The organism is Streptomyces sp. NBC_00490, assembly GCF_036013645.1.
In the GTDB taxonomy this organism is placed as follows: Bacteria; Actinomycetota; Actinomycetes; order Streptomycetales; family Streptomycetaceae; genus Streptomyces; species Streptomyces canus_F.
Genome location: NZ_CP107869.1, coordinates 5291373 through 5348159 on the forward strand (window position 1 = coordinate 5291373; position 56787 = coordinate 5348159).

58 protein-coding genes and 1 tRNA gene (2 of these 59 running past the window's edge) are annotated in these 56787 nt (G+C 67.9%); 25 read left to right on the plus strand and 34 right to left on the minus strand.

Annotated elements, in window-relative coordinates:
* Positions 1 to 1057, minus strand: the 5' portion of a protein-coding gene (gene dnaB, locus OG381_RS23965; protein WP_046256486.1) for a replicative DNA helicase. It extends 416 nt beyond the left edge of the window; the window shows 1057 of its 1473 coding nt (coding positions 1-1057); the start codon lies at positions 1055 to 1057; its stop codon lies off the left edge, out of view.
* A gap of 450 nt (positions 1058 to 1507) precedes the next feature.
* Between dnaB and OG381_RS23970 the strand changes: the two genes are divergently transcribed.
* Positions 1508 to 2854 carry an MATE family efflux transporter gene (locus tag OG381_RS23970; RefSeq protein WP_443061930.1) on the plus strand — a complete coding sequence of 449 codons (1347 nt, stop codon included), beginning with the start codon at positions 1508 to 1510 and terminating at the stop codon, positions 2852 to 2854.
* 152 nt (positions 2855 to 3006) lie between these two features.
* Here OG381_RS23970 and rplI read toward each other — a convergent pair whose 3' ends face one another.
* From rplI to rpsF, 4 genes are all read right to left on the minus strand, one after another.
* Complete coding sequence (gene rplI, locus OG381_RS23975) at positions 3007 to 3453, minus strand: 50S ribosomal protein L9 (RefSeq protein WP_046256488.1); 447 nt, start codon at positions 3451 to 3453, stop codon at positions 3007 to 3009.
* 18 nt (positions 3454 to 3471) lie between these two features.
* Positions 3472 to 3708, minus strand: a complete 237-nt coding sequence (gene rpsR, locus OG381_RS23980; protein ID WP_003949403.1) for a 30S ribosomal protein S18 — start codon at positions 3706 to 3708, stop codon at positions 3472 to 3474.
* Between the two features lie 57 nt (positions 3709 to 3765).
* On the minus strand, positions 3766 to 4371 hold the full coding sequence (locus OG381_RS23985; protein WP_327718114.1) for a single-stranded DNA-binding protein: 606 nt from the start codon (positions 4369 to 4371) through the stop codon (positions 3766 to 3768).
* Between the two features lie 79 nt (positions 4372 to 4450).
* A complete protein-coding gene (gene rpsF, locus OG381_RS23990) occupies positions 4451 to 4741 on the minus strand; it encodes a 30S ribosomal protein S6 (protein WP_005482942.1) in 291 nt (96 codons plus the stop codon).
* Between the two features lie 264 nt (positions 4742 to 5005).
* Here rpsF and OG381_RS23995 point away from each other — a divergent pair, with 264 nt between their 5' ends.
* The 3 genes from OG381_RS23995 to OG381_RS24005 all read left to right on the plus strand — a co-directional run bounded on the left by OG381_RS23995 (position 5006) and on the right by OG381_RS24005 (position 7745).
* Complete coding sequence (locus OG381_RS23995) at positions 5006 to 5320, plus strand: hypothetical protein (RefSeq protein ID WP_327718115.1); 315 nt, start codon at positions 5006 to 5008, stop codon at positions 5318 to 5320.
* A 179-nt stretch (positions 5321 to 5499) separates the two neighbouring features.
* Positions 5500 to 6621: a peptidoglycan bridge formation glycyltransferase FemX gene (femX, locus tag OG381_RS24000; protein WP_307028521.1), complete on the plus strand. Its 1122-nt coding sequence runs from the start codon at positions 5500 to 5502 to the stop codon at positions 6619 to 6621.
* 92 nt (positions 6622 to 6713) lie between these two features.
* A complete protein-coding gene (locus tag OG381_RS24005; RefSeq protein ID WP_307028519.1) occupies positions 6714 to 7745 on the plus strand; it encodes an alanine racemase in 1032 nt (343 codons plus the stop codon).
* 102 nt (positions 7746 to 7847) lie between these two features.
* Here OG381_RS24005 and OG381_RS24010 read toward each other — a convergent pair whose 3' ends face one another.
* Both OG381_RS24010 and OG381_RS24015 read right to left on the minus strand, forming a co-directional pair.
* Positions 7848 to 9350, minus strand: coding sequence for a glycosyltransferase family 87 protein (locus OG381_RS24010; RefSeq protein WP_327718116.1), 1503 nt, complete (start codon positions 9348 to 9350; stop codon positions 7848 to 7850).
* Positions 9351 to 9458: 108 nt separating this feature from the next.
* The gene (locus OG381_RS24015) at positions 9459 to 12086 is read right to left on the minus strand and encodes a transglycosylase domain-containing protein (protein ID WP_443061931.1); all 2628 of its coding nucleotides are present in this window, start codon (positions 12084 to 12086) and stop codon (positions 9459 to 9461) included.
* Between the two features lie 362 nt (positions 12087 to 12448).
* Here OG381_RS24015 and OG381_RS24020 point away from each other — a divergent pair, with 362 nt between their 5' ends.
* The 4 genes from OG381_RS24020 to OG381_RS24035 all read left to right on the plus strand — a co-directional run bounded on the left by OG381_RS24020 (position 12449) and on the right by OG381_RS24035 (position 16234).
* Positions 12449 to 13141 (plus strand): PadR family transcriptional regulator, encoded by a 693-nt coding sequence (locus tag OG381_RS24020; protein WP_266890112.1) that lies wholly within the window; start codon positions 12449 to 12451, stop codon positions 13139 to 13141.
* Between the two features lie 44 nt (positions 13142 to 13185).
* Positions 13186 to 14268, plus strand: coding sequence for an inositol-3-phosphate synthase (locus tag OG381_RS24025; protein WP_327718117.1), 1083 nt, complete (start codon positions 13186 to 13188; stop codon positions 14266 to 14268).
* Between the two features lie 100 nt (positions 14269 to 14368).
* On the plus strand, positions 14369 to 15631 hold the full coding sequence (locus OG381_RS24030) for an MFS transporter (protein WP_327718118.1): 1263 nt from the start codon (positions 14369 to 14371) through the stop codon (positions 15629 to 15631).
* 123 nt (positions 15632 to 15754) lie between these two features.
* Complete coding sequence (locus OG381_RS24035; protein WP_327718119.1) at positions 15755 to 16234, plus strand: LppU/SCO3897 family protein; 480 nt, start codon at positions 15755 to 15757, stop codon at positions 16232 to 16234.
* A gap of 104 nt (positions 16235 to 16338) precedes the next feature.
* Here the strand turns inward: OG381_RS24035 and OG381_RS24040 are convergent, their stop codons facing one another.
* Positions 16339 to 17781 (minus strand): CCA tRNA nucleotidyltransferase, encoded by a 1443-nt coding sequence (locus tag OG381_RS24040; RefSeq protein WP_327718120.1) that lies wholly within the window; start codon positions 17779 to 17781, stop codon positions 16339 to 16341.
* A gap of 246 nt (positions 17782 to 18027) precedes the next feature.
* Between OG381_RS24040 and OG381_RS24045 the strand changes: the two genes are divergently transcribed.
* The 7 genes from OG381_RS24045 to trxA all read left to right on the plus strand — a co-directional run bounded on the left by OG381_RS24045 (position 18028) and on the right by trxA (position 27683).
* Complete coding sequence (locus tag OG381_RS24045) at positions 18028 to 20388, plus strand: DUF6049 family protein (protein WP_327718121.1); 2361 nt, start codon at positions 18028 to 18030, stop codon at positions 20386 to 20388.
* Between the two features lie 47 nt (positions 20389 to 20435).
* Positions 20436 to 22688 carry a murein biosynthesis integral membrane protein MurJ gene (gene murJ, locus OG381_RS24050; protein WP_327718122.1) on the plus strand — a complete coding sequence of 751 codons (2253 nt, stop codon included), beginning with the start codon at positions 20436 to 20438 and terminating at the stop codon, positions 22686 to 22688.
* Between the two features lie 138 nt (positions 22689 to 22826).
* Positions 22827 to 24545 carry a protein kinase family protein gene (locus tag OG381_RS24055; RefSeq protein ID WP_327718123.1) on the plus strand — a complete coding sequence of 573 codons (1719 nt, stop codon included), beginning with the start codon at positions 22827 to 22829 and terminating at the stop codon, positions 24543 to 24545.
* Positions 24546 to 24574: 29 nt separating this feature from the next.
* On the plus strand, positions 24575 to 25288 hold the full coding sequence (sigM, locus tag OG381_RS24060) for an RNA polymerase sigma factor SigM (protein WP_327718124.1): 714 nt from the start codon (positions 24575 to 24577) through the stop codon (positions 25286 to 25288).
* A complete protein-coding gene (locus tag OG381_RS24065) occupies positions 25285 to 26151 on the plus strand; it encodes an anti-sigma factor family protein (protein ID WP_327718125.1) in 867 nt (288 codons plus the stop codon). The genes sigM and OG381_RS24065 overlap by 4 nt, the downstream gene beginning before the upstream one ends.
* Before the next feature lie 189 nt (positions 26152 to 26340).
* Positions 26341 to 27309 (plus strand): thioredoxin-disulfide reductase, encoded by a 969-nt coding sequence (gene trxB / locus OG381_RS24070; protein WP_327718126.1) that lies wholly within the window; start codon positions 26341 to 26343, stop codon positions 27307 to 27309.
* A gap of 41 nt (positions 27310 to 27350) precedes the next feature.
* On the plus strand, positions 27351 to 27683 hold the full coding sequence (trxA, locus tag OG381_RS24075; RefSeq protein ID WP_081218330.1) for a thioredoxin: 333 nt from the start codon (positions 27351 to 27353) through the stop codon (positions 27681 to 27683).
* Positions 27684 to 27758: 75 nt separating this feature from the next.
* On the opposite strand, the gene OG381_RS24080 is transcribed toward trxA, so the two are convergent.
* The 9 genes from OG381_RS24080 to rpmH all read right to left on the minus strand — a co-directional run bounded on the left by OG381_RS24080 (position 27759) and on the right by rpmH (position 34718).
* Positions 27759 to 28376, minus strand: coding sequence for a GNAT family N-acetyltransferase (locus tag OG381_RS24080; RefSeq protein WP_327718127.1), 618 nt, complete (start codon positions 28374 to 28376; stop codon positions 27759 to 27761).
* Between the two features lie 318 nt (positions 28377 to 28694).
* A complete protein-coding gene (locus OG381_RS24085; RefSeq protein ID WP_327718129.1) occupies positions 28695 to 29795 on the minus strand; it encodes a ParB/RepB/Spo0J family partition protein in 1101 nt (366 codons plus the stop codon).
* A complete protein-coding gene (locus tag OG381_RS24090; protein WP_307037341.1) occupies positions 29792 to 30865 on the minus strand; it encodes a ParA family protein in 1074 nt (357 codons plus the stop codon). Before OG381_RS24090 ends, OG381_RS24085 begins: the two co-directional genes overlap by 4 nt.
* 322 nt (positions 30866 to 31187) lie before the next feature.
* Positions 31188 to 31907, minus strand: a complete 720-nt coding sequence (rsmG, locus tag OG381_RS24095; protein WP_327718130.1) for a 16S rRNA (guanine(527)-N(7))-methyltransferase RsmG — start codon at positions 31905 to 31907, stop codon at positions 31188 to 31190.
* 127 nt (positions 31908 to 32034) lie between these two features.
* A complete protein-coding gene (locus OG381_RS24100; RefSeq protein WP_307028490.1) occupies positions 32035 to 32547 on the minus strand; it encodes a Jag family protein in 513 nt (170 codons plus the stop codon).
* A 15-nt stretch (positions 32548 to 32562) separates the two neighbouring features.
* Complete coding sequence (gene yidC, locus OG381_RS24105; protein WP_327718131.1) at positions 32563 to 33834, minus strand: membrane protein insertase YidC; 1272 nt, start codon at positions 33832 to 33834, stop codon at positions 32563 to 32565.
* 3 nt (positions 33835 to 33837) lie between these two features.
* Positions 33838 to 34191: a membrane protein insertion efficiency factor YidD gene (gene yidD / locus OG381_RS24110; protein WP_327718132.1), complete on the minus strand. Its 354-nt coding sequence runs from the start codon at positions 34189 to 34191 to the stop codon at positions 33838 to 33840.
* Positions 34188 to 34559, minus strand: a complete 372-nt coding sequence (gene rnpA / locus OG381_RS24115; RefSeq protein ID WP_327718133.1) for a ribonuclease P protein component — start codon at positions 34557 to 34559, stop codon at positions 34188 to 34190. Before rnpA ends, yidD begins: the two co-directional genes overlap by 4 nt.
* Before the next feature lie 21 nt (positions 34560 to 34580).
* Positions 34581 to 34718: a 50S ribosomal protein L34 gene (gene rpmH, locus OG381_RS24120; protein WP_006381191.1), complete on the minus strand. Its 138-nt coding sequence runs from the start codon at positions 34716 to 34718 to the stop codon at positions 34581 to 34583.
* A 374-nt stretch (positions 34719 to 35092) separates the two neighbouring features.
* Here rpmH and dnaA point away from each other — a divergent pair, with 374 nt between their 5' ends.
* From dnaA to OG381_RS24165, 9 genes are all read left to right on the plus strand, one after another.
* A complete protein-coding gene (dnaA, locus tag OG381_RS24125; protein WP_327718134.1) occupies positions 35093 to 37021 on the plus strand; it encodes a chromosomal replication initiator protein DnaA in 1929 nt (642 codons plus the stop codon).
* An 855-nt stretch (positions 37022 to 37876) separates the two neighbouring features.
* Positions 37877 to 39007, plus strand: a complete 1131-nt coding sequence (dnaN, locus tag OG381_RS24130; RefSeq protein ID WP_067436160.1) for a DNA polymerase III subunit beta — start codon at positions 37877 to 37879, stop codon at positions 39005 to 39007.
* A 133-nt stretch (positions 39008 to 39140) separates the two neighbouring features.
* Positions 39141 to 40016, plus strand: a complete 876-nt coding sequence (gene gnd / locus OG381_RS24135; protein ID WP_307028481.1) for a phosphogluconate dehydrogenase (NAD(+)-dependent, decarboxylating) — start codon at positions 39141 to 39143, stop codon at positions 40014 to 40016.
* A gap of 72 nt (positions 40017 to 40088) precedes the next feature.
* Entirely contained in the window at positions 40089 to 41210 is a 1122-nt protein-coding gene (recF, locus tag OG381_RS24140) for a DNA replication/repair protein RecF (protein WP_327718135.1), read from the plus strand.
* A complete protein-coding gene (locus OG381_RS24145) occupies positions 41207 to 41743 on the plus strand; it encodes a DUF721 domain-containing protein (RefSeq protein ID WP_327718136.1) in 537 nt (178 codons plus the stop codon). The genes recF and OG381_RS24145 overlap by 4 nt, the downstream gene beginning before the upstream one ends.
* Positions 41744 to 42159: 416 nt before the next feature.
* The gene (gene gyrB / locus OG381_RS24150) at positions 42160 to 44199 is read left to right on the plus strand and encodes a DNA topoisomerase (ATP-hydrolyzing) subunit B (protein WP_327718137.1); all 2040 of its coding nucleotides are present in this window, start codon (positions 42160 to 42162) and stop codon (positions 44197 to 44199) included.
* 42 nt (positions 44200 to 44241) lie between these two features.
* A complete protein-coding gene (gyrA, locus tag OG381_RS24155) occupies positions 44242 to 46836 on the plus strand; it encodes a DNA gyrase subunit A (protein WP_327718138.1) in 2595 nt (864 codons plus the stop codon).
* Between the two features lie 18 nt (positions 46837 to 46854).
* A complete protein-coding gene (locus tag OG381_RS24160) occupies positions 46855 to 47652 on the plus strand; it encodes a DUF3566 domain-containing protein (protein ID WP_307028472.1) in 798 nt (265 codons plus the stop codon).
* A gap of 124 nt (positions 47653 to 47776) precedes the next feature.
* A tRNA-Ile gene (locus OG381_RS24165) sits at positions 47777 to 47853 on the plus strand.
* Between the two features lie 55 nt (positions 47854 to 47908).
* Here OG381_RS24165 and OG381_RS24170 read toward each other — a convergent pair.
* The 17 genes from OG381_RS24170 to OG381_RS24250 form a co-directional block, all read right to left on the minus strand.
* Complete coding sequence (locus OG381_RS24170; protein ID WP_327718139.1) at positions 47909 to 49066, minus strand: tyrosine-type recombinase/integrase; 1158 nt, start codon at positions 49064 to 49066, stop codon at positions 47909 to 47911.
* Positions 49066 to 49254: a helix-turn-helix domain-containing protein gene (locus OG381_RS24175; RefSeq protein WP_007453452.1), complete on the minus strand. Its 189-nt coding sequence runs from the start codon at positions 49252 to 49254 to the stop codon at positions 49066 to 49068. Before OG381_RS24175 ends, OG381_RS24170 begins: the two co-directional genes overlap by 1 nt.
* Positions 49251 to 50735: a replication initiator gene (locus OG381_RS24180; protein WP_327718140.1), complete on the minus strand. Its 1485-nt coding sequence runs from the start codon at positions 50733 to 50735 to the stop codon at positions 49251 to 49253. The genes OG381_RS24175 and OG381_RS24180 overlap by 4 nt, the downstream gene beginning before the upstream one ends.
* 4 nt (positions 50736 to 50739) lie before the next feature.
* Positions 50740 to 50973, minus strand: a complete 234-nt coding sequence (locus OG381_RS24185; RefSeq protein ID WP_327718141.1) for a hypothetical protein — start codon at positions 50971 to 50973, stop codon at positions 50740 to 50742.
* Positions 50966 to 51154 (minus strand): hypothetical protein, encoded by a 189-nt coding sequence (locus OG381_RS24190; RefSeq protein ID WP_327718142.1) that lies wholly within the window; start codon positions 51152 to 51154, stop codon positions 50966 to 50968. The genes OG381_RS24185 and OG381_RS24190 overlap by 8 nt, the downstream gene beginning before the upstream one ends.
* A 92-nt stretch (positions 51155 to 51246) precedes the next feature.
* Positions 51247 to 51465, minus strand: a complete 219-nt coding sequence (locus OG381_RS24195) for a hypothetical protein (RefSeq protein WP_327718143.1) — start codon at positions 51463 to 51465, stop codon at positions 51247 to 51249.
* Position 51466: 1 nt separating this feature from the next.
* A complete protein-coding gene (locus OG381_RS24200; RefSeq protein ID WP_327718144.1) occupies positions 51467 to 51775 on the minus strand; it encodes a SpdD protein in 309 nt (102 codons plus the stop codon).
* 24 nt (positions 51776 to 51799) lie between these two features.
* Positions 51800 to 51955 carry a hypothetical protein gene (locus OG381_RS24205; protein WP_327718145.1) on the minus strand — a complete coding sequence of 52 codons (156 nt, stop codon included), beginning with the start codon at positions 51953 to 51955 and terminating at the stop codon, positions 51800 to 51802.
* Between the two features lie 16 nt (positions 51956 to 51971).
* Complete coding sequence (locus OG381_RS24210) at positions 51972 to 52160, minus strand: mobile element transfer protein (RefSeq protein WP_327718146.1); 189 nt, start codon at positions 52158 to 52160, stop codon at positions 51972 to 51974.
* A gap of 4 nt (positions 52161 to 52164) precedes the next feature.
* A complete protein-coding gene (locus tag OG381_RS24215) occupies positions 52165 to 52344 on the minus strand; it encodes a hypothetical protein (protein ID WP_327722541.1) in 180 nt (59 codons plus the stop codon).
* A 21-nt stretch (positions 52345 to 52365) separates the two neighbouring features.
* A complete protein-coding gene (locus OG381_RS24220) occupies positions 52366 to 53022 on the minus strand; it encodes a DUF2637 domain-containing protein (protein WP_327718147.1) in 657 nt (218 codons plus the stop codon).
* Positions 53019 to 53291 (minus strand): hypothetical protein, encoded by a 273-nt coding sequence (locus OG381_RS24225; RefSeq protein ID WP_327718148.1) that lies wholly within the window; start codon positions 53289 to 53291, stop codon positions 53019 to 53021. Before OG381_RS24225 ends, OG381_RS24220 begins: the two co-directional genes overlap by 4 nt.
* Before the next feature lie 71 nt (positions 53292 to 53362).
* Positions 53363 to 53536 carry a hypothetical protein gene (locus tag OG381_RS24230; RefSeq protein ID WP_327718150.1) on the minus strand — a complete coding sequence of 58 codons (174 nt, stop codon included), beginning with the start codon at positions 53534 to 53536 and terminating at the stop codon, positions 53363 to 53365.
* Positions 53537 to 53541: 5 nt separating this feature from the next.
* Positions 53542 to 53775: a hypothetical protein gene (locus tag OG381_RS24235; protein ID WP_327718151.1), complete on the minus strand. Its 234-nt coding sequence runs from the start codon at positions 53773 to 53775 to the stop codon at positions 53542 to 53544.
* Positions 53776 to 53787: 12 nt separating this feature from the next.
* Positions 53788 to 55107, minus strand: a complete 1320-nt coding sequence (locus OG381_RS24240; protein WP_327718152.1) for an FtsK/SpoIIIE domain-containing protein — start codon at positions 55105 to 55107, stop codon at positions 53788 to 53790.
* A 2-nt stretch (positions 55108 to 55109) separates the two neighbouring features.
* Positions 55110 to 55439: an SCO3933 family regulatory protein gene (locus tag OG381_RS24245; protein WP_327718153.1), complete on the minus strand. Its 330-nt coding sequence runs from the start codon at positions 55437 to 55439 to the stop codon at positions 55110 to 55112.
* 134 nt (positions 55440 to 55573) lie between these two features.
* Complete coding sequence (locus OG381_RS24250; RefSeq protein ID WP_327718154.1) at positions 55574 to 56353, minus strand: GntR family transcriptional regulator; 780 nt, start codon at positions 56351 to 56353, stop codon at positions 55574 to 55576.
* An 18-nt stretch (positions 56354 to 56371) separates the two neighbouring features.
* On the opposite strand from OG381_RS24250, the gene OG381_RS24255 reads away from it, so the two are divergent.
* On the plus strand, positions 56372 to 56787 hold the 5' portion of the coding sequence (locus tag OG381_RS24255) for an NUDIX hydrolase (protein WP_327722542.1). Its footprint extends 58 nt past the window's final position; only the first 416 of its 474 coding nucleotides appear in the window; it begins with the start codon at positions 56372 to 56374; its stop codon lies beyond the right edge, outside the window.

The window sequence follows — 56787 nt, forward strand, 5'->3', positions numbered from 1 at the left end:
GGCATTTCGCGCGGATCTCCATCATCGACAGGTTCGGGGAGTCGTCGATGTAGAGCGGCGCGGCCGAGACCTCGGGCATCCGTCGGGCCAGCCGCGTCCAGTCCTCGTCCGTCATGGTGCCGGAACGCATGTGGTGCAGGGCCACCCGCGCCTCGGCCGACAGCAGACGCATCGCGATCTCGTTGCGCCCCATTTCCAGGGAGAAGATGACGCTCGGCAGGTTGTTCTTGATCGACGCCGCCCGCGCGAAGTCCAGCGCCAGCGTGGACTTACCCATGGCGGGGCGGGCCGCGATGACGATCATCTGACCCGGGTGCAGACCGTTGGTGAGCGAGTCCAGGTCCGTGAATCCCGTCGGCACACCGGTCATCTCGCCCGTGCGGGAGCCGATCGCCTCGATCTCGTCGAGCGCGCCCTCCATGATGTCGCCGAGCGGCAGATAGTCCTCGCTGGTGCGCTGCTCGGTGACCGCGTAGATCTCGGCCTGGGCGCGGTTGACGATCTCGTCGACGTCGTCGTCGGCCGCGTATCCCATCTGGGTGATGCGAGTGCCGGCCTCGACCAGACGGCGCAGGACCGCGCGCTCGTGCACGATCTCCGCGTAGTACTCGGCATTGGCGGCCGTCGGCACCGTTTGGACAAGGGTGTGCAGATACGACGCGCCGCCGACCTTGTTGATCTCACCGCGCTTGGTCAGCTCGGCCGCGATCGTGATCGGGTCGGCCGGCTCGCCCTTGGCGTAGATGTCGAGGATCGCCTGGAAGATCGTCTCGTGCGCCGGCTTGTAGAAGTCGTGTCCTTTGATGACCTCGACGACGTCGGCGATGGCGTCCTTCGACAGCAGCATGCCGCCGAGGACGGACTGCTCGGCGTCGAGGTCCTGCGGCGGGACACGTTCGAAGGACGTACCCCCGCCGTCCCATTCGCCGCTCTCCCGGCCGCGGTCGTGCTGGTCGTCGCGACCTCGGCCACCCTCGCCGCGGCGGCGCGAGGCAGGCAGACGATCACTGGGACCGCTGTCGGCCCACGGATCGTCCAAGGGCTCGGAAATGCTCACCGAGCCACCTCCTCCCGTCCGCGGAGCGGACCTCGCCGTGCTTCTCTGTTCTACGGCACGGCACTGACAAATGAGAGGCCCAACTCCGGTTCTGGCGCGTCGGTTTTGTGATGGTTTCCGGGCCGACAGACGGAGCGGGCGCCGGACCACGGTAGGCCCGACGGCACCGTCAGCCAATCTGGTTATCCACAGGCCATGTGGACGACGGCCCCGATGCTGTGGAGAACTCCCCGAAACCTGTGCACGACCCGGTGGACAGGCCTGTGAACAAGCTCGCGGTTCTCATCCGGGACCAGCCCTGACCTGCGCTCTTCCCATCCACCGGCTGTGCAGAAGAAAAACTTTCCCAGTCGGACCAAGATCACATCGAACGGCACACGAAAGCACACGCGACAACCAGGCGAGTAAGGGTCATTAACACATTGCATCGCTTACCTGTGGACGATTAGATTGGTGCTCATGACACATGCTCCGGCGACCACGCGCGCCACACGGCGACAGCATGACCGAGAGATCGTCGCTCTGGCCGTCCCGGCCTTCGGGGCGCTCGTCGCCGAGCCGCTCTTCGTCATGGCCGACAGCGCGATCGTGGGCCATCTCGGCACCGCGCAACTCGCGGGACTGGGGGTTGCCTCCGCCCTCCTCATGACAGGCGTCAGCATCTTCGTCTTCCTCGCCTACGCCACGACCGCGGCCGTCGCCCGACGCGTCGGCGCCGACGATCTCCCGGCCGCCATCCGGCAGGGCATGGACGGTATCTGGCTGGCACTCCTGCTCGGCGCCGTGGTCGTCGCCGTCGTCCTGCCCACCGCACCGGCTCTGGTGGAACTCTTCGGCGCCTCGGACACCGCCGCCCCGTACGCGACCACCTATCTGCGGATCTCCTCCCTCGGCATCCCGGCCATGCTCGTCGTCCTCGCCTCGACCGGAGTCCTGCGCGGACTGCAGGACACGAAGACACCGTTGTACGTCGCCGTCGGCGGCTTCGTCGCCAACGCCGTCCTCAACGTGTGGCTCGTCTACGGCGCCGACCTCGGCATCGCCGGCTCCGCCTGGGGCACCGTCATCGCCCAGTTCGGTATGGCTGCCGTCTACCTCGTGGTCGTCGTCCGCGGGGCCCGCGCCCACGGCGCCTCGCTGCGCCCCGACGCCGCAGGTATCCGGGCTTCGGCGCAGGCAGGCGTCCCCCTTCTCGTCCGCACCCTCTCGCTCCGCACGATCCTGATGATCGCCACGGCCGTGGCCGCCCGTCTCGGCGATGCCGACATCGCGGCCCACCAGATCATCCTGTCGCTGTGGAGCCTGCTCGCCTTCGCCCTGGACGCCATCGCCATCGCAGGACAGGCCATCATCGGTCGCTACCTCGGCGCCGGCGACGTCCAGGGCGCCCGCGAGGCATGCCGCCGCATGGTGCAGTGGGGCATCGCGGTGGGTGTGATACTCGGCCTCGTCGTCGTGGCGGCCCCTCCCGTATTCCTTCCGCTGTTCACGAGCGACTCCGTGGTGAAGGACGCGGCACTGCCCGCTCTCCTCGTGGTGGCGCTCGCCCAGCCCATCTGCGGGATCGTCTTCGTTCTGGACGGCGTCCTGATGGGAGCGGGCGACGGACCCTACCTCGCCTGGGCCATGGTCCTGACCCTGGCGGTCTTCACGCCCGTGGCCCTGCTCATTCCCGTGCTCGGCGGAGGCCTCACCGCGGTCTGGGGAGCGATGACGCTGATGATGGCGGTGCGCATGCTGACCCTCTGGCTGCGGTCCCGCTCGGGCCGCTGGATCGTCACCGGAGCCACGCGCTGAACCGAGGACCCGGCTGAACCAGGCGTGCCTACGCTGACTGTTTCACGTGAAACAGAGGGTTTCACGTGAAACACACCTCGGTCCGCGCGCACGCAAGAAGGGCCGCACCCGATGGGTGCGGCCCTTCTCAGCTGCTCAAACCGAGCGCAGCGTCACGCAGCGACGACCTCGATGTTGACCTTGGCGGCCACCTCGGGGTGCAGACGCACGGACGTCTCGTGGGCGCCCAGCGTCTTGATCGGCGAACCGAGCTCGATGCGGCGCTTGTCGACCTCGGGGCCACCGGAAGCCTTGATCGCCGAGGCGATGTCGGCCGGGGTGACGGAACCGAAGAGACGACCGGCGTCGCCGGAGCGAACGGCCAGACGAACCTTGACGGCCTCGAGCTGGCCCTTGACCTGGTTGGCCTGCTCGATGGTCTGGATCTCGTGGATCTTGCGAGCACGACGGATCTGCTCGACGTCCTTCTCGCCACCCTTGGTCCAGCGGATAGCGAACTTCCGCGGGATCAGGTAGTTGCGAGCGTAGCCGTCCTTGACGTCGACGACGTCGCCCGCGGCACCGAGGCCGGAGACCTCGTGGGTAAGGATGATCTTCATTGGTCGGTCACCCTTCCCTTATCGCGCGGTGGAGGTGTAGGGCAGCAGCGCCATCTCACGGCTGTTCTTGACGGCCGTGGCGACGTCACGCTGGTGCTGCGTGCAGTTGCCGGTCACGCGGCGGGCACGGATCTTGCCGCGGTCGGAAATGAACTTCCGCAGCATGTTCGTGTCCTTGTAGTCCACGTACGTGACCTTGTCCTTGCAAAAAGCGCAGACCTTTTTCTTAGGCTTGCGCACAGGCGGCTTCGCCATGGTGTTTCTCCTGTGTGATCAAGAAGTGTGGGTGCGACCCACCCTCGGCCCGGAGGCCTAGAAGGGGGGCTCGTCCGAGTAGCCGCCGCCCTGCTGGCCGCCGCTGGGGCTTCCACCCCAGCCGCCGCCACCGCCGCCGCCCTGGTTGCCACCGGCGGGAGCGCCGGTCGCCCACGGGTCGTCGGCGGGAGCGCCGCCGCCCTGCTGGCCGCCGCCGGAGTTTCCACCCCAGCTGCCGCCGGCCTGGCCGCCGCCACCGCCGCCGCTGTAACCGCCCTGGCCACCCCGGCCGGCTCCGCCGGCAGTCTTGGTGACCTTGGCCGTGGCACTGCGCAAGCTGGCGCCGACTTCCTCGACGTCCAGCTCGTAGACCGTGCGCTTGACGCCCTCACGGTCCTCGTAGGACCGCTGCTTCAGCCGGCCCTGCACGATGACGCGCATGCCTCGCTGGAGCGACTCCGCGACGTTCTCCGCCGCCTGACGCCAGACCGAGCAGGTCAGGAACAGGCTCTCGCCGTCCTTCCACTCGTTGGTCTGACGGTCGAAGGTGCGGGGGGTGGACGCGACACGGAATTTCGCGACCGCCGCACCGGAGGGGGTGAAGCGCAGCTCGGGGTCGTCGACAAGATTGCCGACGACCGTGATGACGGTCTCGCCTGCCATGGGGAACCTCTCGGCGGGTTTGCTGCTCTGGCTGCTTGGTTGCTGCTACTCGAATCCCGAGATCAGCTGAGCGGGAGGCTCAGTGGGTCTCGGGGCGGAGGACCTTGGTCCGGAGGACCGACTCGTTCAGGTTCATCTGGCGGTCGAGCTCCTTGACGACCGCAGGCTCGGCCTGCAGGTCGATGACCGAGTAGATGCCCTCGGGCTTCTTCTTGATCTCGTACGAGAGCCGACGACGGCCCCAGGTGTCGACCTTCTCGACCTTTCCGTTGCCCTCACGGACGACGGAGAGGAAGTTCTCGATCAGGGGGGCGACAGCGCGCTCCTCCAGATCGGGGTCGAGGATGACCATCACCTCGTAGTGACGCATGTGGAACCCACCTCCTTTGGACTCAACGGCCACGGTCGTTCCGTGGCAGGAGGGTTGTAATGCGTACGCAAAGGTATCGGCAGCCACTGACAATCGGGGCTTCCTCGCGGTAGTCCCGGTCGTGGCATGGGCAGACACCAGTGCAGACGGTACAGAGTACCCGCACCATGGCTTCCGGTTGAAATCCGGCCGCCAGGAACGACAATCTGTACACATCGGGTGTGTATGGCGCTACGATGCGCCGCCTTTCGCAGGAGGTGCCCTATGGCACAAGCATTGCGACCCAACACCGTCGGAGGCCTGTTCGCCACGGACGGCAAAGCCCACCCCCTCCAGGACACCCTGCTCGCGGTGACCCTGGTCCTGGGGCTCACGTCGTTCATCACGGCGATGTTCCACAGCCTTCACCTCATCAGCTCCTGGACCGGACTGGTGGGGATCCTCGTCGGCGCGTACGGCCAGTGGATCTCGGAGACGACCCGTGAACGCTTCGGACTGATCCTCGGTCTCGGCGCCTCGGCGATCGGCTTCTTCCTCGGCATGGCGCACGGCGGCCTCTTCGGCGGACTCATCAGCTGACGCCTAGGGCACCGTCCCCTCAACAGCACACAAAGCACCGCGGAACGCCTCGACGGCCCACCGGCCGGGGCGCAGGTTCCGTACGCCCAGTCGGGGCGCTCGCCAGGCGCAGTAGGCTTCGGCGCGAGAGCCGGAGCCCCTGTACCCATGGGGACACACCAGCCCGAGGAGCGCCCCGAATGAGCCTGACCCTGAGGACAATCAGCCGCGAGCAGCATCTGGCATACATCCAGAGCCTGCCGTCGGCTAGCCACATGCAGGTTCCGGCCTGGGCAGACGTCAAGGCGGAGTGGCGCTCCGAGAGCCTCGGGTGGTTCGACGACAAGACCGGCGAGCTGGTCGGTGCGGGCATGGTCCTCTACCGGCAGCTCCCCAAGATCAAGCGGTACCTCGCCTATCTCCCCGAGGGCCCGGTCATCAACTGGTTCGCGCCGAATCTGACCGACTGGCTGGAACCGATGCTCGCGCACCTCAAGCACCAGGGCGCCTTCTCGGTGAAGATGGGCCCGCCGGTCATCATCCGGCGCTGGGAGGCCACCTCCATCAAGGCCGGCATCCAGAACCCCGACGTGAAGCGGCTGCGCGACATCGAGGCCGACTTCATCGAACCGCGCGCCTTCGAGGTCGCCGACAAGCTCCGTCGCATGGGCTGGCAGCAGGGCGAGGACGGAGGCGCCGGCTTCGGCGACGTCCAGCCCCGCTACGTGTACCAGGTGCCGCTGGCGAACCGGTCCCTGGAAGAGGTCCACAAGAACTTCAACCAGCTGTGGCGCCGCAACATCAAGAAGGCCGAGAAGGCCGGTGTCGAGGTCGTCCAGGGCGGTTACCAGGACCTCGAGGAATGGCAGCGGCTCTACGAGATCACGGCCGTGCGTGACCACTTCCGGCCCCGCCCGCTGTCGTACTTCCAACGCATGTGGACGGCCCTCAACAACGAGGACCCCAACCGCATGCGGCTCTACTTCGCCCGCCACAACGGCGTGAACCTGTCGGCGGCGACGATGCTGATCGTCGGCGGACACGTCTGGTACTCCTACGGCGCCTCCGACAACATCGGCCGTGAGGTCCGGCCCTCGAACGCGATGCAGTGGCGGATGCTGCGCGACGCCTACGCGCTCGGCGCGACCGTCTACGACCTGCGCGGCATCTCCGACTCGCTGGACGAGACCGACCACCTCTTCGGCCTGATCCAGTTCAAGGTCGGCACGGGCGGCCAGGCCGCCGAGTACCTCGGCGAGTGGGACTTCCCGCTGAACAAGCTGCTCCACAAGGCGCTCGACATCTACATGTCGCGCCGCTGAACCCCGGCTGTTTGCTTCGATAGCTTCGACACGTTCGTTCGCTTCCATACCTCTGATACACCGCAGCCACGAGAAAGGTTCCAGGTCCGGCCATGGCGCTCACGCTCTACGTCGACACCGCGCGCTGGCGTGCGCACCACAAGCACGTGCAGGACCAGTTCCCGGGTCTCGTCCCGGTCTGCAAGGGCAACGGCTACGGCTTCGGGCACGAGCGGCTGGCGGAGGAGGCCACGCGGCTGGGCTCGGACGTCCTCGCGGTCGGCACGACGTACGAGGCCGCGCGCATCAAGGACTGGTTCGGCGGCGACCTGCTGGTGCTGACGCCGTACCGGCGCGGCGAGGAGCCCGTGCCGCTGCCGGACCGGGTCATCCGTTCGGTGTCGTCGATCGACGGGGTCTACGGCCTCGTGGGCGCCCGCGTGGTCATCGAGGTGATGTCCTCGATGAAGCGTCACGGCATCAGCGAGCAGGACCTGCCGCAGCTGCACTCCGCCATAGAGAACGTCCGTCTCGAGGGCTTCGCCATCCATCTGCCGCTGGACCGTACCGACGGCTCGGACGCCGTCGAGGAGGTCATCGGCTGGATGGACCGGCTGCGTGCGGCGCGTCTGCCGCTGCACACGATGTTCGTCAGCCACCTCAAGGCCGAGGATCTCGCCCGGCTCCAGCAGCAGTTCCCGCAGACCCGCTTCCGTGCCCGCATCGGCACGCGGCTGTGGCTGGGGGACCACGAGGCCACCGAGTACCGCGGAGCGGTCCTGGACGTCACTCACGTGGCCAAGGGCGACCGGTTCGGCTACCGCCAGCAGAAGGCGGCCTCGGACGGCTTCCTGGTCGTCGTGGCGGGCGGTACGTCGCACGGGGTGGGCCTGGAGGCCCCCAAGGCGCTGCACGGCGTCATGCCGCGTGCCAAGGGCGTGGCCCGCGCCGGCCTCGCCACGGTCAACCGGAACCTTTCTCCGTTCGTCTGGGGCGGCAAGCAGCGTTGGTTCGCCGAGCCGCCGCACATGCAGGTGTCGATCCTGTTCGTCCCCTCCGACGCCCCGGAGCCGAAGGTCGGCGAGGAACTGGTGGCCCATCTGCGGCACACCACCACACAGTTCGACCGCATCGTCGACCGCTGAGCGTCGTACGGACGACTGAAGAGCCGTACACAGACAGCCGAAAGGCCGTACACGGGCCTCCCGTGTACGGCCTTTCGCGTGAGTCGGTCACGCCTTGTTCGCTCAGAGCGAACGGTCTGGGGAAGAGGCCGGATCGCCCCACTCCACCTGCGGCCCCCCGAAGTGGGCGGCGTGGCGCGGGGGATGAGCCGCGGGGCCCAGGACGAACACGTCCTCCGCGCCGTCGAGCACGCCCCCTGAGGGGTCGTCGTCGCCGGCCCGGCGCACCACGTCCCGCTCCGGCATCCAGATGTCGCGCACCACCACGGCACACAGGTACAGCGTCCCGAGCAGGTGCAGCCCGATGGCCCAGTGATAGCCGTCCTGGGGCAGGCCCTTGTGGGCGTCCGCGCTGGTCGTGTACGCGAGGTACATCCAGATCCCCAGGAAGTACGCCACCTCGCAGGCCTGCCAGATCAGGAAGTCCCGCCACTTGGGCCGCGCCAGTACGGCGAGGGGGATGAGCCACAGGACGTACTGCGGCGAGTAGACCTTGTTGGTGAGGATGAACGCCGCGACGATCAGGAAGGCCAGCTGGGCGAAGCGTGGCCGGCGCGGGGCGGTCAGGGTGAGCGCGGCGATGCCGACGCAGGACAGCAGCACCAGCAGCGTGGCGAGCGTGTTGACCGTTTCGGTGCTCAGCGGGTCGGTCGAGTTCTGGGCCAGGATCAGCCAGAAGGACCCGAAGTCGACGCCCCGTTCCTGGCTGAACTCGTAGAACTTCGACCAGCCGTCCCAGGCGAGGAGCATCACCGGAAGGTTCACGACCAGCCAGGAGACGGCGGCACCTCCCAGTGCCTTTCCGAAGTCCCGCCACTTGCCCGCGCGCCAGCACAGCACGAACAACGGACCCAGGAGAAAGACGGGGTAGAGCTTGGCGGCCGTGGCAAGACCCAGCAGGACACCGAAGGCGAGAGAGCGGCCCCGCGACCACATCAGCATCGCCGCGGCCGTCAGGGCGACCGCCAGCAGGTCCCAGTTGATGGTGGCGGTCAGCGCGAAGGCGGGCGCCAGGGCGACCAGCAGACCGTCCCAGGGCCGCCGGGCGTGCGTACGGGTCACGCACACCGCGATGACGGCGGCGCACGCCATCAGCATCCCGGCGTTGACCATCCAGTACCACTGCTCCTGGTCCTGGATGCTGCCGCTGCCGGGCGTGAGCCAGGAGGCGACCTCCATGAACACACCGGTCAGCACCGGGTATTCGAGGTACTCCATGTCGCCGTTGAGCTTGTCGAAATACGGCACGAGCCCGTCGGCGAAGCCGCGCCCCGCGTAGAGGTGCGGGATGTCCGAGTAGCACGCGTGCGTGTACTGCGAGCTGGCGCCGAAGAACCAGCCACCGTTGTAACAGGGTGCCTTCTGGACCAGACCGAGGGCGAACATCCCGATCGCCACGAGCGCGATGATGCGCACGGGAGTCCACCAGGACGTCCCTAGCAGCGCACGCCGCCCGATCGGGCCGCCGATCAGCTCACTGCCACTCGCGGCGATCTCGTCGTCCTTGGTCGGCCGCACCGGGTCCGGCTCGTGCACGCTCGCTTGCGTCGATTCTGCGCTGGGCATGGGGCACATCCTGCCGTACATCTCTGGGAATACGCCGAGGGCCGCCACACCTGGTGGGTGCGGCGGCCCATGTTTCACGTGAAACACCCTCGGCGGGCGATATGGCGGCTAACCGCTCGATCCTCCGAAGATGCCTCCATTGCCGTTGCCTCTGCTGTTCCCGGTCGACTCCGTGGCCGAGGGCGAGGAGGACGTGCCTCCGTCCGTACCGCCGGTATTCGTACCTCCGGTGTCCGCGCACTGGAAGCCGAAGCAGCTCTCCGACGCCGAGGGCGAGGGAGAGGTGAGCGACGGGCTCGGCGTCGGAGTCGGCGTCGGGGTCGGCGTCGGGGTCGGCGTCGCGGTGACGGTCGGGGTCGGGGAGGGAGCGCCCTGCTCGTCCTGGACCTCGCCGATCTTCTCGGCGTCCGGGAAGCCCGGGTCGCTGGCGTTCTTGAGGGCGACCTTCATGTACTCGGTCCAGATCGACGTGGGGATGTCACCACCGTGGATGGAGTCCTCACCCGCCGTGCCGTTCATGGAGAGCAGCTTGCTGCTCTTGGGGTCCTCTCGGAACATCGCGATCGATGTCGACAGCTGCTGGGTGTAGCCGACGAACCAGGCCGACTTGTTGCTGTCGGTGGTACCGGTCTTGCCGGCTGCCGTACGACCCAGCGCCTTCGCGTTCTGACCCGTACCGTTCTCGATGACGTTTTCGAGGAGGTCCGTGACGTTGTTCGCCACGTTCTCGGGCATGGCCAACTTGATCTTCGGCTTGTCGAAGCCCGGCAGAGGCTGCCCGTCCTTCTTGACCTCAGTCACCGAGTACGGATCGGCCTGCTTGCCGGATGCGGCGAAGGTGGCGTACGCGTCCGCCATACGGATGGCACTCGGGGTCGAAGTACCAAGGGCAAAGGAGGGATTGCCCCTGTAGTCGGCGAAGCTCCCCTCGAGGATGCCGGACTTCGAGGCCACGCTCCGTACCTTGTCCATCCCCACATCCATGCCGAGCTGCACGAACGGCGTGTTGATGGATTGCTCCATCGCCTTGCGCAAGCTGATGTAGCCCCAGGGATAGTCGCTCTCGTTCTCCTGGTAGAAGACCGAGTTGTCCTTCTTCAGGACGTAGCTGCCGTCGTTGTTCTTGACCCTCAGATGGTCGTTGCCGTTGTACTTGCTCAGCGGCGAGACACCGACGTCCGGATCCTTGTAGGTGCCGTACTCCATGGCCGCCGCCATCACGAACGGCTTCCACGTCGAACCGACCGGCACACCCGAGGTGTCCGCGTTGTTGTTGAAGTGGTCGTTCTCGTATCCCGCACCGCCGTACAGCGCGACGATCGCACCGTCCTTGGGCCTGACCGACGCCCCGCCGAACTGAACGTGCTTGTCCAGGTCACGCTTCTCCGGGTCGATCTTCGCGTCCTCGATCTTCTTCACGGCCTTGGCAAGGGCGTTGACCTTGTCCTTCTCGAAGGTCGTGTAGATCTGATAGCCGCCCTTGTCGAACTCGGTCCGCGAGATTTTCGAGTGGGCCAGCACGTACTTCTTGGCCGTGTCGACCAGGTAGCTGACCTGGCCGGTCATGCCCTTGGTCGCCTTGAGCCCCTGGGGCATGGGGTACTTCTTGATGGCCGTCTGGTACTCGGCGTCCGTCAGATACTTGTCGTTGTGCATCTGCTCGAGGATCCAGCTCCAGCGGTACTTGGAGCGCTCGGTGTTCTTCGCTTTGGTCGCCGCGGGGTCGTAGCTCGTGTTGTCCACGGGGTCGTAGTACGTCGGGCCCTTGAGCAGCGCGGCAAGGAAGGCGCACTGGCTCGGCGTCAGGTCTTCCGCGTCCACGCCGTAGTAGGTCTGCGCGGCGGCCTGGATGCCGTATGCGTCACGGCCGTAGTACGAGGTGTTCAGGTAGCCCTGGAGGATCTCGTCCTTGGTGAGCTTCGTGCCCACCTTTATGGAGATGAACATCTCCTTGAACTTCCGGGAGACGGTCTGTTCCTGGCTCAGGTAGGTGTTCTTCACATACTGCTGGGTGATCGTTGAACCACCCTGCGTGTCACCGCCCCGCGCCATGTTGGCCAGCGCTCGGGCGATACCCATGGGGTCGACGCCCGAGTCGGAGTAGAAGCTCTTGTTCTCGGCCGAGATCACGGCCAACTGCATGGCCTTGGGAATCTTGTCGATCGTGACGTTCTGCCGGTTCGCACCGGCTCCCGTCGCGACCATCTGGGAGCCGTCCTCCCAGTAGTAGACGTTGTTCTCCGACTTGGCCGCGGCGTTCTCGCTGGGGATGCCGACCATGGCGTACCCGATACCAGCGATCGCCACCAGACCGCCGAAGAACGCCAGGCACAGCCCGGAGACGAGCTTCCAGGACGGCATCCAGCGCTGCCAGCCGTACTTGCCGGCGCGCGGATAGTCGATGAACCGGTTCTTGCTCGAGGCCGTGACTCGGCCCCGTCCAGGACCGCTCGGGCCGCCGGGGCCACCGCGTCTGGCGCCACGGCCGGCGGGCTCGGCCGCTCTGCGCCGGCTGCCCCCGCTTCTCTGGGCCGCGCGCCGGGCATCGGCGCGGCCGCCCAACGGCCGCTCCTCGCCCCCCGACCCGTATGAACCCGACCCGTACGAGTCGGAAGGCGACTCGGTGGCGCCACGCGGTGCCGCACGGCGGCCGGAGGACGAGCCGGACTGGCCGCGTCGGGCCGCGGCACGTCCGCCTCCCTGCGGCTGCGGCGGTTTGCGACGGTGCTCGCTCATCGAACGACTACTCCTCGGGCAGGCGCACCTTTGCGCGCCTGGAAACGGCGGCTGGTTTCCGGTCCCCCCGAAGTACGGATGTGGTCGCTTTCGCATTCACCCGTACTGCACCGAGGACGACGACGCCCCCACGCGTCACTCGGTTCCCGGTGGTGTGCATGCCGCACAGACTACGCACCGTCAAAACCCGCCTAGCCCCGAAGGTCATCCCAAATCAGGCAACTTGCCTCGGATGAATAAGTGATGTGATCCCGTTCACCATCCCCCCACTTGTCCCGTGCGGATGGCCGTTCTATCGTGCTGATGTATCGAGTCGATACATCAGAGCGGCATAAGCGAGCCAGGGACGAGGGGGCGAGAGGATGAGCCGACGCTCAGGGATCCTTGAGTTCGCCGTACTCGGCCTGCTCCGCGAGTCCCCGATGCACGGCTATGAGCTGCGCAAACGACTCAATACGTCACTGGGTGTGTTCCGTGCGTTCAGCTACGGCACGCTCTACCCCTGTCTCAAGACGCTGGTCGCCAATGGCTGGTTGATCGAAGAGCCGGGACACGCTCCGGAAGACGCTCTCGCCGCATCACTCGCGGGACGTCGCGCCAAGATCGTCTATCGGTTGACGGCGGAAGGTAAGGAGCACTTCGAGGACCTGCTCTCGCAGACCGGCCCCGACTCGTACGAGGACGAGCACTTCGCCGCGCGTTTCGCCTTCTTCGGCCAGACGTCGCGCGACGTACGCGTACGCGTGCTGGAGGGCCGCCGCAGCCGGTTGGAGGACCGGCTGGACAAGATGCGCGTCTCCTTCGCGCGCACCCGGGAGCGCCTCGACGACTACACGCTTGAGCTCCAGCGCCACGGAATGGAGTCCGTGGAGCGCGAAGTGCGCTGGCTGAACGAGCTCATCGAGAGCGAGCGGGCCGGACGGGACCTCAAGGGGTCCGCCTCCGGGGGGCCCGCTCAGCCCTCTCAGCAGAACAACACATCTGGAGCGCCGGGCAACCTGCCACGGTCCGGGGACACCCCCCGGCCCGATACGCCCGACGACACCACCACGTGAGCGCCCAGTCAGGGCCTCACTCATACACACAGGGAGCAACCGGAATGGGTTCGGTCCGCGTAGCCATCGTTGGCGTGGGCAACTGCGCCGCGTCGCTGGTCCAGGGAGTCGAGTACTACAAGGACGCCGACCCGGCGACCAAGGTCCCCGGCCTCATGCACGTCCAGTTCGGCGACTACCACGTCGGTGACGTCGAGTTCGTCGCCGCCTTCGACGTCGACGCGAAGAAGGTCGGCCTCGACCTCTCGGACGCCATCGGTGCCAGCGAGAACAACACCATCAAGATCTGCGACGTCCCGAACAAGGGCGTCACGGTCCAGCGCGGCCACACCCTGGACGGTCTCGGCAAGTACTACCGCGAGACCATCGAGGAGTCCGCCGAGGCCCCGGTCGACGTCGTCCAGGTCCTCAAGGACAAGCAGGTCGACGTTCTCGTCTGCTACCTGCCCGTCGGTTCCGAGGACGCGGCGAAGTTCTACGCCCAGTGCGCCATCGACGCCAAGGTCGCCTTCGTCAACGCCCTTCCGGTCTTCATCGCCGGCACCAAGGAGTGGGCGGACAAGTTCACCGAGGCGGGCGTCCCGATCGTCGGTGACGACATCAAGTCGCAGGTCGGCGCCACCATCACGCACCGTGTGATGGCGAAGCTGTTCGAGGACCGCGGTGTCCGTCTCGAGCGCACCATGCAGCTCAACGTCGGCGGCAACATGGACTTCAAGAACATGCTGGAGCGCGACCGCCTCGAGTCCAAGAAGATCTCGAAGACGCAGGCCGTCACCTCGCAGATCCCCGACCGCGACATGGGCGCCAAGAACGTCCACATCGGTCCCTCGGACTACGTGGCCTGGCTCGACGACCGCAAGTGGGCCTACGTCCGCCTCGAGGGCCGTGCCTTCGGCGACGTTCCGCTGAACCTGGAGTACAAGCTCGAGGTCTGGGACTCCCCGAACTCCGCGGGTGTCATCATCGACGCCCTGCGCGCCGCGAAGATCGCCAAGGACCGCGGCATCGGTGGCCCGATCCTGTCGGCGTCCTCGTACTTCATGAAGTCCCCGCCGGTCCAGTACTTCGACGACGAGGCCTACGCCAACGTCGAGAAGTTCATCAAGGGTGAAGTCGAGCGCTAAAGGCGCCGAGGCTCATTGAAAATCGCTCCTGCCAGGGCTGTGTCGAGGGTCCCCGGGTTGTACCGCCCGGGGACCCTGTCCTTATGTGAGGCTGTGCGCCATGGCCGTCGTACGTGACCTGCGCGTCCTGCTGCGCTTCCAAGGCTTCAGACGCCTGCTCGCCGTACGTCTGCTCTCCCAGAGCGCCGACGGCGTCTACCAGGTCGCACTCGCCGCCTACGTCGTCTTCTCCCCGGAGAAACAGACCTCGGCCACCGCCATCGCCTCCGCCATGGCCGTGCTGCTGCTCCCCTACTCCCTCGTGGGCCCCTTCGCCGGCGTCCTGCTGGACCGCTGGCGCCGCCGCCAGGTCTTCCTCTACGGCAACCTGGTGCGCGCCCTGATGGCCACGGCGACCGCCGTCCTGATGGTCAGCCAGGTGCCGGACTGGCTCTTCTACGTCTCCGCGCTGTGCGTCACCGCCGTCAACCGTTTCGTCCTGTCGGGCCTGTCCGCCGCCCTGCCGCGTGTGGTCGACTCCGAACGCCTCGTCCTCGCCAACTCCCTCTCCCCGACCGCCGGCACGCTCGCCGCGACCGCCGGGGGCGGCCTGGCCTTCGTCGTACGCCTGGTGTTCGCGGACTCCGACGCCGCGGTCGTGCTGCTGGGTGCCGCCCTCTACCTGTGCGCGGCACTGGCCTCGCTGCGCATGTCACAGGAGCTTCTGGGCCCCGATCAGGAGTTGGTGCGACCCGGCCTCTCAGCCGCCCTCTCCGGCACCGCGAACGACCTGATGGCCGGCGTACGCCACCTCGCCTCCCCACCACGCCGACGAGCCGCCCGGGCGCTCGCCGCGATGACGCTCATGCGGTTCTGCTACGGCGCTCTGCTGGTGATGCTGCTGATGCTCTGCCGGTACGAGTTCTCGTCGACCACCGATGACGGACTCGCCCTGCTGGGGCTGGCGTTGGGCATCTCCGGTGCGGGCTTCTTCGTGGCGGCCGTGTTGACACCCTGGGCCGCGGGGCGACTCGGCCCCGGGCGCTGGATCGCCGTGTGCGCAGCGACCGCCGCGATCCTGGAACCGGCTCTCGGCCTCCCTTTCGCCGTCGCGCCCATGCTCGTCGCGGCGTTCGTCCTGGGTCTGACCACGCAGGGCGCGAAGATCGCGACGGACACCATCGTGCAGTCCTCGGTGGACGACGGGTTCCGGGGCCGGATCTTCTCCGTCTACGACGTGCTGTTCAACATCGCGTTCGTGGGCGCGGCCGCGGTGGCTGCCCTGATGCTGCCGCCTGACGGGCGCTCGGTGGTGCTGGTGGTCACGGTGGCCGTTATCTACGGGGCAGTTGCGGCGGCTATGGCCCGCTTTGAGCTCCAGTAAGTGTCACATCAATGACACAGAGTCCCCCTGGGTTGCAGGAGTGTCAGTGGGGCCCGGTAACTTACGTGCGTCTTACTCGCTCCTTATGCGTGCCACACGCCCATGTTCTAGGGGGACCCCCAAGTGACAACTCCGCCGCCCCAGGGCCAGAATCCTTACGCCCAGGGCCAGCAGCTCCCGGCCCCGCAGCCGCCCCAGGGCGGTAACCCCTTCGCCCAGGGCCAGCCGGGGGTTCCCCCGCAGGGCGGCGCCCCGTACGCGCCGGTTCCGCCGACCCCTCCGGCCCGGCGCTTCAACAAGAAGCTGCTGCGCATCGCCGGCTTCATCGTCGTCGCGATCCTCATAGCCGGCGGCAAGTGGTTCTTCGGGCAGACCGACGCGGAGACCACGTCGGTGGGCAGCTGCATGCACAACGAAGGCACTCAGGTCAGCCCGGACCTCAAGACGGTCGACTGCGGCTCCAGCGACGCCCAGTACAAGGTCGTCGAGAAGTTCGAGGACACCAGCGACAGCGACAAGTGCGAGGCCGTCAAGGAGGCCGAGATCTCCTACTACCAGACGGGTGACGGCCACGACGTGGTCCTCTGCCTGAAGGAAGTCTAGTAACTCCCGCAGCAACGCCGAGGGGCGCTGTTTCACGTGAAACAGCGCCCCTCGGCGTATCCCGGGGTCATGTTTCACGTGAAACATGACCCCTTTTCGCTGTCTCAGCTCTGATCGGCCCACCACTCCTTGAGTGCCGCGGCCGCAACCTCTTCACCCATCGGCCCGTTCTCCAGGCGCAGTTCCAGCATGTGCTTGTAGGCGCGGCCCACGGCCGGGCCGGGCCCCACGCCGAGGATCTCCATGATCTGGTTGCCGTCCAGGTCCGGGCGGATCGCGTCGAGCTCCTCCTGCTCCTGGAGCTGGGCGATGCGCTCCTCCAGGCCGTCGTACGCACGGGACAGCGCGGTCGCCTTGCGCTTGTTGCGCGTGGTGCAGTCGGACCGGGTCAGCTTGTGGAGGCGGTCGAGGAGGGGACCGGCGTCACGGACGTAGCGGCGGACCGCGGAGTCCGTCCACTCGCCCATGCCGTAACCGTGGAAACGCAGGTGGAGTTCGACGAGCCGCGAGACGTCCCTCACCAACTCGTTGGAGTACTTGAGAGCCGTCATCCGCTTCTTGGTCATCTTCGCGCCGACCACCTCATGGTGGTGGAACGAGACCCGGCCGTCCTCCTCGAAGCGGCGCGTACGCGGCTTGCCGATGTCGTGCAGCAGGGCGGCCAGCCGCAGGACCAGGTCGGGTCCGTTCTCCTCGAGCGCGATCGCCTGCTCGAGGACGATCAGCGTGTGCTCGTAGACGTCCTTGTGCCGGTGGTGCTCGTCGCTCTCCAGACGCAGCGCCGGCAACTCGGGCAGGACGTGGTCAGCGAGCCCGGTGTCGACCAGCAGGGTCAGCCCCTTGCGGGGGTGCGCGGAGAGGATCAGCTTGTTCAGCTCGTCCCGTACCCGCTCTGCCGAGACGATCTCGATGCGCTCCGACATCTCCTTCATCGCGGTGACGACATCGGCAGCCACCTCGAAGTCGAGCTGGGCGGCGAAGCGCGCGGCCCGCATCATCCGCAGCGGGTCGTCGGAGAAGGAGGCCTCGGGAGTGCCGGGCGTACGCAGCACACGCGCGGCGAGGTCGTCGAGCCCGCCGTGCGGATCGATGAACTCCTTCTCCGGCAGCGCGACCGCCATCGCGTTCACGGTGAAGTCACGCCGGACCAGGTCCTCCTCGATGGAGTCGCCGTACGACACCTCGGGCTTGCGCGAGGTCCGGTCGTACGCCTCCGACCGGTACGTCGTGACCTCGATCTGGTAGCCGTCCTTCTGTACCCCGACCGTGCCGAAGGCGATCCCGACCTCCCACACAGAGTCCGCCCACGGGCGCACGATCTTCAGCACGTCCTCGGGGCGGGCGTCGGTCGTGAAGTCCAGGTCGTTGCCGAGCCGGCCGAGCAGCGCGTCCCGGACCGAGCCGCCGACCAGGGCGAGAGAGAACCCGGCCTCCTGGAAACGGCGGGCAAGGTCATCGGCGACAGGGGCGACCCGCAGCAGTTCACTCACCGCGCGGAGCTGCACCTGGCTCAGGGCACTGGGGGTGTCTTCGTTGGCGTTCGGCACAACAGAAGAGGGTACGTGGCCGGGGCGACGCCGAGCGCCTCCATTAAATCTGCACAGCCAGGTATGTGAGGCTCACCCCTCGGGCGAGCGGAATCGCTCCTCTTTATACGCGCACATACGGGACGCCCCGGACTCTTCCCCCGATCTTGTGGAGCAGTCCGCGGCACTTCCCCTCAGCGCGCATCGTTACCATGCGTGGACGCACATTCCGACGACCACTGACGACGACGAGGGACGGGCGAGCGCGTGGCCGAGGCGGCAGACTTCCAGGGGATGAGTCCCTCACCTGCCCGCCGGTGGCTGCGGCGCACCGGAGCACTGCTCGCCGGGGCACCTCTGCTGGCCGGCCTCCTCCAGTTGCCCGCGGCCACCCCCGCGGCGGCCGCGTCCGGCTCGAGCACGGTGGCCGTCGCCCTCGACACGCTCACCCCCAGCGCCCCCACGGACGGCGACACGCTCACCGTGTCCGGCACCGTGACCAACAACGGCAAGCAGGCGGTCACCGACTCCCAGGTGGACCTCCGCGTGGGCCCCGCGATCGGCACCCGCTCGGAGATCGACACCGTCGACAAGCGCACAGACTTCCAGCCGGGGCTCGACGGGACGATCGTCGGCGGCAAGTACATCAAGAAGTTCACCAAGCTCGCCCCGGGCGTCGCCCAGGACTTCAGCATCTCCGTGCCGGTCGACGAGCTGGATCTCGGCTCGGCCGGCGTCTACCAGCTCGGCGTCTCCCTGACCGGTGAGACGTCCGCGCAGCAGTGGCAGCAGGTGCTCGGCATCCAGCGGACGTTCCTGCCCTGGCAACCCGACGACGCCGACACGAAGACGAAGACGACCGTCCTGTGGCCGCTCGTCTCCACCGTCCACATGACGGCGGAGACGGGATCCAACGAACAGCAGACGCCGGTCTTCCTCAACGACGACCTCGCCAAGGAGATCTCCCCGGGCGGCCGCCTGGAGCAGCTGCTGTCGCTGGGCAAGGAGCTGGACGTCACCTGGGTGATCGACCCGGACCTGCTGGCCTCCGTCGACGCGATGACACGCGCCTACCGCGTCGAGTCGGGCAGCACCACCGTGGCGGGCACCCACCAGCGGGTCGCCATGGCATGGCTTGCCGAGCTGCAGGAGGCGGTGACGGACAAGGAGGTCGTCGCCCTCCCCTTCGCCGACCCGGACCTGGCCTCCCTCGCGCACAACGGCACGACCGTCACCGGTTCGCTGAACCACCTCAAGGAAGCCACCGACGCGATCGCCAACACGGTGGAGCCGATCCTCCACGTGACGCCGACCACCGACTTCGCCTGGCCGGTCGAGGGCGCCATCGACCCCTCGATCGTGAAGGTCGCCACCTCCGCCGGCGCCGACAAGGTGATCACGCGCAACGACAGCCTGGAAGAGACCGGGGGCCTGACGTACACGCCCTCGGCGGCCCGTCCGATCGGCGGCGGCACGACAGCGGTGGTCGCGGACGCGCGGCTGTCCACGGCCTTCCAGGGCGATCTGACGAAGGCCTCCGCCACGACGCTCGCCGTACAGAAGTTCCTCGCGTCGAGCCTGGCGCTCAACGCCCAGACCGGCAAGCAGCGCAGCATCGTCGTCGCCCCGCAGCGCATGGCGACGGCGAGCCAGGCACGGGCGATGGCCGAGGCGGTGGCGGCCCTCCAGGACGGGAACTGGTCCCAGTCCCAGGACCTCACGTCGGCGGCCGCCGCCAAGCCGGACACGAGTGCCACCACCAGGGTGCCGTCGGCGTCCGCCTATCCGTCCTCGCTGCGCAAGCGGGAGCTGCCGAAGACGGCCTTCGAGCAGATCGCGACCACGCAGGACAAGCTCGCCAGGTTCAAGGTGATCCTCACCGACTCGTCCCGGGTGGTGACCCCCTTCGGCCGGGCCATGAACCGCGAGATGTCCACGGCGTGGCGCGGTCGCGCCGCCGAGGCGAACCGCTACCGCAACGCCGTGGAGCTGTACCTCAACTCCCTGGTCTCGCAGGTCAAGCTGATCGACAAGTCCGAGACCAAGCTCTCCGGGCGCAGCGCCACGATCCCCGTGACCGTGCAGAACAACCTGGTGCAGGGCGTCGAGCACCTGGTGCTGCGGCTCAGCACGACAAGCCCCACCCGCCTCAAGATCGGCGACGGCGACTACCAGGAGCAGGACGTCGCGGTCTCCGGCGGCCACAGCCAGTCGGTGAAGTTCACCACCTCCGCCCAGGCCAACGGCAAAACCACGGTGACCGCCCAGCTCTTCACGAAGGACGGCCAGGCCTACGGTGACCCCGTCCAGTTCGACGTGAAGGTCACCGAGTTCACGGCCACGGTGATGCTGGTCATCGGCGGCGGCTTCCTGCTGCTGGTCCTCGCCGGGTTCCGGATGTACACGCAGCGCAAGCGCGCCGCCGCCCGGGAGGCAGCGGAGGACGACCCCGACGAGACCGGCGAGGCCGTGGCCGCGGAGAGCCCCGCGGACTCCGAGGACCGTCCCGAGAAGGAGTCCGGCACCCTGCGCGGGGCAGCCGACCCGGAGCAGCCGAGTGACCCTGCGCCGGACACCGCAGCGGAAAGCGCAGACCCGTCCGGCACGGGTGAGAGAGTGGACCGTTGAGGATGTCGTGGCCGCCGGTGGGCCCGGGACGATGAGGTGGGGTAACCATGAACGCGCCGTACGACGGTGACCGCGGCCAGGCCGCGGGCAGCTCGGGCTACCCCGACGACCCGCCGCCCGAGCAGGGCCAGGTGCCGCCGCAGCCCCCCGCGGACATGTACCTCCAGGACGCCTACGACCAGGACCCCTACCGAGCGCAGGACCTCTCCGCCCAGGACCCGGTCGCCGAGGCGCTCTACGACCGCGCCGCGCACCCTCCGCCACCCCCCGGCACGTACCAGCCGCAGCAGCCGCTGTACGCCCAGCCCCAGCAGTCCCCGTACGCACCGGACCCGCACGTGTGGGCCCAGACGCCGGCCCCCGAGCCGGAGGGCCCCACCCAGTACCTGCCGTACGGCGACGATCCCCGCACGACTCAGTACGTCGGCGTCGACGACCTCGTCACGCACTCCGCCGAGGAGCGCCACGAGCCGGACGCCTTCGCCCACCTCTTCCGTGACCAGCAGCAGGGTGGCGGCCAACCGCCGTACCAGCCCCCGTCGGTCCCCGGCCCCTCCCCGGCACCGGTCCCGGGCGCCGTGCCCCCCATGCCGCCCTCCGCGGACAGGACCATGAACCTCGGCACCGCCCCCGTACCGCCTCCGGCCGCACCGGCTCCCGCGAACAAGGGCGGCAAGGCCACGGGCCTGCTGAAGTCCAGCGCGGTGATGGCGGCGGGCACGATGGTGTCCCGGATCACCGGGTTCGTGCGCTCCGCGATGATCGTCTCGGCACTGGGCCTCGGCCTCCTCGGTGACTCCTTCCAGGTCGCCTACCAGCTGCCCACGATGATCTACATCCTGACCGTCGGCGGCGGCCTCAACTCCGTCTTCGTGCCGCAGCTGGTGCGCGCCATGAAGGACGACGAGGACGGCGGCGAGTCGTACGCGAACCGTCTGCTGACCCTGGTGATGGTCGCCCTCGCCGCTCTCACGGCGCTCGCCATGTTCGCCGCGCCGCTCCTGGTCAGCGCGCTGTCCACCAAGGTCGCCAACGACCCCGCCGCCAACGATGTGGCGGTCACCTTCACCCGCTACTTCCTGCCCTCGATCTTCTTCATGGGCGTCCACGTGGTGATGGGTCAGATCTTGAACGCCCGCGGACGTTTCGGCGCGATGATGTGGACCCCGGTCCTCAACAACATCGTCATCATCGTGACGCTGGGGACGTTCCTCTGGGTGTACGGCACCGCCGAGCGCTCCGGCATGGCGGTCACCAGCATCCCGCCGGAGGGCCAGCGTCTCCTCGGAGTCGGCATCCTGCTCGGCATGGTGGTCCAGGCGCTGGCGATGATCCCGTACCTGCGGGAGACCGGCTTCCGGATGCGGCTGCGCTTCGACTGGAAGGGACACGGCCTCGGCAAGGCCGCGATGCTCGCCAAGTGGACGATCCTGTTCGTCCTGGCCAACCAGGCGGGCGCCCTCGTCGTCACCCAGCTCTCCACCGCCGCAGGTCTCGACTCCGGCGTCAAGGGCACCGGTTTCGCCGCATACGCCAACGCCCAGCTGATCTGGGGCCTTCCACAGGCCATCATCACCGTGTCCCTCATGGCCGCCCTGCTGCCCCGCATCTCGCGCTCGGCCGCGGAGAACGACGGCGGCGCGGTCCGCGACGACATCTCCCAGGGGCTCCGGACCACGGCCGTCGCCATCGTGCCCATCGCCTTCGGGTTCGTCGCGCTCGGCATCCCGATGTGCACCCTGATCTTCGGCGCCTCGGGCGCCGACCAGGCCACGAACATGGGCTTCATGCTGATGGCCTTCGGCCTCGGCCTGATCCCGTACTCCGTGCAGTACGTCGTCCTGCGCGCCTTCTACGCCTACGAGGACACCCGGACGCCCTTCTACAACACGGTCATCGTGGCGGCCGTCAACGCCGCCGCGTCCGCCGCCTGCTTCTTCGTGATCCCGGCCCGCTGGGCCGTGGTCGGCATGGCCGCCTCGTACGGTCTCGCCTACGCGATCGGCGTCGGCGTCGCCTGGAGCCGTCTGCGCAAGCGGCTCGGCGGGGACCTCGACGGTGCCCGCGTGATGCGGACGTACGCCAGACTGTGCATCGCCTCGGTACCGGCGGCAGTCCTCAGCGGCGCGGCCTGCTACGGCATCGGCCACACGCTCGGCCAGGGTGTCGTCGGATCGTTCGCCGCCCTGGTCGTCGGCGGGGTCGTGCTGCTCGGGATCTTCTTCGTAGCCGCTCGCAAGATGCGCATCGAGGAGCTGAACTCCCTGGTCGGCATGGTGCGCGGACGGCTGGGGCGCTGATAAACGGGTACGCGCACAACCATCGTCCGCCACCGTGTGTCGTGCATAGCGTCGAACTGTGGGCACAATTGGGTTCGGCGTCGGACGGCGCGCACGGAAGTCGGTCGGCGCGCATCGAATGGGGAGGCAGGAACGACGGTGGCGGAACGCAGCACGGCTGCCGTCGACGTGGCAGACAACAGCGGCGACGAGCCGCTGACCGCACAGGCGGACCAGTCCACGGCCGACGGGGAGGCCCAGAACCGGGAGCGGGACACGGACAACGAAGAGGCACAGGGGAGTGGCGGGACCGAGAGTCCCGGGAAAGCCTCACCGCCCGAACTGCACAGCGGCCACAAGCTCGCCAGACGCTACCGGCTCGAGGAGTGCGTCACTCGTCTGGACGGCTTCAGCAGTTGGCGTGCGGTCGACGAGAAACTCCGTCGCGCGGTCGGCGTCCACATCCTGCCCGCGGACCACTCACGGGCTCGTTCCGTCCTGGCCGCGGCCCGTTCGTCCGCGCTGCTCGGTGACCCCCGCTTCGTTCAGGTCCTGGACGCCGTCGAGGAGAACGATCTCGTCTATGTCGTCCACGAGTGGCTGCCCGACGCCACCGAGCTGACCACGCTTCTGGCCCCCGGGCCGCTGGAGCCGCACGACGCCTACCAGATGGTCAGCCAGATCGCCGCTGCCATGGCGGCCGCACACCGCGAGGGCCTCGCGCATCTGCGCCTGAACCCGAACGCGGTGCTGCGTACGTCGAGCGGCCAGTGGCGCATCCGCGGCCTCGCCGTGAACGCCGCGCTGCGCGGGATCACCTCCGACACCCCGCAGCGCACCGACACCGAGGCGATCGGCGCCCTGCTGTACGCGGGGCTCACCCAGCGCTGGCCGTACGAGAGCGACGCCTACGGCCTGTCCGGGCTGCCCAAGGACGTCGGTCTGATCGCCCCGGACCAGGTGCGGGCCGGTGTGCACCGCGGCCTGTCCGAACTGTCGATGCGCGCACTCGTCAACGACGGCGCGACCGCCTCCCGCCACGAGTCCGCGTGCACCACGCCCGAGGAACTGGTGAAGGCGATCGGCGAGATGCCCCGCATCCGCCCGCCGGAGCCGGCGTTCACCGCGCCACCCGAGTACCAGCGCACGACGTACCAGCAGGGCACCTACGGCCGCCCCGCGCCGCACCAGGGCGCCACGCAGGTGATGGCGACCCCTCCGCCCCCGCTGCAGAGCCGGACCGGCAGAGCCCTCAAGTGGGCCGTGTCCGCCCTTCTGATCGCCGCGCTGGGCCTGGGCAGCTGGCAGCTCGCGGACGCCCTCATGGAACAGGGCAACAAGTCCGACGACACCAACCAGACGCAGACGACGGACGACAACGACAAGGGCGGCGACAAGACCAAGCCGACCAAGACGCTCGGCATCAAGGAAGCCCAGGAGTACATCGCGAGCGGCGTCGCCCAGGCGCCCGATGACGTCAATCTGACCTACGACGGCGACAGTTCCACGTACTGGCGGACCAAGCGCTACAACGCCGGTCCGACACTGGCCCCTTACAAGCCGGGCGTGGGCATCGTCTATGACCTCGGCTCGTCGCAGAAGATCTCGACCGCGTCGATAGGGCTCCGGTACCCGGGCGACAACACGACTGTGAAGCTCTACGCCACGGACTCTCTCTCCCCCTCGACGGGCGTCGACGGGATGACGGAGATCGGAACCGCGACCACCAAGGGCAACTCTCTTACGGTGAAGGCGTCGAAGACCGTCAAGACGCAGTACGTGCTGCTGTGGATCACGGCCGTGCCGTACGCGCCGACGGACGGGTTCAGCGGGGCCGGCTACAAGCAGGCAGTGACCGACGTGACGTTCAAGGGCTGAGCGCACCGCATCCCAGGGGAGGGGGTCCGATGGCATATGGCGACGCAAGCGATCAGGACCTCCTCGCCTGGCACGTGGAGGGCGATCACGACGCCTTCGGCGAGCTTGTAAGGCGTCACCGGGACCGGCTGTGGGCCGTGGCCCTGCGGACGCTCGGGGATCGCGAGGAGGCCGCTGACGCCGTCCAGGACGCCCTGGTCTCCGCCTACCGAGCCGCCCACACGTTCCGCGGCCAGTCGGCCGTCACCACGTGGCTGCACCGCATCACGGTGAACGCCTGTCTCGACCGCGCACGCAAAGCGGCCTCCCGCAAGACGTCCCCGGTCGACGACACCGAACGCCTCGAGCAGCTCCTGGAGCCGCACGAGTCGGCCTCGGCGCCCGCGGAGCGCAATGATCTGCACCGCCAGCTCCTGGAAGCCCTCGGCACGCTTCCGCCCGACCAGAAGGCAGCCCTCGTCCTGGTGGACATGCAGGGATACCCCGTGGCCGAGGCCGCCCGCATGCTCGACATCCCGACCGGCACGGTGAAGAGCCGCTGCGCCCGCGGCAGAGCCAGACTCCTCCCCCTCCTCACCCATCTGCGGCCCGAAAACACCGGTGCCGGCAGAGAACCGGCCGGGGGACGGAACCAGGTGCAGGGGACATCCGTCCCACCCGCAGCGGAACCTCGTGACAGAGGCCCCCGTGAGACAGGTCCAGGCGATTCAGCTGCTGTGAAGGGCGGAGGTGGGCGAGCATGACATCGACAGACACGGCCGGGCACCCGGACGTCGAGGAGATCTCCGACCTCACCGAAGGCCTTCTCCCCCCGTCGCGGACCACGGACGTACGACGGCATCTGGACGCATGCGAGCTCTGCGCCGACGTCCGCGCGTCCTTGGAGGAGATCCGGGGCCTGCTCGGTACGGTGCCGGGCCCCTCGCGTATGCCCGACGATGTCGCGAGCCGCATCGACGCCGCCCTGGCCGCCGAGGCTCTGCTCAACGCCACAGCCCCCGACACCGTGGATGTCCCCGGGCTCGCCGAGGCGCATGTTTCACGTGAAACATCGGCGCCGACGGACCGACCCGCCGGGCGGCCCCGCAGCTCCACCACGGGCCCGGGCCGCAAGGACCGCTCCCGTGACGGGCGCCGCAGGATCGCCGTTCTCGGCACGGTGTTCACGGTTGCCGCTCTGGGGCTCGGTTCGGTGCTGTTGTCGTCCTTCAACGACGGCAAACCGTCCGGCCCGTCCACGCAGGCCGACGTCTTCTCCGGGAAGAAGGTCGAGACCGAGGTCTCCGCGCTTCTGACGAAGAACTCCAAAGCAGGCTCTCGTGCCCCCCAGAGTTTCGGTGTGAACACCGTCCCCGAGAACAGCCTCAAGAACAAGACCATCCCTCGGGTGCCTGCGTGCGTCCTTCAAGGCATCGGCCGCGCGGACGAAGCGCTGGCCGCCAAGAAGGGCACCTACGACGGCGACCCGGCGTACCTCGTGCTGATGCCCCATACGAAGGACACCAGCCGTGTCGATGCCTACGTGGTCGACGCCGCCTGCGAAACGGATTCCTCGTCCTCGGCGAAGGTTCTGCTGACGCACTCCTACACGCGGCCCGCAGACTGACACTTCACGCGCGATTCACGGCCTGACGCTTCACCACCGGCCGACGTGGTATCCCGTACGGTGTCGCCTCTCCGTGTGCCCGGACACACCGGGAATGCGCGCCCCTTAGGATCCGTTGGGTGGGGTGAGAGTTCTGAGAGGGGCTCCCACCGGCCGTACTGACGCAGTCCAGAGACGAGGAACCCAGTCGTGAGCGACGTCCGTAACGTGATCATCATCGGCTCCGGGCCTGCCGGCTACACGGCGGCGCTCTACACCGCGCGCGCGTCGCTGAAGCCGCTGGTCTTCGAGGGCGCCGTCACCGCAGGTGGTGCGCTGATGAACACCACCGAAGTGGAGAACTTCCCGGGCTTCCAGGACGGCATCATGGGCCCCGAGCTCATGGACAACATGCGTGCCCAGGCCGAGCGCTTCGGCGCCGAACTCATCCCGGACGACGTCGTGAGCGTCGACCTGACCGGCGAGATCAAGACCGTCACCGACACCGCCGGCACGGTCCACCAGGCGAAGGCCGTCATCGTCACCACGGGCTCGCAGCACCGCAAGCTCGGCCTGCCCAACGAGGACGCCCTCTCCGGCCGTGGCGTCTCCTGGTGTGCGACCTGCGACGGCTTCTTCTTCAAGGACCACGACATCGCCGTGATCGGCGGCGGTGACACGGCGATGGAGGAGGCCACCTTCCTCTCGCGCTTCGCCAAGTCCGTGACGATCGTCCACCGCCGGGACACCCTGCGCGCCTCCAAGGCGATGCAGGAGCGCGCGTTCGCCGACCCGAAGATCAAGTTCGTGTGGGACAGCGAGGTCGCCGAGATCCAGGGCGACCCGAAGCTGGCCGGTCTGAAGCTGCGCAACCTCAAGACCGGCGAACTCTCGGACCTCCCGGTGACCGGCCTGTTCATCGCGATCGGCCACGACCCGCGCACCGAGCTCTTCAAGGGCCAGCTGGAGCTGGACGAGGAGGGCTACCTGAAGGTGGAAGCCCCCTCCACGCGCACCAACCTGACGGGTGTCTTCGGCGCCGGCGACGTCGTCGACCACACCTACCGCCAGGCGATCACCGCGGCCGGCACCGGCTGCTCCGCCGCCCTCGACGCCGAGCGCTTCCTCGCCGCCCTCGCTGACGAGGAGCAGGCGGAGCCCGAGAAGACCGCTGTCTGACCCTCCCACCCCACCCCGCATAACCAGTTAAGGAGCCCGCCGTGGCCGGCACCCTGAAGAACGTGACCGACGACTCCTTCGAGCAGGACGTCCTCAAGAACGACAAGCCCGTACTGGTGGACTTCTGGGCCGCCTGGTGCGGTCCGTGCCGCCAGATCGCTCCGTCCCTCGAGGCGATCGCCGCCGAGTACGGCGACAAGATCGAGATCGTCAAGCTCAACATCGACGAGAACCCGGGTACGGCCGCCAAGTACGGCGTCATGTCCATCCCGACCCTGAACGTCTACCAGGGTGGCGAGGTCGCCAAGACCATCGTCGGTGCGAAGCCGAAGGCCGCGATCGTTCGCGACCTCGAGGACTTCATCGCCGAGTGACGTTCCGCGTGGCAGCTGAATGATGTTTCACGTGAAACACGAGTGGGCCGGCCCATGAGGGCCGGCCCACTGTCGTTACAGCGGCCGTAGCGCCGGTTCCTTCTGCACAGCGCCCAGGAGCCGGTCCAACGCCATCTCCACGTCTTCCTTCCAGGAGAGCGTCGTCCGCAGCTCCAGCCTCAGGCGAGGATGCAGGGGATGAGGACGGACCGTCTTGAAGCCCACTGCCAGAAGGTGGTCAGCGGGCAGAAGACAGGCCGGCTCCCGCCAGCGGGCGTCCCCGAACGCCTCGATCGCCTTGAAGCCCCGTCGCAGCAGATCCTTGGCCACCGTCTGGACCATCACTCTGCCCAGCCCCTGCCCCTGATACCCGGGCATGATGAACGCCGTCATCAACTGCACGGCGTCAGGTGACACGGGGCTCGTGGGAAAGGCCGTCGAGCGGGGGACATAGGCCGGAGGAGCGTAAAGCACAAAGCCCACCGGCACCTCGTCGACGTACACGACCCGGCCGCACGATCCCCAGTCCAACAGGACCGAGGAGATCCAAGCTTCCTTCTCCAGGGCGGCTGTGCCTGCCTTTACCGCGGCTTCGCCACTGACTGGGTCCAGCTCCCAGAAGACACACGAGCGACAGCGCTTGGGAACGTCCGGAAGGTTGTCCAGCGTGAGCGGTACGAGCCGACGGCCCATGAAGGCTGTTCCTCGCTTCCCTCGCCCGCGGCATCGCGGGCGGCTGTCAGAGCGCCGCGTTCCCGGATCAGACTGCCGACAAACCCGCCGACCGCGCCCAGCCCCAGGCCCGCGCTCACCAGTCCGGTGCGGCTCACCGTTCGCATGACACCTGCCCTCCCCTGAAGGTGCTGCCGGGTGGATGCGCCATACCCGAACGCATCGTATCCACGATGTGATTGCCTCGATACCGCCTGAAAGCAAAGAGCGGGCTGTGTCCGGTACCCACCGGACACAGCCCGCTCCGTCGACTGCCGGGCATCACGCCCTGCCGGTCCGCTAGTCCTCCACGTCCTCGGCGTCGCCGTCCAGGAGGCTCTTCTGGAGGACGGGGCCCTCGCCGGGGGCGAGGCTGCCGAGGATCCGCTCGAGGTCCTCCATGGAGGCGAACTCGACCGTGATCTTGCCCTTCTTCTGCCCCAGGTCGACCTTCACCCGCGTCTCGAAGCGGTCCGAGAGACGGCCTGCCAGGTCGGTCAGCGCCGGCGAGACACGGGCGCCGGCTCGCGGCCCCTTGGAACGCTGAGCCGTCTGCGGCCGCGACCCCATGAGGGTCACGATCTCCTCGACGGCACGCACCGAGAGTCCCTCGGCGACGATCCGGTGAGCCAGGCGGTCCTGCTCCTCCGAGTCCTCGACGGAGAGCAGGGCACGCGCGTGTCCGGCGGACAGGACACCGGCGGCAACCCGGCGCTGAACGGACGGCGAGAGCTTCAGCAGACGCAGGGTGTTGGAGACCTGCGGGCGGGAACGACCGATGCGGTCCGCCAGCTGGTCGTGCGTGCAGTTGAAGTCCTTCAGCAACTGGTCGTAGGCGGCGGCCTCTTCCAGCGGGTTCAGCTGAGCCCGGTGCAGGTTCTCCAGGAGCGCGTCCAGGAGAAGCTTCTCGTCGTCCGTGGCCCGCACGATCGCCGGGATAGCGTCCAGACCCGCCTCACGGCTGGCCCGCCAGCGCCGCTCACCCATGATGAGCTCGTAGCTCGCAGGACCGACCTGCCGTACGACGACCGGCTGGAGGAGACCGACCTCCTGGATGGAGGTGACCAGTTCCTGCAGCGCGTCCTCGTCGAAGACCTCACGCGGCTGGCGCGGGTTCGGCGTGATGGAGTCGAGCGGGAGCTCCGCGAAGAAGGCGCCCACGGGAGGTGCGGGCGTCTCCCCGTAGCCGTTGACCGACGGTTCCTCGGTTTCATGTGAAACAGGCGGCAGCATGGCCACCTTCGCCGCAGCCACTCCTCGGTCGGTCGTCAGCACCGGTACGGCCGATGGAGACGCGGAACCAGCGCCTCCCACCGCGGCCGGAGTCGGCGTCTTCTCCGTCGGGGCAGCAGGGATCAGTGCGCCGAGCCCACGGCCCAAACCCCTCCGTCGCTCACTCACTGAATGCCCTCCACCATGCTCGGGTTGCTCTGGGTGCCGATATGGGCCTGCGTCGGGTCATAGGCGACGCCCACGCCCCTCAGCGCGATTTCTCGTGCCGCCTCAAGATAGGAGAGGGCACCACTCGATCCTGGATCGTAGGTCAGCACCGTCTGCCCATAGCTCGGCGCCTCGGAGATACGGACCGAGCGGGGAATGCTCGTCCGCAGCACCTCGTCACCGAAGTGGGTGCGCACCTCATCCGCCACCTGGGACGCAAGCCGCGTCCGGCCGTCGTACATGGTGAGCAGGATCGTCGAGACATGCAGGTGCGGGTTGAGGTGGCCCCGCACCAGATCGACGTTGCGCAACAGCTGCCCCAGACCCTCCAGCGCGTAGTACTCGCACTGGATCGGAATGAGGACTTCGGCACCGGCGACCATCGCGTTGACGGTCAGCAGGCCGAGCGAGGGCGGACAGTCGATGAGGATGTAGTCCAGTGGGTGCTCATACGCCTGGATCGCCCGCTGAAGCCGGCTCTCACGTGCCACCAGGGAGACCAGTTCGATCTCCGCGCCGGCGAGGTCGATCGTGGCGGGAGCGCAGAAGAGACCCTCTACGTCCGGGACCGGCTGGACGACTTCGGCCAGTGGTCTGCTGTCGATCAAGACGTCATAAATGGACGGCACTTCGGCGTGGTGGTCGATACCCAAGGCCGTGGACGCGTTGCCCTGCGGGTCGAGGTCGATCACGAGGACACGGCTGCCATGCACCGCCAGGGAAGCGGCGAGGTTGACCGTTGTCGTCGTTTTGCCCACGCCGCCCTTCTGGTTGGCGACCACCATGACGCGGGTTTGCTCAGGCCGAGGCAGGCCCTCACCGGCACGACCCAGAGCCTCCACCGCCAATTGGGCAGCGCGACCGATGGGGGTGTCGTCCATCGGGGGCGGTGTTTCACGTGAAACATCGTCCCCCATCGACTCGGTACGGGGACCGGGGACCGGATCGGTCATCGGTCCCGCGATGTTGGCGTCGGACCGCAACGATTCACTCTCCTCGACTTCAGGCTCGCAATGAACAGAGCCTCCCATGTCTTCGGGGTCGTGAACCAGTGAGGCCTGGCGTTCTGTGGAGAAATCCACCTCTGTGGACAACTCTGTTACCTCTCCGAGAGATCCGAGAGGCTTACGGTCACGCGGTTCGGCCGCGGCGCGACCACGGCTGATGATGCCGTGCAGCAGTGAGCGACGTTTCACGTGAAACACGATGCACAGCAGGAGAGCCCGAAGTGCCGCGACACTCCGGCATGCGTACGTTTGACAGCTTGTGTGGAGTACGTCTCGTCGTCAGGACGGATCAGCAGCGCCGTCGACGTCACCGACTCCGGCCGCCCCGGATGACCGTCCCCGACAGCTATCCCCGACGCCGACGAGCACGTCCCGTACGAGCCGCCTTGGCCCGCTTCGCCGCGAAGCGCACACCGCCAGGGCTCTCACCGACCTCGACCCGTACGACCGTGGACAGCGGATCCACCACGCCCTCCCCGACATGCAGGACCGACGTCTCCACAGCGCCCAGCTTGCTCAGCGCCGTGCCGGCCGCCTTGAGCTCCTCCTCCGCCGTGTCGCCCTTGAGCGCGAGCATCTCGCCGTACGGGCGCAGCAGGGGAATGCCCCAAGCGGCGAGGCGGTCCAGCGGGGCCACGGCACGCGCCGTCACCACATGCACCGGAGGCAGCTTGCCCATGACCTCCTCGGCACGCCCCCGTATGACCGTGACATGGTCCAGGCCCAGCAGCTCGACGACCTCGGTCAGAAAGGTCGTACGCCGCAGCAAGGGCTCCAGCAGCGTGATCTTCAGGTCCTCCCGGACGAGCGCCAGGGGAATGCCGGGGAGGCCGGCACCCGAGCCCACGTCGCAGACCGTCACCCCCTCGGGAACGACCTCCGAGAGCACCGCACAGTTCAGCAGGTGCCGTTCCCACAGCCGGGGCACCTCACGCGGTCCGATCAGACCGCGCTGCACGCCCGCCTCGGCGAGCAGCTCCGCGTACCGGACCGCGTCCGCGTAGCGATCACCAAACACCGTGCGCGCCTGCTCGGGCGCAGGGGGGAGCTCCGCTGCCTCCGTCACGGGGACCGTCCTTCCGTACCGCGATGGGCGCACGCGGCGCCGATCACCACATCCACCAGAGCTATCAGGCTGACAAAGTTCGGCCCCGTCTGCGCTACAGACGGGGCCGGAGGAACGTACGGACCGATCAGGCGGGAAGCACAACGACGAAGCGCTGCGGCTCCTCGCCCTCGGACTCGCTGCGCAGACCGGCGGACTTGACGGCGTCGTGCACGACCTTGCGCTCGAACGGCGTCATGGGCTGCATCTTCACGGGCTCACCCGTGCTCTTGACCTCGGCGGCGGCCTTGGCACCCAGCTCGGAGAGCTCGGCACGCTTCTTGGCGCGGTAGCCCGCGATGTCCAGCATCAGCCGACTGCGGTCCCCGGTCTCCCGGTGCACGGCCAGGCGCGTGAGCTCCTGGAGCGCCTCCAACACCTCGCCGTCGCGGCCGACCAGCTTCTGCAGGTCGCGGCCGCCCGAGTCGCTGATGATGGACACAGCGGCACGGTCCGCCTCGACGTCCATGTCGATGTCGCCGTCGAGATCGGCGATGTCGAGCAGACCCTCGAGATAGTCCGCCGCGATCTCGCCCTCCTGCTCCAGGCGGGACAGAGTGTCTACACCCTCGGCAGCAGCGGAGGTGGTGCCTTCCGTCACGGGATGGACTCCTTCTTACTTCTTGGACGGGGACTTGGGCCGCTGCGGACCCTTGCGCTGTCCGGACTGGGCCTTGCTGCGGGTATTGCCGCCGGGCTGCTTCTTGGCCGGAGCGGCGGGCTTGGCGTCCTCGGGCTCATCGGACTTGGTGAGCGACGTGGGCTCGTCGGCCGCCTTCGGGGCACCTGAAGCACCACCGGACTGCCGCTGCGACTTGCTCTGCCGCTTCGGCTGCTGGCGCTTGGGAGTGCCGCCGGTCGCCGGCGTACCGTCCTCGGTCTCGGCGGCGGCCTGGGCCTCGCCCTTCACCACGGTGCCGTCCGCCTGGGCCACGAGGCCCGTCTTGCTCAGAGCGTTGATGAACTTGCGCTCGAACTCGTTGCGGTCGCGGCCCTTGGCCACGATGGCCTTGACGATGGCCTTCTCACCACGGCTGCGCGTCTTGCCGTGGTTCGTGACGTGCTTGGTCAGGCGCTCCAGGTAGGCGGCCTGGGCCTTGGAACCCGGGGTCGGGTTGTTGTGGATGACGTACATCTGCTGGCCCATGGTCCACACGTTGGTGGTCAGCCAGTAGACGAGGACACCGACGGGGAAGTTGATGCCGAAGACGGCGAACATGACCGGGAAGACGTACATCAGCATCTTCTGCTGCTGCATGAACGGCGTCTTCACCGTGGTGTCGACGTTCTTCGTCATCAGCTGGCGCTGCGTGTAGAACTGCGACGCCGACATCATCACGATCATGACCGCGGTCACGATGCGGACCGTGGTCAGCGAGGCGTCGAGCGCGGCGACGTCCGAGGAGCTGTCCGTGAACTTCGCGGCCAGCGGAGCACCGAAGATGTGTGCCTTCTGCGCGCTGTCCAGCAGGCTCTGGTTGATCGAGCCGATGGTGTCGTTGTTCGCGATGGCGTTGAGCACGTGGTACAGCGCGAAGAAGAACGGCGACTGCGCCAGGATGGGAAGACACGAGGAGAGCGGGTTGGTGCCCGTCTCCTTGTAGAGCTTCATCATCTCTTCGGACTGGCGCTGCTTGTCGTTCTTGTAGCGCTCCTGGATCTTCTTCATCTCGGGCTGCAGCGTCTGCATCGCCCGGGTCGCCTTGATCTGCTTCACGAAGAGCGGGATCAGGCAGATACGGATCAGGATCACCAGGGACACGATCGACAGGCCCCAGGCCCACCCGGTGTCAGGCCCGAAAACGGCGCCGTACACCTTGTGGAACTGGACGATGACCCAGGAGACAGGTGTCGTGATGAAGCTGAAGAGGCTGGCAATCGTGTCCACTAATCATGCTCCTTGGGCATGGGACGGTGTCTCTGCGGCCGGGCTCGAAGGAGTCTGTCCTTCAAGGGCCGTTTCGGCGGCGGAGGGCCCGCCCTTGCGTGCACGCCAGGCGTTACGCAGAAATTCGTGCCACCGCGGACGCTTGCGGGGCGGAACATGGTCCACACCGCCCAGTGACCACGGATTGCACCGCAGGATGCGCCAGGCGGTGAGCGCCGTGCCCTTGATCGCACCGTGCCGGTCTATGGCCGTATAGCCGTAGTGGGAGCACGACGGGTAGTACTTGCAGACAGGCCCCAGCAGCGGACTGATCGTCCACTGGTACAGCTTGATCAGAGCCAGCAGCGGGTACTTCATCGCGCGCCCCCTCCCAGCAACCGCTCGATGGCGGCATCCAGGTCTCGGGCCAGCTGTGCATGGTCGGCGTCACCCGCACCGGGCAGCGCTCGTACGACTACCAGGCTACCGGGGGGAAACAGTTCGACCCGGTCGCGCATCAGATGCCGCAGTCTGCGCTTCACCTTGTTGCGCACCACTGAACCGCCCACGGCCTTGCTCACGACGAAACCCGCACGCGTCGGGGGAGCGCTCTCCCCAGGCGCGTGCGGGTCCGTGACACCGCTACGAAGATGGATGACGAGGGACGGGCGGCCTGCCCGGCGCCCCCGTCGTACCGCGGTCGCGAAGTCCTCGCGCCGCCTCAGCCGATGCTCGGTAGGCAGCACGACGTCATGACCTGATCAGGATCAGGCGGACAGGCTGGCGCGACCCTTGCCACGGCGGTTCGCGAGAATCGCGCGACCGGCACGGGTACGCATCCGCAGGCGGAAGCCGTGGGTCTTCGCGCGACGACGGTTGTTCGGCTGGAAGGTGCGCTTGCTCACTCGGGGGCTCCAGAAATCAATCGGTGGTGGCGGGTGCCGTCCTGGCTGTCACCGTGCGCCCACGAGTAGCTCTCGCTTACGCCCGAGTGCACCGCTTCCCGATCACCTGACGCGATCTGTGCCCATCGGAGGCAGGCGGCAGCAGCCATCGACAACTCGACCTGGTTACGGTACGCGCGGCTACGCCATCCGGTCAAACCAGAGGTCACCAGGAGACACTATCCACAGGCTGGGGACAACAACTTGAACCGCACCCGTCGCCCTGACTACCGTGGCTGAACTCCGATTCGTTCCCATGTCTGTGCCCCACCCCCATTGAATCCCGACTCGTCCCACACCACACGATCGTGGGACCCCGTGAGAGAGCGTGCCCTGTGGCTGACGTACCTGCCGATCTTGCCGCAGTGTGGCCACGAGTACTGGAGCAGCTCCTCGACGGGGGCCGTGGGCAGGGGGTCGAGACCAAGGACGAGCACTGGATCCGCCGCTGCCAGCCCCTCGCGCTGGTCGCCGACACCGCCCTGCTCGCCGTACCGAATGAATTCGCGAAGGGCGTGCTCGAAGGCCGCCTGGCGCCGATCGTCAGCGAGACGCTGAGCCGCGAGTGCGGCCGCCCGATCCGCATCGCGATCACCGTCGACGACTCCGCCGGCGAGCCCCCGGCCCCTCCGGCCGCCCGCCCGCAGCCACGCTACGAAGAGCCCGAGCTCCCCTCCAACCAGTACGAGGGCCAGACCGACCGGCAGTACGAGGGCTACGGCCGCCACCGCGCCGACGACCGCCGGCCGGGCCGTCCGGAGCAGAACGACCAGCTGCCCACCGCGCGTCCCGCGTACCCGAACGAGTACCAGCGCCCCGAACCCGGCGCCTGGCCGCGCCCGCAGCAGGACGAGTACAGCTGGCAGCAACAGCGCCTCGGCTTCCCCGAGCGCGACCCGTACGCGACCCCGCCGTCGCAGGAGTCGTACTCCCAGGACTCCTACTCCTCGCCGTCGCAGGACTACCGCCCGCAGCAGATGGACCGTCCGCCCTACGACGGCCAGCGCCCCGACTACGACCAGCAGCGGCCCCCCTACGACGACCAGCGGCCGGACTACGACCAGCCCCGCCGCTCCTCCGAGTACGACCAGCCGGGCCCGCGCCGCGACCATCCCGAGCCGCCCTCCGGTGGCGGGCACATGCACCGCGGCGGGCCGGCGGTGTCCGGGTCCGGTGGTGCCCCGGGCCCGCTGGCCGCGAAGCCCGCGCCTGCGGCGGGCCCGGGTGAGCCGACGGCGCGCCTGAACCCGAAGTACCTGTTCGACACCTTCGTCATCGGCGCCTCCAACCGCTTCGCGCACGCCGCCGCGGTGGCCGTCGCCGAGGCGCCGGCGAAGGCGTACAACCCCCTCTTCATCTACGGGGAGTCCGGGCTGGGCAAGACGCACCTGCTGCACGCGATCGGGCACTACGCCCGCAGCCTCTATCCCGGCACGCGCGTGCGCTATGTGAGCTCGGAGGAGTTCACCAACGAGTTCATCAACTCCATCCGCGACGGCAAGGGCGACAGCTTCCGCAAGCGGTACCGCGAGATGGACATCCTGCTCGTCGACGACATCCAGTTCCTCGCGGACAAGGAGTCGACGCAGGAGGAGTTCTTCCACACGTTCAACACGCTCCACAACGCCAACAAGCAGATCGTGCTCTCCAGCGACCGGCCGCCCAAGCAGCTGGTCACGCTGGAGGACCGGCTGCGGAACCGTTTCGAGTGGGGTCTGATCACCGACGTCCAGCCGCCGGAGCTGGAGACGCGTATCGCGATTCTCCGCAAGAAGGCGGTCCAGGAGCAGCTCAACGCCCCGCCGGAGGTCCTGGAGTTCATCGCCTCCCGCATCTCGCGCAACATCCGCGAGCTGGAGGGGGCGCTGATCCGGGTGACGGCGTTCGCGTCGCTCAACCGGCAGCCGGTGGACCTGGGCCTGACCGAGATCGTCCTCAAGGACCTCATCCCCGGCGGCGACGACGGGGCGCCGGAGATCACGTCGACGGCCATCATGAGCGCGACCGCCGACTACTTCGGCCTCACCGTCGAGGACCTGTGCGGCACCTCCCGCGGCCGCGCACTCGTGACCGCCCGCCAGATCGCCATGTACCTGTGCCGGGAGCTGACGGACCTCTCGCTGCCGAAGATCGGCGCGCTGTTCGGCGGCCGCGACCACACCACGGTCATGCACGCGGACCGCAAGATCCGCAATCTGATGGCCGAGCGGCGCTCCATCTACAACCAGGTCACGGAGCTCACGAACCGCATCAAGAACGGCTGACGGCCGCAGAGACACCCGCTGAGGGCGCCCCGGGACGAGTTCCCGAGGGCGCCCTTCTTCATGACGTCGTAGCCCGGTGTTCGAATAGCCGCCGGGTTACGGCCTCTCTCCACAGATTCGGTGACTTTTTCCCGTCCACACCCTGGGGACTGGGAAGTTGTCCAGACTGTGTCCACAGGCGCCCGTGTTGAATGACCATCAGAGCAGGTCACCTGGCTGTGGATTCGTGGACGAAGGATCTCCACAGGCTGTGGACAGAGAAAAGATCCACAGGCTGTGCACGGAGTTGTCCACCGCCAACCCACAGGCTGAGGCGCGTTGTCCCCAGCGATCACCAGTTTCTCCACACGGCTGTCCACTGTTCGGCAACGCGACGCGACTGCTCACCGGGTCGAGTGAAAGGCGTCACACGAAGGTGCCGGGTTGGCCTGTGGGAAACGTGGGTAAAGCTGGGGACGGCGTTGGGGAGAAGTCGCCTCAGGCTGTGCACGGGATGTGCAGAACTTTCTGTTCTCCACAGATGGGCCCGGTTGTCCACCGCCTCCGCCCACAGGGTCGGTGGACAAAATTTCCGGTGTGACCTGCGCAAACGCAGTTATCCACCGTTTCCACAGCCCCTACTACTACTCCCAACTAGAGAGAGCTGGGAATCCGTTTCGAAGTGGGCCCTGTGCACAACTTGCTGTCCGGCTCCCGGCTGCCCCTCGTCACGACTTGACCCCGAGAGGCACCTACTGTCAGTGGGGTGCGTCAGACTGTTCCCCGGTGTCCTTCCCCTCACCGGGCTGACGACACCGAGTCAGACGACGAGGGCCAGGCAGAGCGAAGCGCCGGCAACAGCAGGAGGCGGCAACAGTGAAGATCCGGGTGGAACGCGACGTACTCGCGGAGGCAGTGGCCTGGGCGGCACGCAGCCTCCCGGCCCGTCCGCCGGCGCCTGTCCTCGCCGGCCTTCTGCTGAAGGCCGAGGAGGGCCAGCTGAGCCTGTCCAGCTTCGACTACGAGGTCTCGGCACGGGTGTCCGTGGAGGCCGAGGTCGAGGAGGAGGGCACGGTCCTGGTGTCCGGCCGGCTTCTCGCCGACATCTGCCGCGCGCTCCCCAACCGGCCGGTGGAGATTTCCACAGACGGTGTACGGGCGACCGTGGTCTGCGGCTCCTCGCGATTCACCCTCCACACCCTGCCTGTGGAGGAGTACCCGGCGCTGCCGCAGATGCCGACCGCGACCGGCACCGTCCCGGGTGAGGTCTTCGCCTCCGCCGCCGCGCAGGTCGCCATCGCCGCCGGACGCGACGACACGCTGCCCGTCCTGACCGGTGTGCGCATCGAGATCGAGGGCGACACCGTCACGCTGGCCTCCACCGACCGCTACCGCTTCGCGGTCCGCGAGTTCCTGTGGAAGCCGGAGAACCCCGAGGCGTCCGCGGTGGCCCTGGTGCCCGCCAAGACGCTCCTGGACACCGCCAAGGCGCTCACGAGCGGCGACAGCGTCACCCTGGCGCTCTCCGGCTCGGGTGCGGGCGAGGGCCTGATCGGCTTCGAGGGGGCCGGCCGTCGTACGACGACCCGCCTCCTGGAGGGCGACCTCCCGAAGTACCGCTCGCTGTTCCCGACGGAGTTCAACTCCATCGCCGTGATCGAGACCGCCCCCTTCGTGGAGGCCGTCAAGCGTGTGGCCCTGGTCGCCGAGCGCAACACCCCGGTGCGGCTGAGCTTCGAGCAGGGCGTGCTCATCCTGGAGGCGGGTTCCAGCGACGACGCACAGGCTGTGGAGAGGGTCGACGCCCAGTTGGAGGGCGACGACGTGTCGATCGCCTTCAACCCGACCTTCCTGCTGGACGGCCTGAGCGCCATCGACTCCCCGGTCGCCCAGCTCTCCTTCACGACGTCCACGAAGCCCGCGCTGCTCAGCGGCAAGCCGGCGCTGGACGCCGAGGCGGACGAGGCCTACAAGTACCTGATCATGCCGGTGCGCCTGAGCGGCTGACCCTTCAGAGAACCCGCAGGTCGGGGCATACGTTTGAGCGGGTATGCCCACAGGTGTGCGTGAGCGTCCGGGTTTAGGCTCGGACGTGGGTACGAAGGTGCCTCACACGCCACAGCAACCTAAGGAACAACTGATGGAGCTCGGTCTCGTCGGCCTCGGCAAGATGGGCGGCAACATGCGCGAGCGGATCCGCCGCGCAGGCCACACCGTCATCGGATACGACCGCAACCCGGACCTCGCCGACGTCCACAGCCTGGAAGAGCTTGTGGGCAGGCTCAAGGGCCCGCGCGTGGTCTGGGTGATGGTCCCGGCCGGCGCCGCGACCCAGTCGACCGTCGACGAGCTGGCCGAGCTCCTGGAGCCCGGTGACGTCGTGGTGGACGGCGGCAACTCCCGCTGGACGGACGACGAGAAGCACGCCGAGGAGCTCGCGGCCAAGGGCATCGGCTTCGTCGACTGCGGTGTCTCCGGCGGCGTGTGGGGCCTGGAGAACGGCTACGCGCTGATGTACGGCGGCGACGCCGAGAACATCGCCAAGGTGCAGCCGGTCTTCGACGCCCTCAAGCCCGAGGGCGACTTCGGTGCCGTGCACGCCGGCAAGGTGGGCGCGGGCCACTTCTCGAAGATGGTCCACAACGGCATCGAGTACGCGATGATGCAGGCCTACGCCGAGGGCTGGGAGCTCCTGGAGAAGGTCGACTCCGTGACGGACGTCCGGGAGGTCTTCCGCTCGTGGCAGGAGGGCACCGTCATCCGCTCCTGGCTGCTGGACCTCGCGGTCAACGCCCTCGACGAGGACGAGCACCTGGACAAGCTGCGCGGTTACGCACAGGACTCCGGCGAGGGCCGGTGGACCGTGGAGGCCGCCATCGACAACGCGGTACCGCTTCCGGCGATCACCGCGTCCCTGTTCGCGCGGTTCGCGTCCCGTCAGGACGACTCGCCGCAGATGAAGATGATCGCGGCGCTGCGCAACCAGTTCGGCGGCCACGCGGTCGAGAAGAAGTAATCCACAGGGCTGCGCCGCGATCCACAGGACGCGAGGCGCGGCCCACAAGCTGGGGGAGGTCGGCGCCCGACCATGCACGTCACGCATCTGTCGCTGGCCGACTTCCGCTCGTACGCCCGGGTCGAAGTTCCGCTCGACCCGGGCGTCACGGCGTTCGTCGGCCCCAACGGACAGGGCAAGACGAACCTGGTCGAGGCGGTCGGCTATCTCGCCACTCTCGGCAGCCACCGCGTCTCCTCCGACGCCCCCCTGGTCCGCATGGGCGCCGACCGCGCGGTGATCCGGGCGCAGGTCAAGCAGGGCGAGCGACAGCAGCTGATCGAGCTGGAGCTGAACCCTGGCAAGTCCAACCGCGCCCGGGTCAACAGGTCCTCGCAGGTCAGGCCGCGTGACGTGCTCGGCATCGTACGGACGGTGCTGTTCGCGCCGGAGGACCTCGCGCTGGTCAAGGGCGACCCCGGTGAGCGGCGCCGTTTCCTCGACGAGCTGATCACCGCGCGCTCCCCGCGCATGGCCGGCGTGCGCTCCGACTACGAACGGGTCCTCAAGCAGCGCAACACCCTGCTGAAGTCCGCGGCGCTCGCCCGACGGCACGGCGGCCGCTCCATGGACCTGTCCACCCTCGACGTATGGGACCAGCACCTCGCGCGCGTGGGCGCCGAACTGCTCGCCCAGCGACTCGACCTGATCGCCGCGATCCAGCCGCTGTCCGACAAGGCGTACGAGCAGCTGGCCCCCGGCGGCGGTCCGATCGCCCTGGAGTACAAGCCCTCCGCGCCGGGCGAGGCCCACACCCGCGAGGACCTCTACGCGCAGCTGACGGCGGCGCTGGCGGACGTCCGCAAGCAGGAGATCGAGCGGGGCGTCACCCTCGTAGGCCCTCACCGGGACGATGTGCTGCTCAAGCTCGGTCAGTTGCCCGCCAAGGGATACGCCTCGCACGGCGAGTCCTGGTCGTACGCGCTGGCGTTGCGCCTGGCGTCGTACGACCTGCTCCGCGCGGAGGGCAACGAGCCGGTGCTGATCCTCGACGACGTCTTCGCCGAGTTGGACACCCGGCGCCGGGAGCGGCTGGCGGAGTTGGTGGCGCCCGGTGAGCAGGTGCTGGTGACGGCCGCGGTCGACGACGACGTACCGCATCTGCTGGCGGGGGCGCGGTACTCGGTGGCCGAAGGGGTGGTGGAGCGCGTATGAGCAGCCCTCAGGAACCCGCCCCCGAGAAGGGCCCCGAGCCCTCCGGCGTCGACCTCGCGCGCGTGGCGCTCAGGGCGGCCAAGGAGCAGGCACGCGCGCGTGGGGACGCGGCGCAGCAGAAGAAGCAGGCGCGGCGGGGTGGTCTGCGCTCCGGCGCGCGCGCCGACGGGCGCGACCCGATGGCGCTGGGCTCCGCGATCAACCGGCTCATCAGCGAGCGCGGCTGGGAGGCCCCGGCGGCGGTGGGCGGGGTGATGGGGCGCTGGCCGGAGATCGTCGGCGAGGACGTGGCCAAGCACTGCGAGCCGGAGCGGTACGACGAGGACGAGCGGGTCCTGATCGTGCGCTGCGACTCCACGGCCTGGGCGACCAATCTGCGGTTGCTCGCGCCGACGCTGGTGGCGCGGCTCAACGAGGATCTCGGGCACGGGGCCGTGCGGGTCATCAAGGTGCAGGGGCCCGCGGGGCCCCCGCGACGCTATGGCCCCTTGCGCGCCCCAGGCAGCACCGGCCCTGGTGACACCTACGGGTGACCGGGAAACCTGCGGGTGACAGACATCACATCGAAGGCCGTCGACGGCTGCGAAGGACCGTCGGCGGCCTTCGTGTCGCAGGACCCCACGCGGTTGCGAAGAGCGACCTGACTCCCAAGTAGCCAAGGGTTGACAGCCCGAAGCGCTGAGTGCCTCCGTGAGCCTCTTGGAGCCCTCCTCCGTATATGGGGACCCGGAGGAGGAGGATTTAGGGCGGCACATGCGGACTCAGGTACCCGCAAACCCCCATCACTGTCAGCGCTACCGGTAGACTGGAAGCCAATCCCGCCCCACTCGTGGGGACCGCCGGGACAAGCTGAACAGACGCTGAACAAGGCTTACCAACGCAACATGCCGCAGCCGCTCCGGCAAACCGCCGACGAGCCTGGCTCGTGCTGTGCCAGAAAGGGCGCTTCGTGGCCGATTCCGGCAACCCCAACGAGAACATCCCGTCCACCGGCGTCGGAGCGCACGGCGAGGTCACCACCTCGTACGACGCCAGCGCCATCACCGTCCTCGAGGGTCTGGACGCGGTCCGCAAGCGACCCGGTATGTACATCGGCTCGACCGGCGAGCGCGGCCTGCACCACCTTGTGCAGGAGGTCGTCGACAACTCGGTCGACGAGGCGCTGGCCGGGCACGCGGACACCATCGACGTCACGATCCTCGCCGACGGCGCCGTGCGCGTGATCGACAACGGCCGTGGCATCCCGGTGGGCATCCACCCCATCGAGAAGAAGCCGGCCGTCGAGGTCGTCCTCACCGTGCTGCACGCGGGCGGCAAGTTCGGCGGCGGCGGCTACGCCGTCTCCGGTGGTCTGCACGGCGTCGGCGTCTCCGTCGTGAACGCGCTCTCCTTCAAGCTGGCCGTGGAGATCAGGACCGACGGCTACCGCTGGACGCAGGAGTACAAGGCGGGCGCGCCCACCGCTCCGCTCGAGCGGCACGAGGCCACCGACGAGACCGGGACCTCGGTCACGTTCTGGGCCGACCCCGACATCTTCGAGACCACCGTGTACTCCTTCGAGACGCTCTCGCGGCGCTTCCAGGAGATGGCCTTCCTCAACAAGGGCCTGACCATCAACCTCACGGACGAGCGTGAGTCGGCGAAGGCCACCGCCGGTGCCGACGAGGCGGGCGAGGACGAGAAGCACGAGGTCAAGACCGTCTCGTACCACTACGAGGGCGGCATCGTCGACTTCGTGAAGTACCTCAACTCCCGCAAGGGAGAGGTGGTCCACCCCACCATCATCGCCCTCGAGGCCGAGGACAAGGAGCGCCACCTCTCGCTCGAGGTCGCGATGCAGTGGAACGGCGGCTACACCGAGGGTGTGTACTCGTTCGCCAACATCATCCACACGCATGAGGGCGGTACGCACGAAGAGGGCTTCCGCGCGGCGCTCACGAACCTGATCAACAAGTACGCGCGCGACAAGAAGCTGCTGCGGGAGAAGGACGACAACCTCACGGGTGACGACATCCGCGAGGGTCTGACCGCGATCATCTCGATCAAGCTGAGCGAGCCGCAGTTCGAGGGCCAGACGAAGACCAAGCTGGGCAACACGGAGGCGAAGACCTTCGTGCAGAAGGCCGTCTACGAGCACCTCAACGACTGGCTGGACCGCAATCCGGTCGAGGCCGCGGACATCATCCGCAAGGGCATCCAGGCGGCCACCGCGCGCGTGGCGGCCCGCAAGGCGCGTGACCTGACGCGTCGCAAGGGCCTGCTGGAGTCGGCGTCGCTGCCGGGCAAGCTCTCGGACTGCCAGTCGAACGACCCGACCAAGTGCGAGATCTTCATCGTCGAGGGTGACTCCGCCGGCGGCTCGGCCAAGTCCGGCCGGAACCCGCAGTACCAGGCGATCCTCCCGATCCGAGGCAAGATCCTCAACGTCGAGAAGGCGCGGATCGACAAGATCCTGCAGAACCAGGAGATCCAGGCGCTGATCTCGGCCTTCGGCACGGGTGTGCACGAGGACTTCGACATCGAGAAGCTCCGCTATCACAAGATCATCCTGATGGCGGACGCCGACGTCGACGGACAGCACATCAGCACCCTGCTGCTGACCTTCCTGTTCCGCTTCATGCGGCCGCTGGTCGAGGCCGGGCACGTGTACCTCTCCCGTCCCCCGCTGTACAAGATCAAGTGGGGCCGGGACGACATCGAGTACGCGTACTCGGACCGCGAGCGCGACGCGCTGCTCGAGATGGGGCGCCAGCGCGGCAAGCGTGTGCGCGAGGACTCGATCCAGCGCTTCAAGGGTCTCGGCGAGATGAACGCCGAGGAACTGCGCGTGACGACCATGGACCAGGAGCACCGCGTCCTCGGCCAGGTCACCCTCGACGACGCCGCCCAGGCCGACGACCTGTTCTCGGTCCTGATGGGCGAGGACGTCGAGGCCCGCCGCGCGTTCATCCAGCGCAATGCCAAGGACGTCCGCTTCCTCGACATCTGAGTCGGTCTCAGCTGACCGCACCAGGAAGGATCTTCACCAGCAATGGCCGACGAGAACACTCCTGTCACCCCTGAAGAGGGCGGCATCATCGCCCAGCGTGTCGAGCCCGTCGGGCTCGAGACGGAGATGCAGCGCTCGTATCTCGACTACGCGATGTCCGTCATCGTCTCCCGCGCGCTGCCGGACGTCCGGGACGGCCTCAAGCCCGTCCACCGCCGCGTCCTGTACGCCATGTACGACGGCGGCTACCGTCCCGAGCGCGGCTTCTACAAGTGCGCCCGTGTCGTCGGCGACGTCATGGGCAACTACCACCCGCACGGCGACTCCTCGATCTACGACGCGCTGGTCCGCCTCGCGCAGTCGTGGTCGATGCGGATGCCGCTGGTGGACTCCAACGGCAACTTCGGCTCTCCCGGCAACGACCCGGCGGCCGCCATGCGGTACACCGAGTGCAAGATGATGCCGCTGTCCATGGAGATGGTCCGCGACATCGACGAGGAGACCGTCGACTTCACGGACAACTACGACGGCCGCTCCCAGGAGCCGACCGTCCTGCCCGCCCGCTTCCCGAACCTGCTGATCAACGGCTCGGCGGGCATCGCGGTCGGTATGGCGACCAACATCCCGCCGCACAACCTGCGCGAGGTGGCGTCCGGCGCCCAGTGGTACCTGGAGAACCCGGAGGCCTCGCACGAGGAGCTCCTGGACGCGCTGATGGAGCGCATCAAGGGCCCCGACTTCCCGACCGGCGCGCTCGTCGTGGGCCGCAAGGGCATCGAGGAGGCGTACCGCACGGGCCGTGGCTCGATCACCATGCGCGCGGTCGTCGAGGTCGAGGAGATCCAGAACCGCCAGTGCCTGGTGGTCACGGAGCTGCCCTACCAGACCAACCCCGACAACCTCGCGCAGAAGATCGCCGACCTGGTGAAGGACGGCAAGGTCGGCGGTATCGCGGACGTCCGGGACGAGACCAGCTCCCGTACCGGCCAGCGTCTGGTCATCGTGCTCAAGAGGGACGCGGTCGCCAAGGTCGTACTGAACAACCTCTACAAGCACACGGACCTCCAGTCGAACTTCAGCGCCAACATGCTGGCGCTGGTCGACGGGGTTCCGCGCACGCTGTCGCTGGACGCGTTCATCCGCCACTGGGTGGCGCACCAGATCGAGGTCATCGTCCGCCGTACGCGCTTCCGGCTGCGCAAGGCCGAGGAGCGGGCGCACATCCTGCGCGGTCTGCTGAAGGCCCTGGACGCCATCGACGAGGTCATCGCGCTGATCCGGCGCAGCGACACCGTCGACATCGCGCGCACGGGCCTGATGGAGCTCCTGGAGATCGACGAGATCCAGGCGAACGCCATCCTCGAGATGCAGCTGCGCCGACTGGCCGCCCTGGAGCGCCAGAAGATCATCCAGGAGCACGACGAACTCCAGGCGAAGATCACGGAGTACAACGCGATCCTGGCCTCGCCGGTCCGCCAGCGCGGCATCGTCAGCGAGGAACTCGCGGTCATCGTCGAGAAGTTCGGCGACGACCGCAAGACGATGCTGGTCCCCTACGACGGTGACATGTCCATCGAGGACCTGATCGCCGAGGAGGACATCGTCGTCACGGTCACGCGCGGCGGCTACGTCAAGCGCACCAAGACCGACGACTACCGCGCCCAGAAGCGCGGCGGCAAGGGCGTGCGCGGCACGAAGCTCAAGGAAGACGACATCGTCGACCACTTCTTCGTCTCCACGACCCACCACTGGCTGCTGTTCTTCACGAACAAGGGCCGGGTCTACCGCGCGAAGGCGTACGAGCTTCCCGACGCCGGCCGTGACGCGCGTGGACAGCATGTCGCGAACCTGCTGGCCTTCCAGCCGGACGAGGCGATCGCCGAGATCCTCGCGATCCGCACCTACGAGGTGGCGCCGTACCTGGTGCTGGCCACGAAGGGCGGCTTGGTCAAGAAGACGGCTCTGAAGGATTACGATTCGCCGCGTTCCGGTGGTGTCATCGCGATCAACCTCCGGGAGACGGACGACGGTTCGGACGACGAACTGATCGGAGCCGAGCTCGTTTCGGCCGAGGACGATCTGCTCCTGATCAGCAAGAAGGCCCAATCGATCAGGTTCACTGCCACTGATGACGCATTGCGTCCTATGGGCCGTGCGACCTCGGGTGTCAAGGGCATGAGTTTCCGCGGGGGAGACGAGCTGCTCTCGATGAATGTTGTTCGACCCGGTACGTTCGTGTTCACTGCCACAGACGGCGGGTACGCGAAGCGGACCGCCGTCGACGAATACCGCGTCCAGGGTCGCGGCGGCCTCGGCATCAAGGCCGCCAAGATCGTGGAGGACCGTGGTTCTCTCGTCGGCGCGCTGGTGGTCGAGGAGACCGACGAGATCCTCGCCATCACGCTGGGCGGCGGTGTGATTCGTACGCGAGTCAACGAGATCAGGGAGACGGGCCGTGACACCATGGGCGTCCAACTGATCAACCTGGGCAAGCGCGATGCCGTCGTCGGTATCGCACGTAACGCCGAGGCGGGACGCGAGGCGGAGGAGGTCGAGGGCGTTGACGCCGTCGACGAGACCGCCGAGGGTGCCGCGACCACCGGCACGGACGAGGGTGAGGCGCCCTCGCCCGAGTAGCACGAGGAGTGAGTCAGCGTGAGCGGAGCCACGGGCGCCGGATCGTCCGGTACCTCTACCGGTTCTCAGGCCGGTACGGACACGGACGGCGGCGGCCGTGGCTCCGCCGCGCAGGCGACAGATTCGCACACGACCCAGCTCAAAGCGATCAAGTCGCCCGCGAAGGATTCACCCTCGCCCGACTCGCATGGATCCCAGGGGGGAACTGTGACGGACACCCGAGGCCCGCAGACCCAGCAGTACGCGGCCGGCGCGGGCTCGGCTGCTCCGGGCGCACAGCCGCAGCAGCCTTCGGCCGAGCAGCCGGCCCCGTCCCCGCTGCCGGGAGAGCGCGGGCCCCAGCAGGCCGCCGGGCCGTACCACCCGCCGCAGGCCTACCCGGCGCAGGCCGCCGTCTCCGCGGGCGCCGTACGCCGCCCGCGCACCGGCGCGCGCACCACGCCGCGCACCCGCAAAGCGCGGCTGCGGGTGGCCAAGGCCGACCCGTGGTCGGTGATGAAGGTCAGCTTCCTGCTCTCCATCGCGCTGGGCATCTGCACGATCGTGGCGGCCGCGGTGCTGTGGATGGTCATGGACGCGATGGGCGTCTTCTCGACCGTCGGCGGCACGATCTCCGAGGCGACCGGCTCCAACGAGTCGAACGGCTTCGACCTGCAGTCCTTCCTGTCGCTGCCGAACGTCCTGATGTTCACGACGATCATCGCGGTCATCGACGTCGTCCTCGCGACGGCTCTCGCGACCCTCGGCGCGTTCATCTACAACCTCTCCGCGGGCTTCGTCGGCGGTGTCGAGCTGACGCTCGCCGAGGACGAGTGACATTAACTCCGATCGCCGTTCCAAACCCCTCCTGAGGGACCGCGGACAACCGATTTTGGGACTGCCCATGTCGTGCGCTAATCTTCAGGAGTCAGCGCGCGGGACACACACCGCAGAGCGCGGCGGGGCTATAGCTCAGTTGGTTAGAGCGCATCCCTGATAAGGATGAGGCCACAGGTTCAAATCCTGTTAGCCCCACCAGCACAAAGACCCCCAGGCGATCACGCTTGGGGGTCTTTGACATCTACGGCTGACATCAGCCGATGAGTGGATCTTCCAGAAGTTCGGCGAGCATGCCCACCGCTTCCCGTTCACTGTCGCCCACGACGTGCGTGTAGACGTCCATGGTCATGCTGATCTGGCTGTGCCGGAGGATCGCCTGAGCGACCTTGGGATGAACCTTCAGGAAGGCCAGCAGCGTCCCGCAGGTGTGCCGAGCAAGGCGGACCGTGATCCGGCGGACGCCAGCGCGTTTGACGAGCCGATCGAAGGTGCGGGAGAAACCCACCGGGTCGATCATGCCGCCGTGTTCGGAGGAGAAGATCAGATCATGGTCCGGCTCCTGCGACCAGTTCTCACCGGCGATCTTCCGTTCCAGCGCTTGCAACTCACGCCGCTCATCCAGGACACGGGCGCAGAACTCAGGGAGCGGGAGCACGGCCTGTGAGGACTCCGTCTTGAGGTCCTTGAGGACCAGGCCCACGCCCTTGACCCGCTGCACCTGCTTGACCGGGATGAAACGGCCGGCATCGAAGTCGATGTCCTGCCAGCGCAGCCCGAGCACCTCGCTGCGGCGGAGGCCGAGGACCAAGACGAGGACGCAGGCCGCGTAGAGCCGGTGGGCACGCACCGAGCGCAGGAAGGCGATCGCTTCCCGAGCGTTCCACGCTGTCCCCCTGTCCTTGCTGACCTTGGGCATGTCGACCAGGAGAGCGACGTTCCGCGTGATCAGTTCCTCGCGCATGGCCCGGTTGAGGGCGTTGCGGAGCACGCGCAGAACCTCGAAGCGGGCCGAGGCGCCAACCTTCTCCCGGGTCAGCGTGGCCATGAACACCCGGATCTGCGCCGGGGTGAGCTTGACCAGCGGTTTCTTGCCGAGATGGGGCAGCAGGTACAGCCGCACCTTGGACTCGTACTTCACGTACGTGTTGTGCTCGCGCTCCGGAGCGATGATGTGCTCCAGCCAGTAGGCCAGCCACTCCCCGAGCGTCCAAGACCGGGAGGGCACGGGGATGCCGTTGCGCTCCTGGTCCTGAAGCTTGCCCAGCTTCTCGTTCGCTTCGTCCCAGGTTCGGCCGTATACGTACTTGCGCACCCGGTTGCCGTCCGTGTCGGTCACATACGCGGCACCCTGGTAGCGGCCGTCCGACCGTTTGGTGATCGTGCCGCCGCCGTTGGGCCGACGCTTCGCCATCAGGCAGCCTCCCCGATCTGGCCGACGATGAAGTCGCGCACCGCGTGGTCGGGGATGCGGCGGCATCCGTCGACCTTGATGGACACGAGGCGGTGCGTACGGATCAGGTCGTAGACCTTGGTACGGCCCACCTTCAGCCGCGCCATGACCTCAGGCACAGTCAGCAACTCCGGGGCAGCGGTGGTCATGTAGCGGCTCCTTCCAGGTCGAGCAGGGCTGGTAGTTCCTCGCGGGCGGTCTCGCGGTTGAGTTGGATGTCTCGGCGGATGTTGGCGGCGAGCCAGGATTCGCCGGGGGTGTGGCCGTGTCCGGCGTAGGTCCAGTGGGCGAGCACGAGGGTGGTTGCCTCCGGGTTGTCGTCGGGGTCGGGCAGGCCGAGGGCGGTGCGTTGCTGGGTGGCGCGGTAGTCGGCGCGGACCTGGCGCAGGGCGCCGAGGGTGGTGGAGTAGAGGCGGGACTTGGTGGAGAAGTGGCCGCCGAAGCCGAGCATGTGAGCCCACTTGGCTAGAGGGCGGTCGGGGTAGAGCGGCTGGAGACCGATGCAGACGGTCATGAGGAGGCGGGCGTGCGCGGAGATGTCGAGGCGTGCGAGGTCTTCTGCCAGGCCGGTGCCGTGGCAGCCGGGGCATCGGCTGAGCGCGGAACGGGGGCGGTCGTAGCGGGCAGATCGGCCGGTTCCCCGGCACTTGCGGCAGTGGATCGGGGCGTCAGCGGCGCCGGAGATTTCGGCGGCCTTGGTGGCGTATTTGGCGACGTAGGAGGCGACGGCCTGTTCGGTGATCTCTTCACCGTCGCCGAAGGCGCCGATGGCCTGTACGTCGAGCTGTGTGCCCCAGCGCAGCGTCCGGGCGGGCTGTTCTCCGGCGGGCGGTACGTCGACCGCGACGCGGTGAGCGGCGGCGTGGATGGCGTCGGTGAGCAGGTCGAGGGTCGCCCAGGCCGGAGGCGGGGAGTTGGGGCCCTCGGGTCCGTCGAAGCGGATCACGGCGTGGAAGTGCACGGCTCCGCGCTTCTGGTACTCCGCGACCTTGCCGAAGGAGACGCGGGATTGTTCGTGGGCAGCTTTCTGGGTCAGGCCAGCGCGGCGGGCGATCTCCCGGCGCAGGTAGATCGTGAAGTAGCGCCACAGCTCGGAAGCGTGGTTGTTCCACAGCACCGCGCCCGCGTAGTCGTAGGTGGCCGGGTCCAGGGCTGTACCGAGTTCGGGCGCGTCTTCCTGGTGGCGGGTGCCGCAGGAGCACGGGCGGTTGCCGGGCCGGTTGTGGACCCGGCCGAACGACGGTGCGGTGAGGGTCGCGAAGACTCGCGGGTGATCGCGGATCGTTTCCGGGGTTCCCTTGGCCGGGTCTCCGACCAGCCCGGCGCGGATCAGGTGGTAGGTGTCTCCCGCGTAGGTCCAGGCGCAGGACGGGCAGCGCGAGGCGCGGCGGTTGCCGCAGGCGATGCGGAGACGGCCGCCGGGCTCGGTGTCGGTGGAGTAGGAGTGCAGCACCTGCCCGGTGAGCGCGTCGCGGGTGACGGTGGAGCCTTGCAGGTGGATGGGGTCGGAGCAGCCGCCGGTACGGCGGATTTGGTCTTGGATGCGGTCGAAGCCGTCAGACCCGGCCAGCCTCAGTACGTCGGCGAGGGTGGCCGGGTCCAGGCCCGCCATGGTGGCGGTGTCGGTCACGCGATCACTTCCTGCCGTGGGCGGGGCCGTGGTTGTCGGTGTAGTCCTCGACCAGGGCGGCCACGTCACGGGATCCGGAGGCGGTGTCGGACTGTCCGCAGCCGCCGCAGGTGTAGGAGCCGGACGGGGTGGAGGCGGTGGTGTTCCACCAGCGGGCGGGGTCGTCGTGCTTCCGGTAGATCGGTTCGGCGGCCACGTGCAGGCCCGGACGGTCGGGGGTGGGCGTGAGGTCAGACATGAGCCGCCTCCCCCTTGGTCGCCGGGGCGCGCCGGGTGTGGCCGGTGCCCTTGCAGGTCGGGCAGGCGACGCGGAGGGTGACGCGGGAGCCGTCGTCGGCACGGTCACCAGTGGCGATGGCGACGACGGGGAAGCCGTCGCAGTAACGGCAGACAGGCGTGTTCTGGGCGTGCTGGGGCATGATGGGGCTTCCCTTTCGGGTCCTTTGGATCTGGAAGTGGTGCAGGCGTCCGGGGCGGCGGTTCTTTGGCGAGAGAGCCGCCCCGGGGGCCGTTAGCGGCGGCGGGAGTAGCCGTGGCCGGGCGGCGGGTAGGCGCTGGTGTCCCCGCAGTCGTCGGCCAGTCCCTGGGCGTTGGCGGTGGCCAGCAGCGAGCCGGCGACTACGGCGGTGAAGTCGTCGACCGAATCGCCCTTCAGGTCGACGGCGATGTCGGTGAGCATCCGCTGTGTCAGCTCACGGTCGTTGCTCTTGGGGCTGCTGAAGAGGCCCATGTCAGCGGTTCCTTTCGGCGTTGAGGAGCGAGCGGAGGACGAGCGCGCACACGGCCACCGACATGCCCGTGATGGCGACCGCGAGGAGCATGGAGACCAGGACCGCGCCGACGACGAGGACGACGGCACCACCGCCGGCCGCGAGGGCGAGCGCGCTGCCGGGGGTGAGGTGGACGACAGGCCGGTTCGAGACCGAGGCGAGCGGAGCCTGAGCGACAGGAGCCGGCGGGGCGGGGAGGTCGGAGGCCGGAAGCGGTACGGAGGCGACCTGCGGGGCGGTGTCTTGGGGCGGGTACTTCGGGGTGAGCACGGGTGTTCTCCTTTGGGGGCCGGGTTACTTGACGAGGGAGTCGACGGTGGGGCTGAGGAAGCTGCCGGCGACGAGGTAGCCGCCGAGGAGGAGCAGGACGACCAGCCAGATCGGCGGGCGGGTGAGCTTGATCCCGAGGTATCCGACGACGATCACGGCGAGCCAGAGCGGAACGTCCATGACGGTGATCTCCCTTTCAGGCCTTGCAGCGGTGGGTGTTGGCGGCGAGTTCGGCGGCGGAGCGGTCGGTGTAGTCGGCGGAGAAGCCACAGCCCGGCGCGGTGCAGGCGGCGGCGTGCTTCTCGCGGCCACGGCCGTCGTAGTAGGTGGCGACCTGCACGGGGCCGATACGGCGCTTGTCGCGGAAGCGGCGGTAGGCGGTCACGGCGTCAGCCCTCCTGTCGCAGGCTGCGGCCGGGGAACTCAGCGAGGATCTGCTGAGCCGTTTTCGGGTCCGGGGTGCGGTCGGCGGCTTCTTCCGCGAGCAAGCGGGCCAGGGCCGGGCGTCCGGCGTCGGCCATCTCGCGGGCCGCGTTCACGAAGTCCTCGGGGCGCTCGAAGGGCTGCATGGTGGCCAACTTCTTTTCCTTTCAGGTGAGTTGGAGTTGTTCGGCGATTGCATGGGCCATGGGGGCGGGCAGTTGGAGCCGGGCCGACAGAGCGTCAGCGGGCATCGGGGAGCCAGTGGAAGCGTGGTGTGCGTCGGCGATCTTCCGTGCGTGATCCAGCAACGCGGCTGGAACCGCGGGCGCATCGGCCGGGAGTGCCTGGGCTGTTGCGGGTGCCAGTTCCGGCACCGGGTCCGGGGCCGGGGCGGGGTCGTTGGCGCGGTGCATGTCGACGTCCAGCGCGGCCGGTTCATCCACAGCCTGTGTAGGAGCGGCCGGTTCGGTCGGCGAGTGCACGAGGAGGGTGCCGCCGAGGAAGGCCAGGGCAGGCCAGCCGGCCACGAGGATGCGCAGCCAGGCAGGCACGTGCTCCAGGTCGAGGAGTCCGGCGGTGGCGATGTTGGCCCCGAGCGAGGCGCACAGCGCGATCGCGAACCAGGTCCAGGCGGAACGGTCCCGGCGGGCGGTACGCAGTCGGCGCCAGGCGGCGACCAGCAGCAGATCGACCGAGACCGGATAGGCCCAGGCCTTCCATCCCGTCTGGCCGGCCGCGTAGGCCAAGTCGTGCAGGTGGGCGAAGGACAGGGCGCCGGCGATGACTGCCTGGATGAGTACGGCGTCGACGCGGAGCCCCTTCATGACTGGCTCCGAGGAGCTCGCCCCAAGGCGCGGGCCACGGCATCGCAGTCGGCCGGGGTGTAGGCGGTACGTACTCCGGAGATCGACAGCCCGGCCGCCTCCGCCAGGGAAGCCAGCGTGTAGGGCCGAGGGGCGGTGAACTCCCGGGCGTAGGCCAGGTGGGCGCGGATGTGCTGGTCGATCTGGTCCCGCTGCTCTCGCAGAGCGGCGAGCTGACGAAGGAAGTCGTCCGAGGCAAGGTCGTCCAGGGCGGTCAGCGGCTCAGACATGACAGGTTCCTTCCTGAGATTGGGCCAGGAGCGGGCGGGGATCATGTCCGGCCGCCCGGCCCCGGCGAGCTTCAGTCGGTGGCTTCGCCGGAGCCCAGGCAGGCCAGGCAGATACCGGTCTGTTGGCCGACAGGGCGGCGCTTACGGCCGATGTGGACGGTGCGGGAGACCTCGCCGGAGCCCTTACAGGTCGAGCACTTCGGCGGTTCGGCCGGCGCGGGCGCGGTGGTCTTGGGCGCGGCCATGGCGGTCAGTCCTCGTCGAGGCGGGGGTAGTCGTGACCGGGCGGCGGGTAGGCACCCACGTGGTGGGCACGGCACTCGGCTTCCAGAGCACCGGCTATGACCTCGGTGAAGTCGTCCGCGGCCAGGCCGAAGTGGAGACCGTTCCTCAAGCTGTCGCACAGGTAGCCCAGCCGGCCGTTGTCGTCGCGCTCGTGCGGGGTGAAGCCGTACTCGTCTCGCTCGATTCGGTGCTGGTCCATGCCGATGTCTCCCTACTTGACCAGTGACGCAGCGGTGGCGGACGGTGCCAGGACGTGAGGCCGGAAGGCGTCGAGGAAGGGCAGGTCCGGCACCAGGTGAGCGAAGTCCCGGCAGGTGGCGGCGACTTCATCGCGGGAGGTCTCAGGGGTGCGGATGCGGCTCCAACCGCCGGAGGCATCGGTAGCCACGGCCGTACCGGGTCGATTCGCGGGGATCACGCACGCGGCCGGCACGGCAGTCGGAGCCACGTCCTTCAGCCCCATCTCGGCGGTTTCCTTGTCGTTGACCCGGTGCACCACCCGGCCCGTGAGCTGAGCACGGAGCATGGTGGCGCCCTTGCCCAGGTCGGAACCGAAGCGCTGACCGCAGATCTCCAGATAGATGCCGACCGCACGGGCCATCTGCGCCAGCCGGATCAAAGCGGTGACGATCCGGGTGCGGCGGTCCTCATCCTCTTTGCGGGAGATCAGGAAGAGTTCTGCGATCTCGTCGACCAGCACCACAATCGGTGCCGGCCGCAGGTCCGCCGGAAGCTCCCAGATGTCCGAGACGCCGTGCAGGTTCAGCAGGTCGAAACGGTCTTCCATCTCAGCGACCAGCACATCGGCCAGCGAGGCGGCATCATCCGGATTGGTCGCCAGCGCTGACAGGCGAGGAGCGAACACGGACTGTTCCACCCCGCGCTTGCAGTCCATCCCCACCAAAGCGACCGGCAGTTGAGCCAGCCCCTTGATCAGGTTGCGCTGATACATGGACTTGCCCGAGGAGTTGGCCCCCAGGGTGAGCGCCATCGGGGCTTTGAGGTAGTCCCGCTCGAACGCGGTCCCGTCATCGCGCAGCGCGACCGGCACGACCATGTCGTGAGGCTGTGCCTTACGCGGCATCCGCACCCGACGCAGCACGTCATACCCGGTCATCCGCAGTTCGACGAATCCCGGCTTGGTCGCCACGATCCGAATCGCGTGGACACCCCAGGCGTGCCGAAGACGCTCCGTCGAGGCGATCATGTCGGCGGGCTCCAGACCAGCCGGAAGCCGCAGCGTCACCCGCAGCCCCGTCGAGGTGGGCCGCACCCGGCGGATCTTCGGTGCGACCGGCTGCACCTCACGACGGGCCACGTTGCGAGCCATGAACGCCCGCAGGCCGGACGGCTGCACCGTCAGACCACACACGTCCATCGTCGAGCGGTAGGAGAACGTGAACCGGCCCCACGTGGCGGGCAGACCGACCAACGACCAGTACGCGCGAGGGGCGCGGTACTTCGCGTAGCCGAGCCCACCGGCACCGGCCGCAGCGCCGCCCAGCTCGAACCAGGTAGCGACGTCGGCCATGATCAGGCCCCCAGCGGGGTGATCGCGACCGCACTGAACGCGATACCGGTGCGCTTCTCACCCTTGATCACGTTGTCCCAGTCACGCGCCTTCAGGCCGATGACCTTGACCGGCATCCCCGGCACGAGGCCCTCGGGGTAACCGTTCTCCGGGACCGAGACCTTGAGAAGGTTCCCCTCCCCCTCGTCCGAGACCAGCAGGCCCACGGTCGACATGGGCTGACCCTCCTGGTTCACGGCCCGCTCACCGGTCTGGAAGTTCTTCACCTTCGGTTCGGGCGCAGTCGCCACAAACACCACCGCAGTCGAAGTGTCGATCTTGAACGACGGCACTGCATCTCCTCTAACAGAGTGGATCTCCTGCACTCATGTACAGGAGTTACGTGTAGAAGAGTGCCTAACTCATGTACAGGAGTCAAGCGCTATGGAGGTGCCGGCCGCGAAGTGGCTTGAAAGAAGCGGGCCCGTCAGTCCCTTGCAGCGAAGCGGTAGTCCAAAACGAACTGGTCAGCAGCCATGATGGTGTCGCAGACCTCGACCACTCGTTCATCGTCTGAAAAGGCACTGCGGACCAGGTGGATGACCGGGGCGCCGGGGCTCAGGGCAAGGGCGGTCGCCTCTGCCTTGGTGGCCAGTCGTGCCCTCACGGTCTCGATGAACTCCGCCAACATGTGACCGTGCTCTTCGAGGCGAGCGTAGATACCACCGCCGCCCGGGTTCTCGGCGAACATCTCGGGGATGTCCTTCACCACGTCCCATGGCAGGTAGGACGTTGCCTCTTCGGTGGGGATGCCATCGCGAAAGTACCTGCGCTTGCGGGCTAGAACCTTGGTTCCGGTCGCGACGTTCAATCGCTCCGCGATCTCGGCTGGCGCGTCGACAGGGCCGACGTACAGCACGTTCACGGAGGGAGTGCCGCCAGACTGTTCAGCTTCCGCGAGATAGGCAGCCTTGCCGGCCTTGCGGTGCGCCCGACGAAAACGATCGGACGACTTCCGCTGAACAGGGGGCCGCGAGCGGACGAAGGAACCACGCCCGTGATGGGTCTCGATCAACTGCGCCGCGCGCAGCTCGGCAACCGCCTTGCGTACGGTCCCTGAGGCGACGCTGTACCGAGTCATCAGCTCGGTCTCGCTGGGTACCGGAGACCCAGGCTTCAATGCCCCTGATCTGATCTGTGCTGCGAGATCATCCGCGATCTGGAGGTACTTCGCCTTGGCCGAAGATGTCACGTCGCCTGTCGCCATAGTCCTACAGTCTCCCCTATTCTCCTGTACATGAGTAACAGCCGCCCACAGAACCCGTCAACGCCGCTCCACTCGGTGTCCGTGGCGGGAGTCGTTGTGCGCGAGGACGGGCGTGTTTTGGTGATCCGTCGTGCCGACAACGGCAAGTGGGAGCCGCCCGGCGGGGTGCTTGAACGTACGGAAGCCATCGAAGATGGGGTCTGTCGCGAGGTGTACGAAGAGACCGGGATCAAGGTGCGCGTAGAGCGCTTGACCGGCGTCTACAAGAACATGACAGTCGGCGTTGTCGCCCTGGTATTCAGGTGTCAGCCCGAAGGCGGTCACGAACAGCTCTCGGACGAGTCGACCGCTGTTGCATGGCTCACCCCGGACGAGGCAGTAGCGGCGATGAGTGAGGTCTACGCGGTTCGCATCACGGACGCTTTGCGCGACGA

Excerpts from the sequence above, each read along its gene's own strand:
- rplI (WP_046256488.1), bottom strand. The coding sequence starts at position 3,453 with ATGAAGATCATCCTTACCCACGAGGTCTCCGGCCTCGGTGCCGCGGGC.
- rpsR (WP_003949403.1), bottom strand. The coding sequence starts at position 3,708 with ATGGCGAAGCCGCCTGTGCGCAAGCCTAAGAAAAAGGTCTGCGCTTTT.
- OG381_RS23985 (WP_327718114.1), bottom strand. The coding sequence starts at position 4,371 with ATGGCAGGCGAGACCGTCATCACGGTCGTCGGCAATCTTGTCGACGAC.
- rpsF (WP_005482942.1), bottom strand. The coding sequence starts at position 4,741 with ATGCGTCACTACGAGGTGATGGTCATCCTCGACCCCGATCTGGAGGAG.
- OG381_RS23995 (WP_327718115.1), top strand. The coding sequence starts at position 5,006 with ATGGCACAAGCATTGCGACCCAACACCGTCGGAGGCCTGTTCGCCACG.
- femX (WP_307028521.1), top strand. The coding sequence starts at position 5,500 with ATGAGCCTGACCCTGAGGACAATCAGCCGCGAGCAGCATCTGGCATAC.
- OG381_RS24005 (WP_307028519.1), top strand. The coding sequence starts at position 6,714 with ATGGCGCTCACGCTCTACGTCGACACCGCGCGCTGGCGTGCGCACCAC.
- OG381_RS24010 (WP_327718116.1), bottom strand. The coding sequence starts at position 9,350 with ATGCCCAGCGCAGAATCGACGCAAGCGAGCGTGCACGAGCCGGACCCG.
- OG381_RS24015 (WP_443061931.1), bottom strand. The coding sequence starts at position 12,086 with ATGAGCGAGCACCGTCGCAAACCGCCGCAGCCGCAGGGAGGCGGACGT.
- OG381_RS24020 (WP_266890112.1), top strand. The coding sequence starts at position 12,449 with ATGAGCCGACGCTCAGGGATCCTTGAGTTCGCCGTACTCGGCCTGCTC.
- OG381_RS24025 (WP_327718117.1), top strand. The coding sequence starts at position 13,186 with ATGGGTTCGGTCCGCGTAGCCATCGTTGGCGTGGGCAACTGCGCCGCG.
- OG381_RS24030 (WP_327718118.1), top strand. The coding sequence starts at position 14,369 with ATGGCCGTCGTACGTGACCTGCGCGTCCTGCTGCGCTTCCAAGGCTTC.
- murJ (WP_327718122.1), top strand. The coding sequence starts at position 20,436 with ATGAACGCGCCGTACGACGGTGACCGCGGCCAGGCCGCGGGCAGCTCG.
- sigM (WP_327718124.1), top strand. The coding sequence starts at position 24,575 with ATGGCATATGGCGACGCAAGCGATCAGGACCTCCTCGCCTGGCACGTG.
- OG381_RS24065 (WP_327718125.1), top strand. The coding sequence starts at position 25,285 with ATGACATCGACAGACACGGCCGGGCACCCGGACGTCGAGGAGATCTCC.
- OG381_RS24080 (WP_327718127.1), bottom strand. The coding sequence starts at position 28,376 with ATGGGCCGTCGGCTCGTACCGCTCACGCTGGACAACCTTCCGGACGTT.
- OG381_RS24090 (WP_307037341.1), bottom strand. The coding sequence starts at position 30,865 with ATGGGAGGCTCTGTTCATTGCGAGCCTGAAGTCGAGGAGAGTGAATCG.
- yidD (WP_327718132.1), bottom strand. The coding sequence starts at position 34,191 with ATGAAGTACCCGCTGCTGGCTCTGATCAAGCTGTACCAGTGGACGATC.
- gnd (WP_307028481.1), top strand. The coding sequence starts at position 39,141 with ATGGAGCTCGGTCTCGTCGGCCTCGGCAAGATGGGCGGCAACATGCGC.
- recF (WP_327718135.1), top strand. The coding sequence starts at position 40,089 with ATGCACGTCACGCATCTGTCGCTGGCCGACTTCCGCTCGTACGCCCGG.
- OG381_RS24145 (WP_327718136.1), top strand. The coding sequence starts at position 41,207 with ATGAGCAGCCCTCAGGAACCCGCCCCCGAGAAGGGCCCCGAGCCCTCC.
- gyrA (WP_327718138.1), top strand. The coding sequence starts at position 44,242 with ATGGCCGACGAGAACACTCCTGTCACCCCTGAAGAGGGCGGCATCATC.
- OG381_RS24170 (WP_327718139.1), bottom strand. The coding sequence starts at position 49,066 with ATGGCGAAGCGTCGGCCCAACGGCGGCGGCACGATCACCAAACGGTCG.
- OG381_RS24175 (WP_007453452.1), bottom strand. The coding sequence starts at position 49,254 with ATGACCACCGCTGCCCCGGAGTTGCTGACTGTGCCTGAGGTCATGGCG.
- OG381_RS24185 (WP_327718141.1), bottom strand. The coding sequence starts at position 50,973 with ATGTCTGACCTCACGCCCACCCCCGACCGTCCGGGCCTGCACGTGGCC.
- OG381_RS24190 (WP_327718142.1), bottom strand. The coding sequence starts at position 51,154 with ATGCCCCAGCACGCCCAGAACACGCCTGTCTGCCGTTACTGCGACGGC.
- OG381_RS24195 (WP_327718143.1), bottom strand. The coding sequence starts at position 51,465 with ATGGGCCTCTTCAGCAGCCCCAAGAGCAACGACCGTGAGCTGACACAG.
- OG381_RS24205 (WP_327718145.1), bottom strand. The coding sequence starts at position 51,955 with ATGGACGTTCCGCTCTGGCTCGCCGTGATCGTCGTCGGATACCTCGGG.
- OG381_RS24215 (WP_327722541.1), bottom strand. The coding sequence starts at position 52,344 with ATGCAGCCCTTCGAGCGCCCCGAGGACTTCGTGAACGCGGCCCGCGAG.
- OG381_RS24220 (WP_327718147.1), bottom strand. The coding sequence starts at position 53,022 with ATGAAGGGGCTCCGCGTCGACGCCGTACTCATCCAGGCAGTCATCGCC.
- OG381_RS24225 (WP_327718148.1), bottom strand. The coding sequence starts at position 53,291 with ATGTCTGAGCCGCTGACCGCCCTGGACGACCTTGCCTCGGACGACTTC.
- OG381_RS24230 (WP_327718150.1), bottom strand. The coding sequence starts at position 53,536 with ATGGCCGCGCCCAAGACCACCGCGCCCGCGCCGGCCGAACCGCCGAAG.
- OG381_RS24235 (WP_327718151.1), bottom strand. The coding sequence starts at position 53,775 with ATGGACCAGCACCGAATCGAGCGAGACGAGTACGGCTTCACCCCGCAC.
- OG381_RS24240 (WP_327718152.1), bottom strand. The coding sequence starts at position 55,107 with ATGGCCGACGTCGCTACCTGGTTCGAGCTGGGCGGCGCTGCGGCCGGT.
- OG381_RS24250 (WP_327718154.1), bottom strand. The coding sequence starts at position 56,353 with ATGGCGACAGGCGACGTGACATCTTCGGCCAAGGCGAAGTACCTCCAG.